This is a genomic window from Flavobacterium sp. GNP011 (genome assembly GCF_056428925.1).
In genome coordinates, this window is sequence record NZ_JBWJVJ010000002.1 from 230,686 (window position 1) to 288,356 (window position 57,671).

The 57,671-nt window shown below is 32.2% G+C and carries 53 protein-coding genes and 1 tRNA gene (1 of these 54 running past the window's edge); 24 read left to right on the forward strand and 30 right to left on the reverse strand.

The features are described from left to right. Nucleotides 1–21 precede the first annotated feature (21 nt). From AC061E_RS03580 to AC061E_RS03610, 7 genes are all read left to right on the forward strand, one after another. Nucleotides 22–2,421 (forward strand): outer membrane beta-barrel protein, encoded by a 2,400-nt coding sequence (locus tag AC061E_RS03580; RefSeq protein WP_478285033.1) that lies wholly within the window; start codon nt 22–24, stop codon nt 2,419–2,421. A gap of 100 nt (nt 2,422–2,521) precedes the next feature. Next, nucleotides 2,522–3,604: a diphosphomevalonate decarboxylase gene (locus AC061E_RS03585; protein ID WP_478285034.1), complete on the forward strand. Its 1,083-nt coding sequence runs from the start codon at nt 2,522–2,524 to the stop codon at nt 3,602–3,604. Nucleotides 3,605–3,647: 43 nt separating this feature from the next. Continuing rightward, on the forward strand, nt 3,648–3,842 hold the full coding sequence (locus tag AC061E_RS03590; protein WP_478285035.1) for a hypothetical protein: 195 nt from the start codon (nt 3,648–3,650) through the stop codon (nt 3,840–3,842). A gap of 52 nt (nt 3,843–3,894) precedes the next feature. Next, a complete protein-coding gene (locus AC061E_RS03595; RefSeq protein ID WP_478285036.1) occupies nt 3,895–4,833 on the forward strand; it encodes a mevalonate kinase family protein in 939 nt (312 codons plus the stop codon). A gap of 95 nt (nt 4,834–4,928) precedes the next feature. Beyond that, a complete protein-coding gene (locus tag AC061E_RS03600) occupies nt 4,929–5,885 on the forward strand; it encodes a geranylgeranylglycerol-phosphate geranylgeranyltransferase (RefSeq protein WP_478285037.1) in 957 nt (318 codons plus the stop codon). A 320-nt stretch (nt 5,886–6,205) separates the two neighbouring features. After that, on the forward strand, nt 6,206–7,114 hold the full coding sequence (locus AC061E_RS03605; RefSeq protein ID WP_144891393.1) for a pseudouridine synthase: 909 nt from the start codon (nt 6,206–6,208) through the stop codon (nt 7,112–7,114). 75 nt (nt 7,115–7,189) lie between these two features. After that, nucleotides 7,190–7,552 carry a nuclear transport factor 2 family protein gene (locus AC061E_RS03610; protein ID WP_478285038.1) on the forward strand — a complete coding sequence of 121 codons (363 nt, stop codon included), beginning with the start codon at nt 7,190–7,192 and terminating at the stop codon, nt 7,550–7,552. 77 nt (nt 7,553–7,629) lie between these two features. Here the strand turns inward: AC061E_RS03610 and AC061E_RS03615 are convergent, their stop codons facing one another. Then, entirely contained in the window at nt 7,630–9,777 is a 2,148-nt protein-coding gene (locus tag AC061E_RS03615) for a M3 family metallopeptidase (RefSeq protein ID WP_478285039.1), read from the reverse strand. A 180-nt stretch (nt 9,778–9,957) separates the two neighbouring features. On the opposite strand from AC061E_RS03615, the gene AC061E_RS03620 reads away from it, so the two are divergent. From AC061E_RS03620 to AC061E_RS03645, 6 genes are all read left to right on the forward strand, one after another. Next, complete coding sequence (locus AC061E_RS03620; RefSeq protein WP_478285040.1) at nt 9,958–11,721, forward strand: DUF885 domain-containing protein; 1,764 nt, start codon at nt 9,958–9,960, stop codon at nt 11,719–11,721. Nucleotides 11,722–12,471: 750 nt separating this feature from the next. After that, on the forward strand, nt 12,472–13,485 hold the full coding sequence (locus AC061E_RS03625) for a phage integrase SAM-like domain-containing protein (protein WP_478285115.1): 1,014 nt from the start codon (nt 12,472–12,474) through the stop codon (nt 13,483–13,485). Nucleotides 13,486–13,564: 79 nt separating this feature from the next. Continuing rightward, on the forward strand, nt 13,565–14,377 hold the full coding sequence (locus AC061E_RS03630) for a hypothetical protein (protein WP_478285041.1): 813 nt from the start codon (nt 13,565–13,567) through the stop codon (nt 14,375–14,377). 399 nt (nt 14,378–14,776) lie between these two features. Continuing rightward, nucleotides 14,777–15,298, forward strand: coding sequence for a hypothetical protein (locus AC061E_RS03635; RefSeq protein ID WP_478285042.1), 522 nt, complete (start codon nt 14,777–14,779; stop codon nt 15,296–15,298). Nucleotides 15,299–15,776: 478 nt separating this feature from the next. Next, on the forward strand, nt 15,777–16,541 hold the full coding sequence (locus AC061E_RS03640; protein ID WP_478285043.1) for a hypothetical protein: 765 nt from the start codon (nt 15,777–15,779) through the stop codon (nt 16,539–16,541). A 140-nt stretch (nt 16,542–16,681) separates the two neighbouring features. Then, nucleotides 16,682–17,785, forward strand: coding sequence for an acyltransferase family protein (locus AC061E_RS03645; protein ID WP_478285044.1), 1,104 nt, complete (start codon nt 16,682–16,684; stop codon nt 17,783–17,785). Nucleotides 17,786–18,738: 953 nt separating this feature from the next. On the opposite strand, the gene AC061E_RS03650 is transcribed toward AC061E_RS03645, so the two are convergent. Continuing rightward, a tRNA-Leu gene (locus AC061E_RS03650) sits at nt 18,739–18,820 on the reverse strand. A 111-nt stretch (nt 18,821–18,931) separates the two neighbouring features. Here AC061E_RS03650 and AC061E_RS03655 point away from each other — a divergent pair. After that, nucleotides 18,932–20,320 carry a dipeptidase gene (locus AC061E_RS03655; RefSeq protein WP_478285045.1) on the forward strand — a complete coding sequence of 463 codons (1,389 nt, stop codon included), beginning with the start codon at nt 18,932–18,934 and terminating at the stop codon, nt 20,318–20,320. A 325-nt stretch (nt 20,321–20,645) separates the two neighbouring features. Here the strand turns inward: AC061E_RS03655 and AC061E_RS03660 are convergent, their stop codons facing one another. From AC061E_RS03660 to AC061E_RS03685, 6 genes are all read right to left on the reverse strand, one after another. After that, entirely contained in the window at nt 20,646–21,056 is a 411-nt protein-coding gene (locus AC061E_RS03660; protein ID WP_478285046.1) for a hypothetical protein, read from the reverse strand. 327 nt (nt 21,057–21,383) lie between these two features. After that, on the reverse strand, nt 21,384–21,782 hold the full coding sequence (locus tag AC061E_RS03665; protein ID WP_478285047.1) for a DUF4345 domain-containing protein: 399 nt from the start codon (nt 21,780–21,782) through the stop codon (nt 21,384–21,386). 294 nt (nt 21,783–22,076) lie between these two features. Then, a complete protein-coding gene (locus tag AC061E_RS03670) occupies nt 22,077–22,517 on the reverse strand; it encodes a hypothetical protein (RefSeq protein ID WP_478285048.1) in 441 nt (146 codons plus the stop codon). A 184-nt stretch (nt 22,518–22,701) separates the two neighbouring features. Further along, the gene (gene lgt / locus AC061E_RS03675; RefSeq protein WP_478285049.1) at nt 22,702–23,529 is read right to left on the reverse strand and encodes a prolipoprotein diacylglyceryl transferase; all 828 of its coding nucleotides are present in this window, start codon (nt 23,527–23,529) and stop codon (nt 22,702–22,704) included. 17 nt (nt 23,530–23,546) lie between these two features. Continuing rightward, a complete protein-coding gene (locus tag AC061E_RS03680) occupies nt 23,547–23,906 on the reverse strand; it encodes a hypothetical protein (protein ID WP_230153868.1) in 360 nt (119 codons plus the stop codon). Nucleotides 23,907–24,254: 348 nt separating this feature from the next. Then, nucleotides 24,255–24,689, reverse strand: coding sequence for a hypothetical protein (locus AC061E_RS03685; RefSeq protein ID WP_478285050.1), 435 nt, complete (start codon nt 24,687–24,689; stop codon nt 24,255–24,257). 340 nt (nt 24,690–25,029) lie between these two features. Here AC061E_RS03685 and AC061E_RS03690 point away from each other — a divergent pair, with 340 nt between their 5' ends. The 4 genes from AC061E_RS03690 to AC061E_RS03705 all read left to right on the forward strand — a co-directional run bounded on the left by AC061E_RS03690 (nt 25,030) and on the right by AC061E_RS03705 (nt 28,931). Then, nucleotides 25,030–25,455, forward strand: coding sequence for a hypothetical protein (locus AC061E_RS03690; RefSeq protein WP_478285051.1), 426 nt, complete (start codon nt 25,030–25,032; stop codon nt 25,453–25,455). Between the two features lie 8 nt (nt 25,456–25,463). Further along, nucleotides 25,464–25,838 carry a BlaI/MecI/CopY family transcriptional regulator gene (locus tag AC061E_RS03695; RefSeq protein WP_478285052.1) on the forward strand — a complete coding sequence of 125 codons (375 nt, stop codon included), beginning with the start codon at nt 25,464–25,466 and terminating at the stop codon, nt 25,836–25,838. Beyond that, nucleotides 25,835–27,196 (forward strand): M56 family metallopeptidase, encoded by a 1,362-nt coding sequence (locus tag AC061E_RS03700; protein ID WP_478285053.1) that lies wholly within the window; start codon nt 25,835–25,837, stop codon nt 27,194–27,196. Before AC061E_RS03695 ends, AC061E_RS03700 begins: the two co-directional genes overlap by 4 nt. Nucleotides 27,197–27,347: 151 nt before the next feature. Beyond that, entirely contained in the window at nt 27,348–28,931 is a 1,584-nt protein-coding gene (locus AC061E_RS03705; protein WP_478285054.1) for a M56 family metallopeptidase, read from the forward strand. Nucleotides 28,932–29,028: 97 nt separating this feature from the next. Here AC061E_RS03705 and AC061E_RS03710 read toward each other — a convergent pair whose 3' ends face one another. From AC061E_RS03710 to AC061E_RS03805, 20 genes are all read right to left on the reverse strand, one after another. Then, nucleotides 29,029–29,172 (reverse strand): hypothetical protein, encoded by a 144-nt coding sequence (locus AC061E_RS03710; protein WP_478285055.1) that lies wholly within the window; start codon nt 29,170–29,172, stop codon nt 29,029–29,031. A gap of 359 nt (nt 29,173–29,531) precedes the next feature. After that, entirely contained in the window at nt 29,532–30,170 is a 639-nt protein-coding gene (locus tag AC061E_RS03715) for a hypothetical protein (RefSeq protein WP_478285056.1), read from the reverse strand. Between the two features lie 193 nt (nt 30,171–30,363). Then, nucleotides 30,364–30,657 carry a hypothetical protein gene (locus tag AC061E_RS03720; RefSeq protein WP_478285057.1) on the reverse strand — a complete coding sequence of 98 codons (294 nt, stop codon included), beginning with the start codon at nt 30,655–30,657 and terminating at the stop codon, nt 30,364–30,366. Nucleotides 30,658–30,661: 4 nt separating this feature from the next. After that, on the reverse strand, nt 30,662–30,997 hold the full coding sequence (locus tag AC061E_RS03725; RefSeq protein ID WP_478285058.1) for a hypothetical protein: 336 nt from the start codon (nt 30,995–30,997) through the stop codon (nt 30,662–30,664). Between the two features lie 204 nt (nt 30,998–31,201). Next, nucleotides 31,202–31,756 (reverse strand): hypothetical protein, encoded by a 555-nt coding sequence (locus AC061E_RS03730; protein ID WP_478285059.1) that lies wholly within the window; start codon nt 31,754–31,756, stop codon nt 31,202–31,204. A gap of 883 nt (nt 31,757–32,639) precedes the next feature. Continuing rightward, entirely contained in the window at nt 32,640–33,089 is a 450-nt protein-coding gene (locus tag AC061E_RS03735) for a hypothetical protein (RefSeq protein WP_478285060.1), read from the reverse strand. Between the two features lie 109 nt (nt 33,090–33,198). Next, a complete protein-coding gene (locus AC061E_RS03740; RefSeq protein WP_478285061.1) occupies nt 33,199–34,716 on the reverse strand; it encodes a WG repeat-containing protein in 1,518 nt (505 codons plus the stop codon). A gap of 382 nt (nt 34,717–35,098) precedes the next feature. After that, nucleotides 35,099–35,983: a pepsin/retropepsin-like aspartic protease family protein gene (locus AC061E_RS03745; protein ID WP_478285062.1), complete on the reverse strand. Its 885-nt coding sequence runs from the start codon at nt 35,981–35,983 to the stop codon at nt 35,099–35,101. 8 nt (nt 35,984–35,991) lie between these two features. Beyond that, nucleotides 35,992–37,569, reverse strand: coding sequence for a S41 family peptidase (locus AC061E_RS03750; protein WP_478285063.1), 1,578 nt, complete (start codon nt 37,567–37,569; stop codon nt 35,992–35,994). 80 nt (nt 37,570–37,649) lie between these two features. Then, nucleotides 37,650–38,447 (reverse strand): helix-turn-helix domain-containing protein, encoded by a 798-nt coding sequence (locus tag AC061E_RS03755; RefSeq protein WP_478285064.1) that lies wholly within the window; start codon nt 38,445–38,447, stop codon nt 37,650–37,652. Between the two features lie 118 nt (nt 38,448–38,565). Then, nucleotides 38,566–39,108: a GNAT family N-acetyltransferase gene (locus AC061E_RS03760; RefSeq protein WP_478285065.1), complete on the reverse strand. Its 543-nt coding sequence runs from the start codon at nt 39,106–39,108 to the stop codon at nt 38,566–38,568. Nucleotides 39,109–39,164: 56 nt separating this feature from the next. Continuing rightward, nucleotides 39,165–39,938, reverse strand: a complete 774-nt coding sequence (locus AC061E_RS03765) for a M23 family metallopeptidase (RefSeq protein WP_478285066.1) — start codon at nt 39,936–39,938, stop codon at nt 39,165–39,167. Between the two features lie 232 nt (nt 39,939–40,170). Beyond that, nucleotides 40,171–40,767, reverse strand: coding sequence for a hypothetical protein (locus AC061E_RS03770; RefSeq protein WP_478285067.1), 597 nt, complete (start codon nt 40,765–40,767; stop codon nt 40,171–40,173). 161 nt (nt 40,768–40,928) lie between these two features. Then, nucleotides 40,929–41,606, reverse strand: coding sequence for an SDR family NAD(P)-dependent oxidoreductase (locus AC061E_RS03775; protein WP_478285068.1), 678 nt, complete (start codon nt 41,604–41,606; stop codon nt 40,929–40,931). A 169-nt stretch (nt 41,607–41,775) separates the two neighbouring features. Further along, nucleotides 41,776–42,753, reverse strand: coding sequence for a hypothetical protein (locus AC061E_RS03780; protein WP_478285069.1), 978 nt, complete (start codon nt 42,751–42,753; stop codon nt 41,776–41,778). Nucleotides 42,754–43,842: 1,089 nt separating this feature from the next. After that, complete coding sequence (locus AC061E_RS03785; RefSeq protein WP_478285070.1) at nt 43,843–44,094, reverse strand: nicotinamide mononucleotide transporter; 252 nt, start codon at nt 44,092–44,094, stop codon at nt 43,843–43,845. Between the two features lie 214 nt (nt 44,095–44,308). Continuing rightward, complete coding sequence (locus AC061E_RS03790; RefSeq protein WP_478285071.1) at nt 44,309–44,845, reverse strand: hypothetical protein; 537 nt, start codon at nt 44,843–44,845, stop codon at nt 44,309–44,311. Nucleotides 44,846–45,054: 209 nt separating this feature from the next. After that, nucleotides 45,055–45,402, reverse strand: a complete 348-nt coding sequence (locus AC061E_RS03795) for a hypothetical protein (protein ID WP_478285072.1) — start codon at nt 45,400–45,402, stop codon at nt 45,055–45,057. Then, nucleotides 45,395–45,652, reverse strand: a complete 258-nt coding sequence (locus AC061E_RS03800; RefSeq protein ID WP_438060585.1) for a DUF7660 family protein — start codon at nt 45,650–45,652, stop codon at nt 45,395–45,397. Before AC061E_RS03800 ends, AC061E_RS03795 begins: the two co-directional genes overlap by 8 nt. A 346-nt stretch (nt 45,653–45,998) precedes the next feature. Then, the gene (locus AC061E_RS03805; protein ID WP_478285073.1) at nt 45,999–47,369 is read right to left on the reverse strand and encodes a saccharopine dehydrogenase family protein; all 1,371 of its coding nucleotides are present in this window, start codon (nt 47,367–47,369) and stop codon (nt 45,999–46,001) included. A gap of 180 nt (nt 47,370–47,549) precedes the next feature. Between AC061E_RS03805 and AC061E_RS03810 the strand changes: the two genes are divergently transcribed. From AC061E_RS03810 to AC061E_RS03820, 3 genes are all read left to right on the forward strand, one after another. After that, nucleotides 47,550–47,951: a DUF423 domain-containing protein gene (locus AC061E_RS03810; RefSeq protein ID WP_478285074.1), complete on the forward strand. Its 402-nt coding sequence runs from the start codon at nt 47,550–47,552 to the stop codon at nt 47,949–47,951. A gap of 64 nt (nt 47,952–48,015) precedes the next feature. Then, nucleotides 48,016–49,617, forward strand: coding sequence for a phosphoenolpyruvate carboxykinase (ATP) (pckA, locus tag AC061E_RS03815; RefSeq protein ID WP_478285075.1), 1,602 nt, complete (start codon nt 48,016–48,018; stop codon nt 49,615–49,617). A gap of 177 nt (nt 49,618–49,794) precedes the next feature. Continuing rightward, nucleotides 49,795–50,895 (forward strand): DUF4407 domain-containing protein, encoded by a 1,101-nt coding sequence (locus AC061E_RS03820; RefSeq protein WP_478285076.1) that lies wholly within the window; start codon nt 49,795–49,797, stop codon nt 50,893–50,895. An 89-nt stretch (nt 50,896–50,984) separates the two neighbouring features. Here the strand turns inward: AC061E_RS03820 and AC061E_RS03825 are convergent, their stop codons facing one another. Next, nucleotides 50,985–51,698 carry a PH domain-containing protein gene (locus AC061E_RS03825; protein WP_478285077.1) on the reverse strand — a complete coding sequence of 238 codons (714 nt, stop codon included), beginning with the start codon at nt 51,696–51,698 and terminating at the stop codon, nt 50,985–50,987. A 117-nt stretch (nt 51,699–51,815) separates the two neighbouring features. Next, complete coding sequence (locus tag AC061E_RS03830; protein WP_478285078.1) at nt 51,816–52,988, reverse strand: glycosyltransferase; 1,173 nt, start codon at nt 52,986–52,988, stop codon at nt 51,816–51,818. Nucleotides 52,989–53,132: 144 nt separating this feature from the next. Between AC061E_RS03830 and AC061E_RS03835 the strand changes: the two genes are divergently transcribed. The 3 genes in view from AC061E_RS03835 to AC061E_RS03845 are tightly spaced (each overlapping or abutting the next) and all read left to right on the forward strand, a layout consistent with a single transcriptional unit that may run on beyond the window. Next, nucleotides 53,133–56,225 carry a putative glycosyltransferase family protein gene (locus tag AC061E_RS03835; RefSeq protein ID WP_478285079.1) on the forward strand — a complete coding sequence of 1,031 codons (3,093 nt, stop codon included), beginning with the start codon at nt 53,133–53,135 and terminating at the stop codon, nt 56,223–56,225. Continuing rightward, the gene (locus AC061E_RS03840) at nt 56,225–57,454 is read left to right on the forward strand and encodes a hypothetical protein (RefSeq protein ID WP_478285080.1); all 1,230 of its coding nucleotides are present in this window, start codon (nt 56,225–56,227) and stop codon (nt 57,452–57,454) included. Before AC061E_RS03835 ends, AC061E_RS03840 begins: the two co-directional genes overlap by 1 nt. Beyond that, nucleotides 57,438–57,671, forward strand: the beginning of a protein-coding gene (locus AC061E_RS03845) for a glycoside hydrolase family 2 TIM barrel-domain containing protein (RefSeq protein WP_478285081.1). The gene runs 1,320 nt beyond the window's last position; only the first 234 of its 1,554 coding nucleotides appear in the window; its start codon is at nt 57,438–57,440; its stop codon lies off the right edge, out of view. Before AC061E_RS03840 ends, AC061E_RS03845 begins: the two co-directional genes overlap by 17 nt.

Sequence of the window (57,671 nt, forward strand, 5' to 3'; positions counted from 1 at the left end):
CTGACAACAAAACCAAACAACATGAAAACCACAATCGCCTTTTTATTATTTTTCAACATTAGCCTACTGTTTGCACAAAGCCCAAAAATTGCAGGAGTAGTTACCACAAAAAAAAGCACCGAGAAAATAGCTTTTGCAACTGTTTCCCTTTTTGATGCCAATAAAAATTCTTTTATTTCATTCACCACAACTGATGAAAATGGAAAGTTTCAAATTCCTCTTACTGCTGCAGCATTCTACATCAAAATCGAATTGTTAGGTTATAAAACCTTACAGTCAAAAACCTTCGCATCTACTACTAAAAATGTAACTCAAAATTTTGATTTAGAGGAAGATTCGGTAGCGCTAAACGAAGTAGTAGTGCTACAAAAAAAGAGCGTTATAAAACTCAGCAGAGACAAGATGATCGTAGATATCGACAAAGCAGGTTTTGGTAATGGCAATGACGGACTAGAAACCTTAAGTAAATTGCCTGGTGTACAATTGGATAAAGATGACAATGTAGTGTTTAGAGGTAACGCCAACCTTCAAATAATGATTGACGGAAAACCATCGCTTTTATCAGGCGAGGAGTTGAAACAATATCTTAAATCAGTAGATGGCGCCAACATTAAATCCGTTGAAATAATAGCAAATCCTTCGGCAAAATATGATGCATCAGGAAGTGCAGGAATTTTTAATATCGTTCTAAAAAAATCAGCCGCTACCGGTTTAACTGGAAATGCAAGAACCTCAGTAGGCTATGCGGAGTTTATCAAAAATAATAACGGATTAAACCTGTACAATAATACCGAAAAATGGAATCTTAAATTTGGCATGAATTACGGTTACGTAGAAAGTGTAAATCGCAGAACGATAGATCAAACCGTAGTAACGCCTACAATTACAACTACTTTGCAACAAAAAAATGATTGGCTACCCGTTTCAAACAATTATTCAGGAAATTTTGGAGCAGGATATAAAATCAATAAAAATGCGAGCATGGGTGCGTCAGCCAATTATTCCTTGTACAAAAGTGATGAATTTACAAAAGGACGTACCAACGAATTTGATGATATGGTTTACAAAAGATACACCATCTTAAACACTCAAAACGACTTGGTAAACAATACATTAACGGGAACTGTATTTTACAATTTTGCATCTGATAGTTTGGACACCAAGATAGATGCTCAAATTAATTATGCCAATTATAAAAATGATAGCGACCGCATAACGACCAACTCCTACTTCACATCGGATACGAATGAAATGTACCGCAACACCGAAGATGTAAAATATCAAAACCCTACAAATTTCAATATCATCAGCGCACGAGTAGACTTCGAGAAAAAGATCAATGACAAATTCAACTTTGAAACCGGTAGCAAACTGAGTTACGTAAACAATGACTACACTATTATTTTGCAAGATAAAAATGATCAAGGAGAATACATTACAAACACCAACAGAAGCAATCAATTAATTTACAAAGAATCCATTCTATCGGGCTATGGCATTACCAATTTCACCAAAGGAAATTTTGACATTCAAGCAGGACTAAGAGCAGAATATATCAATTACAATGCAACCTCATTAACCTCAAATAACACCAACAAAGACAACTATTTATCGCTTTTCCCTTCCTTTAGTATTAACGGGAATTTCAAAAACGATCAATTCAAGTTTTCATACAGCCGCCGTATTCAAAGACCGCGCTACTTATACTTAAATCCTTATTTTGAATATATTGACACCTATAATGTTTCTGTAGGAAATCCAAATTTAACACCTCAATTTACAGATGCATTTGAAGTGGTGTGGATTAAAAAACAAAAAACATCACTTTCTCTTTTTGCTAATTTCTCGAAAGATGAAATGTACCAAATTATTTATTATGATACTGATACCAAAATAACTACTTTGTTCTTTGACAATATCGGTAAATCAAAAACTATTGGATTGTCACTCAATACAAGTATTACCGTTAAAAAATGGTGGGAAGCACAGTTCAGTAGCGAGCTTACGTATGGTCAAGCAACTTCTGATTTGGAAGGCTACAAATTTAACGATAGTGGTGTCTCATTTTCGGGAGCGTTAAATCAATCATTTACTCTGGCTAAAGATTGGAGTGCCACTTGGAACAGTTTCTACAGCCAAAACGGCGCTTACGGAAACACCACTTTCAAACCATCCTACGACATGTCATTTACCATGAGAAAAGACTTTTTTGACAAAAAAATTCGTTTGAACTTGAGTGCTCAAAATGTATTAAGAAAGAGCCAGTGGATACAAAGCACCAAACAAGATAACGTAACTACTAATTGGGTCAATCGTTGGGAAACTCGCAAAATAACGTTGTCCCTTACGTACAATTTTGGAACAGCAAAAAAGAAAGAAGTAAAAGAGGCCGACCTGAATGAGGAGCAAAACAGATTGTAATGAGATGTCGGTTGGTTTTCTTCGAAATGGCTTCGATTTAAAAAAATCAGAGAATCAGTGGATGCGAAAAAAAAGTATCTTTGCGTAAATTTTTTATTTTATGATTGCAGCAAACGATTTTATTCCATCATCATATACCAACACTGTTGAAAGCGGGAATTTTCAATGGAGCGCACCTAGTAATATTGCACTTGTAAAATACTGGGGGAAAAAAGAAAATCAAATTCCAGCTAATCCATCGGTGAGTTTTACATTGAATAATTGCAAAACGATTACCAAATTGGCTTTCGCCAAAAAAGAAAACGACGGTTCTTTCTCTTTTGATTTGCTTTTTGAAGGGCAGCCTAAAGAAGATTTCAAACCAAAAATTCAAAAGTTTTTGGAGCGAATAGAAATCTATTTGCCGTTTTTAAAAGATTATCATTTTACAATTGATACCGAAAATACATTTCCGCACAGTTCCGGAATTGCGTCATCAGCATCAGGAATGGCTGCTTTGGCCATGAACTTGATGAGTTTAGAAAAAGCGTTAAACCCAACAATGTCTGAAGATTATTTCTATCAAAAAGCGTCTTTACTTGCCCGTTTGGGTTCTGGAAGTGCTTGCCGAAGTGTAAAAGGACAAGTCGTGGTTTGGGGCAATCAGGCAAACATTCCTGGAAGTTCAGACTTATTTGGCGTGGAATTTCCGCATGCGATCCATCCTAATTTTAAAAATTTTCAAGATACGATTCTATTAGTTGACAAAGGTGAAAAACAAGTTTCAAGTACAGTAGGTCATGACTTGATGCACAACCATCCTTTTGCCGAAAGGCGATTTGCACAAGCGCATGAAAATCTAGACGCACTGATTACTATTTTTGAAAGTGGCGATTTAGACTCCTTTATTAAAATTGTAGAAAGCGAAGCCTTAACCTTGCACGCCATGATGATGACTTCTATGCCGTATTTTATCTTGATGAAACCAAACACATTACAAATCATTAATGCCATTTGGAAATTCAGGAATGAGACCAAAATTCCGGTTTGTTTCACGCTAGATGCAGGTGCCAATGTACACGTTTTGTATCCCGAAAACGTTAGCGAAAAAGTTTTGCAATTTATTAAAGAGGAATTAGTTGGCTATTGTCAAAATGGGCAGTACATTTGTGACCAAATAGGAAACGGAGCAACGCTTGTTTAATCTTTTTTTGTGTATCTTTAAACATTCTTAAAAAAAGAAGTTGATGGATATTCAATCAGAAAAAATAGAATTGATCAAAATGTTACTCGAAACTACTGATACTTCTTTATTAGTAGCAGTTAGAAACATATTTGAAACACAACAACAAAGCGTTTGGACGGAACTATCAGCCGAAGAACAAGAACAGATTGAAATTAAAATCCAAGAAGACAATCGAGGCGATCAATTGGATTTATAAAAAATAAATACAGTATAATTACCAACCCCAAATTGTTAATTTAAAAATACATATGAAAGGACCATTATTTTATTCAAAAATATTACTCTTTGGAGAATACGGAATCATTCGTGATTCAAAAGGGCTTTCTATTCCTTATAATTTTTACAACGGCGCTTTAAAGAGAGACGAAAATCCATCTGATGAAGCGATCAAATCAAACGGTCATTTAAAACGATTTGTTGTTTATTTAGAAACCTTGCAAACGGAGCAACCGGAATTAGTTACGTTTGACCTTGACTTATTAAAAGAAGATGTTAATACGGGAATGTATTTTGACTCTAGTATTCCCCAAGGTTACGGTGTAGGAAGTAGCGGTGCATTAGTTGCAGCTATTTATGATAAATACGCTCACCATAAAATCACGGTTTTAGAAAATCTAACTCGTGAAAAATTATTGCAGTTAAAAAATATATTTTCTCAAATGGAGAGTTTTTTCCACGGAAAAAGTTCTGGTTTAGATCCTTTGAATAGTTACTTGAGTATTCCGATTTTGATTAATTCGAAAGATAATATCGAAGCAACAGGAATTCCAACTCAAAGTTTTGATGGTAAAGGTGCTGTGTTTTTATTAGATTCAGGTATTGTTGGCGAAACCGCACCGATGGTCAACATTTTTATGGAAAACCTGAAAGACAAAGGTTTTAGAACCATGTTGAAAAATCAATTTGTAAAATACACTGATGCTTGCGTTGAAAATTTCTTAGGCGGAGATATGAAATCACTTTTCATGAACACTAAGAAACTTTCAAAAGTAGTTTTGAATAATTTTAAACCAATGATTCCGGAGCAATTTCACGGCATTTGGCAACAAGGTATTGACAGTAATGACTATTACCTGAAACTTTGCGGATCTGGTGGAGGTGGTTACATTCTTGGTTTTACCGAAGACTTAGAAAGAGCCAAAGCTTCTCTTAAAGATTACAAACTAGAAGTAGTTTATCAGTTTTAATCATCCTCTCCCTAACCCTCTCCAAAGGAGAGGGAAAATAAAACCTAAAGCAGTATCTTTAGTATTGGGAACCATATCTTATTAAAAAAATCTAAATGTTAAGCAGACAACACAAACTTCTAATAATGAAAATTGCAAGTTTGTTCTCTGTTGTGCGAGGATATAACATTCCTGTCATTATTATCGCACAATACCTTTCGGCGATTTTTATATTGGCACCAGAAAAAAGAGCACTTGACATTATTCTCAATTTCAATCTTTTTATATTGGTATTTGCATCGTCACTTACGATTGCTTCGGGCTACATCATCAATAATTTTTACGACAGTCAAAAGGATTTAATCAACAGGCCTACTAAATCGATGTTAGATCGTTTGGTGAGTCAAAAAACCAAATTACAAGTCTATTTTACACTAAACTTTATCGTAGCTTTGATGGCGTTGTTTGTATCTTGGCGTGTATTTTTATTCTTTTCAGGATACATCTTTTTCATTTGGTTTTATTCTCATAAAATAAAAAAACATCCTATAATAGGAAATCTTACCGCTTCGTTACTGGCTGTAATGCCTTTTTTTGCGATACTTTTGTATTTTTATACTCGGATTCCATTTGAAGAAATTGAAAATTACAAACAACAACTTGGTGTTATTTTTGCCCATGCATCTTTTTTATTTTTATTACTGCTCATACGAGAAATGATCAAAGATTTAGAGAACTTAAAAGGCGATTTAATCAATAGTTACCAGACTATTCCTGTGGTGTATGGTGAATCACAATCTAAAAAAGTCATTACTTTATTAACACTACTCACTATAGTGCCTGTATATCTTTTGATTGCTATTTATGATGTGGGGTACATGGATATTTACTTTTACTCCAGCCTTATTGTTTTGATTTTTTTCTTGCTGTACTTGTGGAAATCCAATGCTAAGTCTCAATTTTTATTGCTTCACAATGTCTTGAAATTTCTTATTGTTGCAGGTGTTTTTTGTATTGTACTCATTAATCCGAGTGTACTGTGGCACGGAAAAAAATTATTGATGACGGTTTAGATTTATTCTAGTTCTAGAATATAAAAGGGTTGCATAAATACGCTGAAAGACTACCAAATGTTTCATTGAAGATAGCCCCGATTACTTCACTATATTTCTACTTTCAGCGGAATTCAGTGAACTTCGTTTGCAGTGAAAATCCTTTTCTTTTTTCCTTTAAAAAAGAAAAGATTGCAACGGATAGCGGGAATTAGCTCCAAAAAAAACGATACTTAAATATATTAATTAGCTTACTAACTAGCCAGTTAGCGTTTTTATAATTGGTGGTTATTGATTGCCAAGTATATAAATAGTATCTTTGCATAAATTATTGGAATATTATGAATAACAAGGAAGGCAATAATAAGAAAAGTGGTCCAAGAGCAAACAGCTCAAGACCAAGTTCGAATAAGCCAAAACCTGCCATGCAGAAGCGCGCTCAAGGGCCGAAAAAAGTTAAAGTTACTACTAAAGTTGCCGATATTGCTACTGATAAAGTAGAGAAAAAACCAAATCAAGCACCAAAGAGACCGAAAGTAAAAGACGAAATTCGTTTGAATAAATATATTGCCAATTCTGGTGCGTGCTCACGTCGTGATGCCGATATTTACATACAATCTGGGACGGTAAAAGTAAATGGAATTCCTGTAACCGAAATGGGATACATGGTAAAACCAGGTGATGTTGTGAATTTTGATGGATCTACATTGACTCCGGAGAAAAAAGTATACATCTTGTTGAACAAACCGAAAAACTTTACGACAGCCATGGACGAAGGTCAGGAATACCGTAACGTTTTGGAACTGGTTAAAGGTTCCACTACTGCAAAAATTGGTGCGGTTGGGAGAATGGACAAAAACACAACTGGTTTGTTGTTGTTCACGAATGATACTGATATGATTCGTAAATTTACGTTGCCAAGTCAAAAATCATCTAAGATTTACCAAGTTTCATTAGACAAAAATCTAAAATTTGAAGATTTAGAAAAAATCCAAAAAGGATTAACGCTAGACGGTCACCGTGTTTTTGTAGAAGACGTAAGTTATATTGATGGCGAAGCAAAAAGTGAAATTGGATTGCAATTGCGTTCTTCAAATGTGAAAGTAGTTCGTTCTATTTTTGAGCATTTTGACTATGATGTATTGCGAATTGACAGAGTTGCTTTTGCTGGTTTGACCAAAAAGAATTTACCAAGAGGAAACTGGAGGTTGCTTACGGAACAAGAAATTATCAATTTGAAAAACGTATAATCGCTTTTCAAAATTTCATTTTAATCCCTTTCGGTTTTTTCGAAAAGGGATTTTTTTATACACTAACAAACACGTATGACTCCAGAAAAATTACAATCTATTGCTTTTAAATGGTTTGAAACTTTCAACGCTAAAGAATTAGAAAAATTACTGTCTTTGTATGATGATGACGCCATACATTATAGTCCAAAATTAAAAATGTACAAACCCGAAAGTGACGGTTTTGTAACGGGTAAAGAAGCTTTGAGAGCTTGGTGGCAAGATGCCTTTGAACGTTTGCCCAGTTTGAATTACAAAGTAAAATCACTTACTGCAAATGGCGACCGTGTTTTCATGGAATATACCCGTACCGTTGTAGGCGAAGAAGATTTGCTTGTTGCAGAGGTCCTTGAAATTAAAGACGATAAAATAATAGCTTCTCGCGTATACCACGGATAAGCTCTTTTTAATATTAAAAAAAAGCCCTACAACAGCAAAGTGCTGTTCTAGGGCTTTCTTGTATGCAATAACTAGGACTAGCCTTTTAATTTCTTTACTGGCTCTTGTTTTTTGTCCAGACCACGTTTTCTTAAAAGTGGTTCAATGCTAGGCTCAGCTCCACGGAAACGTTTGTATAAAACCATTGGATCCTCAGTTCCTCCTTTTTCTAACACATTTTCTCGGAATAATTTAGCTTTCTCTGGATTGAAAAGAGTTGTTGTTTTAAAAGCTTCAAAAGCATCAGTATCTAAAACACCTGACCAAATATAACTGTAATACCCAGAAGAATAGCCGCCAGAAAAAATATGACTAAAATACGTACTGCGGTATCTTGGAATAATTGATGGGATTAAACCAATTTTTGTCATAGCTGCTTTTTCGAAAGCGTTGGCATCAACAGTAATGTCTTTGGTTTGTGAGTGGTATTCTAAATCCAATAGCGAAGCTGCTAGGTATTCAGTCGTTGTAAAACCTTGGTCAAAAGTTCCTGCTTTTTTTAGTTTATTTACTAGCGTTTCTGGTATTACTGCTCCAGTTTGATAATGTTTGGCATACATTTTTAAAACCTCAGGCTCTGCTGCCCAGTTCTCCATGATTTGCGATGGAAGTTCAACAAAATCTCTTGGAACACTCGTTCCTGCAAGACTTCTGTACGTTACATTAGACAATAAACCGTGCAATGAATGTCCGAATTCATGAAAGAAGGTGGTCACCTCATCAAAAGTTAACAATGCTGGCGCAGTTGCAGAGGGTTTTGTAAAATTACAAACGATAGAAACTACGGGAGCCACTCGTTTTCCATCCACCGTTTTTTGACTGCGGTAAGATGTCATCCAAGCGCCGCCACGTTTAGACTCACGCGGGTGAAAATCCATGTACAAAACTCCTAAATGCGTTCCGTCTTTTTCTAAAACTTCCCAAACCGTTACATCTTCATGGTATTTTGGTACATCTGTTAAGGCTTTAAACTGAATCCCATATAACTTTTCGGTTACTTGAAAAACACCTTTGCGCACTTGGTCTAAACTGAAATAAGGTTTCAATTCTTCTTCGTCAAGATCAAAACGCTCTTTTCTGATTTTTTCAGTGTAATAACGCCAATCGTAAGGTTGAACAGCACCTTTAATACCATCTTTAGCCATCATTTTTTGAATATCGGCCGCTTCATTTTTAGCCATTTCAAGAGCTGGTTTCCACAAATCATTCAATAATTTGTTTACGTTTTCAGGCTTTTTTGCCATCGACTCTTCTAAGACATAAGTTGCGTGTGAAGTATACCCCAATAAGCGCGCTTTTTGACCTCTTAAATTAGCCAATTCTACCGCATTTTTTTTATTATCGGCTGCATCATCATGATTCGCTCTTGTTTGATAGGCATTCCAAATCTGTTTGCGCAATTCTCTGTTGCTGCTGTATTGCAAAAACGGCATTACACTCGAATTAGAAAGTGTAAAAACCCATTTACCATCTTTCCCCTTTGCTTTAGCATCTGCGGCAGCGGCATCAACAATTCCTTTTGGCAAACCTGCTAAATCTTTTTTATCAGCAACAACCAATTCATAACCGTTGGTTTCAGAAAGTATATTTTGTCCGTACTTTAAGCTCGTAAGCGATAAAGTTCCGTTTATTTTTCGCAAAGTTTCTTTATCAGCTGGAGACAAATTAGCGCCACTTCTAACAAAATCTTTATAGGCATTGTCTAAAATCTTAGCTTGCTCTAAATTCAAACCCAAACTTTCTTTTTGGTTCCAAAGCGACTTTACTCTTGCAAATAATTTTTCGTTCAAGTAAATGTTATCGCGGTGCGCCGATAGATTGGGTGCTGTTTCTTTGGCAATATTTTGAATTTCCTTATTGGTGTTGGCCGAATTTAAATTGGAAAAAACGGTATTCACATTCGATAATAATTCGCCTGCATTTTCCATGGCTAGAATTGTATTGTCAAAAGTAGCAGGTTGCGTATTGTTTGCAATAGCATCAATTTCCGCTTGATGTTTACTGATTCCTTCTAAAATGGCGGGTTTAAAATGTTCGTTCTTGATTTTGTCAAACGGCGGAACATTGAAAGGCGTGTTATAAGCCTGAAAAAATGGATTCATAGTGGTGTTTTCTTTTTTTTCTTGTGCTTGGATGGTGAGCATATTTCCAATGACTAGCATCAGAAAAAGGGATTTCTTTCTCATTTCAATTTGTTAATTAGTAACGTAAATTTAACCTAAATCCTTTTCATACACCAATCACAGCTTTGCCTTAACTTAATTTTATGATAAAAAAGAGCTAGTTCTCTAAAAGGATTTCAAGATCATAATTTAAGTATTGAAATAAAATCAATACATTAGCTATTTAAATCACAAACCTAAATTATGAAAAAAATAACCGTTCTACTTTTTACACTAACTACTGCAATGCTGTTAGTGAACTGTAAATCTGAAGATAAAAAGCAAGATTTTACTAGCTTAACAAAAAGCTATTTTGACGATAAGAATGCACTAGATCCATTGGGTGCAACCCAAAGTGGCCAAAACGAGTACAACGATCAGTTGCAATTTGAAATGACCGATAGTTACAGAAAAACGCAAGCGGCTTTTTTTGACAAATACCAAACAGAGTTGCAAAATGTTGCTGTAGCCGATTTATCTGAAGAAGAAAAAAACAGTTACGAAATCATCAAATGGGAAATAGAAGTTGGAAAAGAAGTGTTAGAGCAGCCAACTAATTTAATACCAGTACATCAATTTTGGGGAACACACTTGACTATGGGCCAGTTTGCAGGTGGAACTGGTGCACAGCCTTTTAAAACAGAACAAGATTATACCAACTTTTTAAAACGAATGGACAAATATGCCGTTTGGATTGATTCGGCGATGGTGTACATGAAAAAAGGATTAGACAAAGGAGTGGTTTTACCAAAAGCGTTGACTGTAAAATTAATTCCTCAATTTGCCTCGATGGAAACTCCAAATATCGAAGACAATTTATTTTATTCTTCAATAAAATTAATGCCAGCATCTTTTCCTGAAAGCATCAAGAAAGATTTAACAGCAAAATACACGGCAACAATCACCACTAAATTGATTCCGCAGTACAAGAAAATGGCTGAATTTCTGAATAAAGAATATCTGCCAGCATCAAGAGCAACGAGCGGAATAGGAAGTTTACCTTTTGGAAAAAAACTATATGCAGCTTATGTAAAACAATGGACTACCACCAATAAAACTCCCGAGGAAATTCATGAATTGGGATTGAAAGAAGTAGCGAGACTGACTGCCGAAATGGAAAAAGTAAAAGCCCAAGTAGGTTTCAAAGGTACTTTGATTGAGTTTTTTGAAGAAGTGAGAAACAAGAAAGAATTAAAACCTTTTACCAAACCAGAGGAAGTAATTGCCAACTTTAACAGTATTTACACCCGTATTAAACCTAATGTTGACAAGCTATTTGCTTTGCAACCAAAAACAAAATTCGAGGTAAGACGCACCGAAGCTTTTAGAGAACAAACTGCCAGTGCCGAGTACAATCAAGGAACGGCAGATGGAACGCGTCCGGGGATTTTTTATGTTCCGATTCCGAATGTAAAAGAATATAACATGTATGGTGACGAAGATTTGTTTTTACATGAAGCCATTCCAGGACATCACTTTCAAATTTCATTACAGCAAGAAAACCAAAGTCTTCCAGATTTTAGAAAATTCAATTGGTTTGGCGCGTACGGAGAAGGTTGGGCTTTGTACACCGAAAGTTTAGGTAAAGAGCTAGGCTTGTACCAAGATCCGTATCAATATTTTGGGATGTTGGGTAACGAAATGCACCGTGCAGTACGCTTAGTAGTTGATACTGGATTACATGCAAAAGGATGGACGAGAGAACAAGCTATTAAATATTCCTTAGCAAACGAAGCCGAAAGTGAAGCGAGTATTATTCCTGAAATAGAGCGCTACATGGCAATTCCAGGACAAGCTTTATCATATAAAATTGGACAATTAAAAATAATGGAGCTTCGCAAAAAAGCTGAAACTAAAATGGGTACAAAATTTGATGTTAAAAAGTTTCATGAAAAAGTATTGGAATCAGGTGTGATGCCTTTGGCTTTATTGGAACAAAAAATTAATGAGTGGGTTGAAGGAAAATAAAAACAATCATATTACAAAAAGCTTCTCATCACGAGAAGCTTTTTTTATGGTTTGAATAAAATAGAATCAAAAGCACAAAAAAAGCACAAACTTTCGTTTGGGCTTTTCGAGCGGATAATAGGACTCGAACTTACACGCATCAACACTCATTTAGTCACTTTTCACAACCTCGCAAAAACACTACAAAAATAACTTAAAAACTCAATAAATTAGAGACTTAAAGACTTTTTTAATTACTCTCTAACAATCGAATGAAAACGAATGAAATTGAATGAAATGTTAAAAGGGTTTGGCAACGGTTTGGCAAGTTTGAGAATTGTATTATAAAAAATACTGTATTTGATTTGTTCAAAAGTTCAACCGTTCAAAAGTTCAAATATTGCAACCGTAAATTTTAGATTAAGAAGTAAGGCAAATAAAAACGTTTCAATTAAGGTTTATTTATAATTAGAACGTGGAAACGTTATTGAGATAAATACAGGGTTTACAATCAACCCAAAAGACTAGAGTAAAGACACCGTACGACCTTTAAAAAACACCACCGAAAACAAACTAATTTTTAACAACCTCAAAAAAATAGAATCATTCCTTTACAACAATCTCAACACCGATTTAGGCAACAGTATTTTAATTGATACTTTTTAGTTAGAATCTAAAATAGTAGATTGTTTTGATAGAGTTGTAACAACCGATACAGGTTTATTAATCAATCATACACAATCCATTATTGACAATGCAAACACACGTAAAATAAGAACTAATGGAGGGTTTAAAATTGGTTTGAGTAAGAGTACTATTAAAAACTATACACTATTCAGAAATATCATAAAAGAATATCAAATCTTTACTAAAAAACAAATCAGGTTTATAGAAATAAACAAACCTTTTGCAGACAAATTTACTAACTGGCTAATAAACACTAAAGAATGTAGTAATAATTATGCGGGCAAACAATTAGAGATATTAAAAACGGTTTGTATTGATGCTGAAAAACACGAAATAAAAATAAATCCATATTCAAAAGTAATTCAACATTTTAGAGAGAGCGACAAAGACCGCTATATTCAAACTTTATCTTTTGATGAACTGGAGCAAATCAAAAACGCTGATTTTACAGACTTTGAACAACTCAAAGAATTTAAGATAGCGAACCCACAATTAACAAAGAACCTTTCTTTAACACCCGAAACACTAAACAACGCGCGAAACTGGATTTTGATAGGTTGTGAAATTGGGCAACGCGGAGGGGACACTCTAAAGATAACTGCTGAAAACATTCGATATAAGGGTGGGAAAATGTATTTAGATATAGTTCAACAGAAAACAAATAAAAGTGTAACTATTGGCATAATTGCGCCTCACGTTATCGACATAATAGAAAATGATTTACCGTTAGAAATTCCACACCAAAAACTAAACAATTATTCAAAAGTAGTTTGCAAACTGGCGGGAATTGTTGAAGTTGTAAAGGGAACTAAACTAAACACCGAAACCAACCGAAAAGAGTTAGGAAACTATCCAAAGTATGAACTAATAGCCTCGCATTGTTTTAGAAGTTCCTTTGCCTCTAATTACTACAAAATAATACCTCTTGCAATACTTATTGGAATAACAGGGCATTCAAAAGAAAGTTTATTTTTGACTTACATAAACAAACGCGAAGACAAAGATGCGAACGCGGATTTATTTATGAAGTTTTATGAAGACCTTAACAAAGACAAAAAACCCGAAATGAAATTAATTAAAAACGGAACTAAAAGTTAATTTATGTATAATAATTATCACTATAGTTTACTGTCAGAATTTGAGAGAAGACACAACCAATTAAACCAAAATCAAAATATTGAAATTATTGAATTTTGTAAAAAAATCTGATATTGTTAATGAATTAGAAGAGAATAGAATGTTGGAAAAAAGTGTTTATAATAGATTTAATCAAATTGAGTTTATAAACTATATCCCGTTAGAAATATTCAAACAAGTAGTTAAAGATTTATATTTTATTTACAAAAAAGAAATTCCTTTTGGCGATGTAAAAAGTTTTTTAAAGAATAATTTTGATACATTTCTTTATGAATGTGAAATCCTTGCTCAAAACTTGGAGCGAGGAAAAGTGATTTGGTGGGATACTTTAGAAAACATTCAGTTTTATAATTACTTTCAATCAACTTACTATTACAGAATGATAAGTTGGATTTCTAAAAATAATGATGACTCACATTATTACGCTCTCTATCTGAAAAAAATAATTGAATTTTTAGAAATAGAAATAATAAATGAAATAGAAAATTTCGAAAGAAATTCAAAAGTCATAATTAAAACCGACAACACCGAACTTAAAAAACCGACTAAAACGATTTTAGATTTTATCCACAATGTAAATGATAAAAATTCTTTTCTTAATGATTTAAAAACTAATTTTCCAACAGAACAAGGCAAAAGCATAAAGGCAATAATCGACATTTTAAACAAAGAGGGAATTATAATTTACGGTACTAAAGAATTTAAACCACTACTGATACAAATTCAAATGTTTTTTAATCGAGATTTAGGAACTTATCAAAGTGTTCAAAATGTTAAAAAAGTGGATAATAAAACAACTGGAATTGTTTATAAAAAACCTAATCCTTTAATAAAAAGACACAAAACTACTTAATTCAACTTATACAACTTGTTCATACTTACAAACAAATTTAAACAATTGAATTTCAGTTAATTAGACTATAAAATTTTCAACATTTGTAAAATATTAATCAAAACAATATTTTACAGATGCATACAATTCAGTTTATTAGTACAACACCTCAGGAACTACAAAACCAAATTAACGAGGGCGTAAAAATCCAATTATAGGAATTTTTAAAACTCTATCAACCAACACAACCAAAAGAATATTTGACACGCTCAGACGTGGCGAAAATGTTTAGTGTGGATATCTCAACTATTCACAATTGGCGCAAGTAAAAACGTTTGAACCCCCTCGGAATTGGTTCACGCGTTTACTTTTTACGTTCTGAAGTTGAGGCAAGTTTACAATCTTTAAACGTGTAAACTTATGAACTCAACAGGCAATTTTAAACCCGACTACATTCGACACACTTACAAAGTAACAAACGAATTAAAAAGTTATACGGTTTACGAACTTTCAACCTCAGAGGGTAACGTAAATCTATTAACCGACATTCTCAGGATTGAACAATTTCAGGGCAAATCCCAAACAACCCGAGTTGATGACTATTTGAGATTAAGAACCGACCCAAAGAGCTGGACACGTTCCCAATTAATTATAGGTTTGCGCCCTACTTCAAACAAAAGTTTGTTCAGTGGTGACAGTAAACCAATTGGCAAAGATACCACCGTAAAGACTTTGTTAATGTTTCTATTCTCAACAGATAGGCAAACGTTATTTATAGAGGTTTACAGGGGGTTTTATCCTATTCATACAGAGTACTTCAAAACATTATTAGCACCTACACAACGAACTAAAAGGCACAAAAAAACGAGAGTTGTTCAGGCTCTCGTTTATACTTTGTTCAAAAGTTCGGTTTTCAATAGGCATTGTAAAAAACTTATTTAAAGATAGTCAATTGATTGATTTTATAAAAATTATTAATAAGGAATTAAAACCCCGCTATATTAGAGGCAAATCCCCTATTAGAATTTTTTGACAATATAAATTTATCTACTGGCGAAATTAAGACCACAAACCGCACAGGGCAACAAATAATAACTTATAAAAACGCATTTTATAACGGTTTAGATGTTAGAATTTATGATACTGGATTGATAACACTCTCGGGCAGTTTGCACAAGTATTGGAATTCAAACGCGCACAATTACAACGACTTTAATTTTGAGGCGTTTTTAACCGTTTAGAGGGACTTAAAACACAAATTCAACATTACACACCCGAACAATGTATTTTGAAGTGTTTATAAATAGGCATTAATATAATCCCACCGATACCGACAAACCAATTTTTAGACTATTGTTTTCTACACAAAACAAAACCTTTTGAATATCAAAAAAATTCAGACGAGGACAAATATAAATAGGTGAAACACTCTCAATACATTATAAAAATAAACAATAAGGCATTACATTATAAATCAAAAGGGTTTGAAATTGACACCGAAATAATGCGTTTTGAGATTAAATATACTAAGATGCAAAAACTAAACGAACGCGGGATTTTTACATTACAGGATTTATCAAATTACGGTTTGCATAATTTCAAAGATGCATTATTGATTGAGTTCAATAATATACTTTTTTATGACAATACAATACAGTCAAAATTCCGAAGTATTTCGAACTATAAAAACCCTCTTTACTGGATTGAATTACTCAGTAAACCAACCAAAACAAATTACTATAAACACAAAGGAATATTAAAAAATTTAACCTCTTACAACTCAGAAAAAATCCAATTAAAAACGACTGAAATAATGAGTAAAAAAATAGACTTTTTAAATAGTAGGGGTGCAAGTTTTGACCCTTTAATTATATTGTCAAATCCTGCACCCCTACCAAATACAATTCAGTCAAAAAACATACTTTGTCAGGTAACGAAAATTAATATTTCAATGCAGAAAAACGATAGTATTTTATTAAGTCATACGGGTTTAAAATACTACTACAAAACCGACCGTAAAATATTCGAGCAAATCAAAAGAAAGTATTTATCTAAACAATGGATTAAGTCAGATTTTGAAACACAAATAAAAGAGATTGCACACAATATCAGGAACGCAAAAGGAAACCAAAAAAACAAAACAGGATTTACCTACACCAACAGGTTAATATGTTATCTGTTTTAAATATTTGAAATATCTCTAAAAGTAGGTATTGTGAATGTCATTTATTTGCTACATATTTGCCTAATAATTAAGTCTTGAAATTACATTGACTTTCAAAGAAACACCCAAACACCCATACAACAATTCATAAAGCATATTAAATGAAATTAAAACATATCGACTCAATAAGAGGAGTAGCAATATTATTAGTAATATTAGTTCATACATCTCAAAGTATTAATGATTTAACTTTTCTTACTAGGTGGGTTGCAGAATATGGACAAATGGGAGTACAGCTATTCTTTGTAGCTTCAGCATACACATTATGCTTATCTGCCAACTTTCGACAAAATGAAGACCAGATGTTAAAAAAATATGCAATACGAAGGTTGTTTAGAATAGCTCCAATATATTATCTTGGTATAATAGGCTATTTTATAATTTCTATAATTATGTCAATTTACCACAATGGACATATTGTCATAGATAGTAAATACACATTCAAAAACATAATAAGTAACATAGTATTTGTACATGGGTTTTACTATCCTGCAAACAATAATATTGTTCCAGGCGGCTGGTCTATTGGCACTGAAATGGCATTTTATTTAATTTTTCCTGCTTTATTCTTTGTAGCAAAAAAACAAATAAACGCATCTTTTAAAAAAATTGCTATTTGGATAGTAGCAGGCTTAATGTTATCTCAGGTTAGTTTGTTATTTCTTAAATGGAATGGAATTAATATATCAAATAATAATTTCGTTTATTTTAATCTTATTAATCAGATACCTGTATTCTTTATTGGTATGGGTTACTATTTTATAAATCCTCTAAAAAACTTAAGCCACAAATGGACAATTGACTTAGGTGCTTTTATAATCTTAACTTTTGCTTCAATATACTTATGGCAAATAGTTAAAATAAATTATCTGTTTTCAATAATACCTTTTATTTCTGGCACTAGCTTCTTGTTCCTTATTGAAATTTTTAGAAAAAAAGACTTTCTAAACCATCCGTTTTTAATTAGAATCGGTCAAGTTTCTTTTTCAATGTATATTATACATTTTATTTTTGCAGGGACTATAACGAGAATTATTTCACCTAAATTTGCTGATATCTTAAATAGCGAATTATCATTGACTCTATTCTTTTTAATATCAATATTAGGTTCGTTTACGATTGCTTTACTTTTAGAAAAATTTATTGAAAAACCTTTTATTAAATTAGGAAATAAAATTATCTTAAAAACAGAAAGTACTGCTTAAAAGTTTTACAAAACACTCAACTAACCTTGTAGTAATCGCTAGATATAGCTTTTATAGAACCAAAAAACCTCATGAGTGAGATGAAATCGAGCGTATCATAAAGTATTTAAACACGATTTCAGACAAAGAAACCTTTTAAAATATTCAGTTGAATGACGTTTTAAAATCAGTTCGCATTTGACCGAGATTGTGACATTTTTATACGAGTTTACAAAGAACACGATTACCGAGTAGGTTACAATATAGCTTTTACTTGAAATTCAGTACCTTTCTTTAGTTTTTTTTATATTAGGTAAAAGAAAAATACACACCATTTATGGTATAAAACCAATTAAAATCCGACCACTACGCGCGCGAAGGCATAACCTATAATCATATTCACATTATCTATAATATAATATATTACAATATCGTACTGCCTGAGACGTGTGTAAATAATCATTAATGATGTTTTTTGATTAATCAATACTTTTTTCAAATTTCAAACTATCTGACACGCGTATATAAAATGAATTAATTGAATTATATTGAATTTCGTAATATCTATAACGCGTGAATATATCCCTATCTGTTACACGTGTTTAAACAAAACTTTTAACGGTTGGTTTTTAAGTTGATTAATCAGTTTTTTTCAGTTTAATTAATTCAAATTAATTTCAAGTTTGATTAATAAACTTTTTTCAATTCTGCTCTAAAGTAGACCAAAGTAGATATAATTATTTTATTCAGTTAACTGATATAAACTGATTTTTAAAGATTGAACTCAATTTTTCTTAAAGATTGAAAACTAATATAATAACGCAGTTTTTATTTAATACCCTCAACAAAGATATTTTTGCACCGTAAATAATATAAAAAAAAGGAGTGTTTTTTATACTTATTTGAAATGGTTTGGCAAGTTTTAAAAACAAAAAACGCAAACACCTATAATTAAAGGGCTTGCGTTCTTAAAGTGCGGATAATAGGACTCGAACCTACACGCCTTGCGGCACCAGATCCTAAGTCTGGCATGTCTACCAATTTCACCATATCCGCGGCTTATTGTGGGTGCAAAGATACACTTAACTTCGAATATTCAAAACAATTTTGATAAAAAATATTCATACTCTTTTTTGTACTTTTGAAAATATAAACAACATTCAACTAATGGAAAACATAAAAGCATACGTTCAAGAACACAAAGAACGCTTTATCAATGAGTTAATCGAATTATTAAAAATTCCGTCCGTAAGTGCTGACACTGCCTATTCGCACGATGTTTTTGAAACTGCCGATGCCGTAAAAGCCAGTTTAGAGAAAGCCGGCTGTGATTTTGTCGAAATTTGCGACACACCAGGCTACCCAATCGTGTATGCCGAGAAAATAATCGACCCTAATTTACCTACCGTTTTAGTCTACGGACATTATGATGTGCAACCACCAGACCCAATGGAGTTGTGGACGTCTCCTCCATTTGAACCCGTAATTAAAAAAACCGATATCCATCCCGAAGGCGCCATTTTTGCCCGTGGAGCCTGTGATGACAAAGGCCAAATGTACATGCACGTAAAAGCGCTGGAATACATGGTACAATCAAACACTTTGCCTTGCAACGTCAAGTTCATGATTGAAGGCGAAGAAGAAATTGGTTCTAAAAGCCTAAGCTGGTTTGTAGAACGCAACCAAGAAAAACTTAAAAACGACGTCATCTTAATTTCAGATACTGGTATGATCTCTAATCAGCAACCGTCTATCACAACTGGTTTGCGCGGTTTGAGTTATGTAGAAGTGGAAGTTACGGGACCAAACCGCGACTTGCATTCTGGCTTGTACGGTGGTGCTGTGGCAAACCCAATCAACGTGTTGGCTAAAATGATTGCTTCGCTTCACGACGAGAACAACCACATCACCATTCCAGGTTTTTATGACAATGTTGAGGAATTATCACTTGAAGAAAGAGCCGAAATGGCCAAAGCGCCCTTTAGCTTAGAAAAATACAAAAACGCCTTGCAACTCAACGATGTGTACGGCGAAAAAGGCTATGTAACAAACGAAAGAAACTCCATCCGACCTACGCTAGATATAAACGGAATTTGGGGAGGCTACACCGGCGAAGGAGCCAAAACGGTAATTGCCAGTAAAGCATACGCCAAAATCTCCATGCGTTTAGTCCCAAATCAAGACTGGGAAGAAATCACGGAATTATTCACTAAACATTTCAACAGCATTGCCCCTACAGGCGTAACCGTTTTGGTAAAACCGCATCACGGCGGGCAAGGCTACGTAACCCCAATAGACAGCATTGGCTACAAAGCCGCAAACATGGCCTATACCGAAACCTTTGGCGTACCAGCCATTCCCGTGCGTTCCGGAGGCAGCATCCCTATTGTAGCATTATTCGAAAAAGAATTGAAATCAAAAACCATCCTCATGGGATTTGGTCTCGACAGCGATGCCATTCACTCGCCAAACGAACACTTCGGAATCTTCAATTACCTCAAAGGAATCGAAACCATACCGTTGTTTTACAAGTATTTTGTAGAATTGTCAAAATAAATGCTGTCAAAACCCACATCATCCGCTCTCCACAGGGCGGATTTTTTTTTGGGCGTTCCCTTGTTGCATAAAATCCTTCTTGAACAACACGATTCGTCAAGCAACAAGGTCAGGCTGTACGTTCTCAATCTTTTTAGCCACCAAAAAAAGGCACCTAAAAAGGATTTCCACTTCCATCCTTAACGCAAAATAGTGCTTCGTTGATGTTTTTTTTGAGGAGATAAAATGGTTTTAGTTGTAGAAAACTTGGAGAAATACAAAACACCACTCTATCATAAAGCTAAATTTCAAAAGTATTGACAGCAAATCATTGATGAATACTTTACTAAACTTTTTCTACTTCTAAATCAAGTTCAGTTTCACTTAAATGGAAAATTATTTTACCATTAGCTTCTGCTACAACTATTTTTAGAATATTGTATCCGTCGGATTGGTGACCAACATGAATTACATAATTATTACTATTTAATTTCCATTTAGAACTGTTAGTCATATTTGTAATCATTGAAAACAACTTTGAGTTGTCAGTTGTTGTCAATTTGAAATCTGAATTCTCTTTAAATTCAAAGACTGCAGTATTAAAACTTTTAACGATATCCTTTAAATTCGGATTCTCAATTTTTTTCAAAACTTTGACAACTTTCCATTTTCCAATTATATTTTTTTGAGTGATTTCTTGTGAGATTACTTTATTAGAAAATAACAAAATTAATAGGATAAAAAAATATTTTTTCATTATAATATGGATAGTTATTGTTAATTAATTTTTAGTTTTCTGGTTTAGTGCTGCACAATATTGGTCTAAAATCAACCTCCTTATAAGCTCCTATTTTAGATTTTTATTTGATAGCCTTTGAAATATTTATGAATTTGAGGAGATTTTATCATTGTCTTACATTCTCTGACTACAAAAGATTTGGTACTAAACAAAATTAAGTATATTCTTCAGATTTCCACCCGAGCTAATTCGACTAATATCATCCCAGATTCTAAACCATTTGTCGATGAAACCAATTGCTAAAAACTTTTGCAGTATTTGTTTACTATTAACTTTCATAAAATTTTATTCTCTCCTATTATATTTTTTTAATTGAAAAATCGAATAAAATCCGAGCACAAATTCCGCAATAATTCCAAAAATATAACCGCCTGTAGGAAATCCGTCCATTATCATACTTATTGCTCGTCCAGTTGCAAGAGAGAGCATAAATAAAACATTTAATTGCGTAGCAGTTTTCCAATATTCAGTTCTCCAAATTCCCAAAATCCAAATGAATGAAATTCCGAGATACAAACACATTATTGCTTTTAACATATTGGAAAAGTCAACTGTATTTACTTTTATGTTTAAATACTCCGGCAGAATTGACGGCGAACCATAAATTATTGCTGTTGGAACTACAATCGATAACGATATTATTAGATGTAGATTTTGTAGAATCCAATTTATTTTACTTTTCATTTATACTTTGATTTCTAAATTCTGTTTTGCATCTTTTTTCTCTTATTATTTTAACAATGCATATAACATCAGCCTGTACAAAAAACAAAATCAATCTCTTATAAGTTTGATATTTGATTTTTTTTTCGCTGCATTCCCAATATCAATAAATTTTAAGAGATTTATTCACGGTCTTACATTCCAATATTTTAAGAATTTTGTATTTTATAATCATTACATCTACGTTTAACAAAAACTTGAAACAAAAAGGTGCTAATAAATAACTCAAGTTACTTAAAAATGACTGTTACTTGTTTACTTTTTCAATTCGATTTTTAATCTTTCTACAACCATCTTTTCAAACTCTCTTTTTATCAATATATTTTCAAATAAGCTTAAGTCCTGATTGACCAATTGCCATTTTTCATTTTTATTTTTAACAGCAACAAAAGCTATATTTGTTTCGTTTTCACCAAAGGATCTTGTCCATGAATGAATTTTTTTGTCTTCTAAATCAAAATAAATATTATGCCAATAGTCTGAAGAATCACTATCCTTTAAATCCGTATTTTTAAGATTTAGTTTATCAATTGCTTTGATGATTTTTTCTTCGGAGTAATTGAGATAATATGTTTCCGCATAAGGATAACTTCCTGCCGCATAAAAATGAAAAGTAGAAAAAAAAGAAATTACATAATATGAAAATGCAAGAACTAATACAATAATAATTGAAAGCTTAAATTTAGATTTATTCATTTAATTTCTATTAGGATAAAATATTATACATCGTTCCAGCATTACAAGCATTTCGAGTTTAAATCATGTTTATTATTCGGTTGTAAACTGAATGATTGCGAATAATTTCATCCTAGATTCAAAAACATTAGTTCATTAATAGAATTCACAACACCGTTGCTGCAACCTTCGCTGCATAGTATTTTTACAAAGAACGCTGTCTTTTTGCATTCTTTCCCATAAAATAGATCCCAATTGCTATAAAAGGCAGGCTCAACAATTGACCCATATTCAATAGCATTCCTTCTTCAAATTCTACTTGTTTGATTTTGACAAACTCAATTAAAATGCGCATCGTAAAAATTAAAGTTATTGCCAGACCAAACAAAAATCCATTTCCTAGGGTAATGTTTTTCGTTTTGTAAATAGCAAAAACAATCCCGAAAATGAGCAGATAAGCAATGGCTTCATAAAGTTGGGCTGGATGTCTAGGAACACTATCAATCCTACTAAAAATAAAAGCCCAAGGCAAGGTTGTGGGATTGCCTATCATTTCTGAGTTCATTAAGTTGGCAAGTCTTATAAATGCTGCTCCTAATGGCGCAACAATAGCTATCAAATCTAGTATTTTCAGGTATTTTATTTCATATTTTTTTGAATATAAAAAAAGTGAAACAATCAACCCAACCGTTCCGCCGTGACTGGCTAAACCTGCATAGCCACTAAATTTATACCCTCCGTTTATCGTTTTTTGAATGGGTAAAAAAATCTCTAATATGTTTTTTGAATAATAGTCAAAATCATAAAACAAACAATGTCCCAATCTTGCTCCAGCAAAAATCCATATAATTCCATATAGAAACAATGCTTCATGAGCGCTATCTTTTAAGTTTTCTCTTCTATAAATTATTTTAAGAATATACATGCTTAAAAGCAAGCCACTGGCAAATAAAAGCCCATAATATTTTAAGGGGAAACCAAAAATGTTTATTATTTCGGAATCAAAATCCCAATTGATGTATAGTCTTGTCATCTCGTTCTGTGTTTATTTTAATCTAGTAAAATTGTTGGATCAAAAACTTCTTTTCTATTTTTTAAAATTGTGTCAAACTCTAAATTATTCGAATTTTCATAATATTCTTCTTCAGTATTATATATTTCCAAAATCTTAGCTTTAATTTCTGTATCAGGTTTTTCCAAATAACTCTCACACAAACATAATGCTAATTCGCGTTTTGCTGATTCAAATTCCCATTGATTTGAAATTGAATTATTTTCATCGATTTCTTTTTGTCCATTACCAAAACTCATGTATTCAACTTTACAATTTCTGAAAGTTATAGTTTTAGTTTCGTCTTTTTTACAAGAAATAATCGTGAAAAAGATTATCAAAAAAATAATTCTATTCATAACTATTTGTATTTTTATGATTGTCCTTGTAAGGTCAACAGAGGCAATATAACAATCATTGCTAATAGTATTTTTTTCATTACTTCAGATTATTTACTTTTTTACTTTAATTACTTTAATGTTACTTTTTAACGCTGTTTTCTAGGAATAGTTCCTGCATGTATACACAAGTACAAATCTATTTTTAAATTAATTCAAAGGCTAAAATCTGTTGTATTAGCTATTGGCTGTTAGGCACTTTCAAGTTAAATTAAGATTTCAATCTTATTTTTAAGCTCCCGTTTTTCAAGCATATGTTGACAAATATGGATTTCATTTTCCAATAACAATTTTTCTGAAATAAATTTTCTAAAGATAAACAGTTGCGATTCCCAATAAACCAAAAATTACAAATGAATAAATAGCTAATCTCATAAATTGTTTACATAATTTATACATTTCATAAAGATTAGCATCTTGTAAATTTTCAAAATCTTCATTTTTAGTAATAAATCCTATATCAACTATTTTGCCTCGGTCATATATATTTCCATAATCAATAACATATTTTCGAAACAAATCAAGATGTATTTCTTTAAGTGCTGAACTAAATTTGTATACTCCATTGTATGAATTCAAAGCAAAGACAGGAAAAGTTGGTATTACAAATACAATTGGAGCAAAGTTTTTAATTGGTTTTGGAAAAATGAATAACCAAATAATACTTAGCGAAAGTATTGAATAAAAATATAACTTAATTTTAGTTGATTTATGCATTCTGTAATTTAAGATTCTAAATTCCATTTTTACTTTTTAGGATTTTGTCCACAAATAAAATCAATTCTATAAGTGTATTTTTTATTTTTAACTTTAACTGATCGCAAACTGCTATTTCTACAAAACAAACCTTAATAACAAACCTAAATCAAGGTACATTTTCGATGGTCTGTTTCGATTTTCCTTGTTCAAATATAAACAAATTTCTTACGGCTAGATAGAGTATACTGTTAAATCGATATATGGCTTTAGCAAAACTCTATTTCAATTACTCCTGTAAATCCTTGACGGACAATTTTTTTACAAAACATTTGTTTATTTCAAATTTTACTCTACATTTGTAGAGCAATGTTTCAAACTGTAGAATATGAAAAACCGCAATTACTATCTTATTATTCTTATAAGCCTCTGCATCAGCCTAGCAAGTTGCAGTATCAATCAAACTAAAAACGGATATAAAACCGGTAAATGGGTAGAAAGTAAGGAGTTTATGAATGTTAAATCTAGTGCTATCGGGCGTTATCATAAAGGAAACAAAACCGGAACGTGGAAGCAGTTCGTGGGTGAAAGATTAGTATCGCAAGAAAAATTTAAAAAGAACAGTTGCCATGTGATTAAATACCACAACACTGGAAGAATACAGCAAATAGGATTCTCAAAAAAATACTTAATCTACTCAAAAGTAGAATGGCTGCCCACCGGATATTGGGAATTTTATGATTCCGAAGGAGTTTTATTAGGCACCAAAATCTACGAAAAAGGAATACCCGTTCAAGAAACATACACCAATTAAAAAAACTTATGCAACAGCTCACCAACGCCGAAGAACAACTCATGGAACACGTTTGGCAACTCGAAAAAGCCTTCATGAAAGATTTACTCGAAGCCTACCCAGAGCCAAAACCTGCTACCACAACGGTTGCCACTTTACTAAAACGCATGATTGACAAGCAATTTGTAGCGTACCGCGAATTTGGAAACTCAAGAGAATATTATCCTTTGGTCAAGAAAACCGACTATTTCTCGAAACACGTTAACGGATTGATTAGTAACTTTTTCAATAATTCGGCATCACAATTTGCTTCTTTCTTTACCAAAGAAACCAATTTGTCGCAAACGGAACTGGAAGAACTAAAGAAAATAATTGACAGTGAAATTCTAAAAAAGAAAAAATGACCGACTTTCTAATCAAATCGACCCTCAGCCTTGTGGTGCTTTTAGGAGTGTATCACTTGCTGTTAGAAAAGGAAAAAATGCACCACTTCAATAGGTTTTACTTGTTGTTTGCTTTGGTTTTTTCGATGGTGATTCCGTTTATAACTATTGAAGTTGTTCAGGAAATTGCACAACCTGCAGTTACGGCTGGAAATATCCAAATCCTACCAACAACTGCAGTTGTAGTGGAAGAGACAAACTATTTTGCCATAGCGCTTTGGGGATTGTATGGTTTGGTCACCCTTGTTTTGGCGTTGCGATTCATGCGTAATGTGATGCAGATTTCAAAAAAAATGAAATCAAATACAGCCATTACCTACCAGAATGCTCAATTGGTTTTGGTTCCCGAAAAAACGCTACCGCACACGTTCTTAAACACCATTTTCATCAACGAAACGGAATACAACAACCGTGAAGTTGAAGCCGAATTGTACACACACGAGCTTGCGCATGTGACTCAAAAACACACTTTGGATATTTTATTCATCGAAGTATTGAAAACCGTTTTTTGGTTCAACCCCGTTTTCATTTTTTATAAAAAAGCCATTCAACTCAACCACGAATTTCTCGCCGATGAGAAAGTTGTGCACTCTTATAACAATGTTCCGTTTTACCAATCTTTGTTGCTTTCAAAGGCAAACGCGAACCCAACTTCTTACTTGGCCAGTAATTTGAACTATTTAATAACTAAAAAACGATTACTTATGATGACTAAAACCACATCAAACTCAAAATCAATTGCGAAGAAAATCATTTTGATACCTGTTCTATCTGGACTATTTTTCTTGTTTTGTTTCAAAACTATTGCTCAAGTAAAAAACATTGCACAAGTTACCACCAAAACTAAACTTATAGCAACAAACGATTCCAAAAAAGATGAATACTACGCAGGAGTAAGAGTGGTCATTCATGATCTTGTAAAAAACAAGGAAATTGACACCAAATATGAAGATCTAAGTGAAGAGTACAAGAAAAGAGCTTTATTCTATGTGCCAACTGCTCGCGAAAAAAAATCACCAACAACTCAAGAACTAGAAAACTTTAAAGATCCTAAAAAATACGCCATTTGGATAGATGATGTTCACCAAACGAATAAATCACTAAACAATTTTAAACCTAGTGAAATTGCTTTTTTTCAAGGTAGCAGCGTTTATAAAAATGCAAGAAGCAAGAAATTCCCTCAGCCTTACCAATATAATTTTTACACACATAATTATTTCGATAAAAATTTAAAAAACTCGCACAAAAAATTCAGTGGAGAAAAATTAGAAGTTACAATTTGTAAAGATAAAAATACAAGACCTATCAGAACTAAATAGTAGACAAGAACATAGACCAAAGAACTAAACTTCTATTTCCTTTCTGGATAAACCTTTATACTTCTTTCTTTACCAAAGAAACCAATTTGTCGCAAACAGAACTGGAAGAATTCAAGAAAATAATTGACAGTGAAATTCTAAAAAAGAAAAAATGACCGACTTTCTAATCAAATCGACCCTCAGCCTTGTGGTGCTTTTAGGAGTGTATCACTTGCTGTTAGAAAAGGAAAAAATGCACCACTTCAATAGGTTTTACTTGTTGTTTGCTTTGGTTTTTTCGATGGTGATTCCGTTTATAACTATTGAAGTTGTTCAGGAAATTGCACAACCTGCAGTTACGGCTGGAAATATCCAAATCCTACCAACAACTGCAGTTGTAGTGGAAGAGACAAACTATTTTGCCATAGCGCTTTGGGGATTGTATGGTTTGGTCACCCTTGTTTTGGCGTTGCGATTCATGCGTAATGTGATGCAGATTTCAAAAAAAATGAAATCAAATACAGCCATTGCCTACCAGAATGCTCAATTGGTTTTGGTTCCCGAAAAAACGTTACCGCACACGTTCTTGAATACCATTTTCATCAACGAAACAGAATACAACAACCGTCAAGTTGAAGCCGAATTGTACACACACGAGCTTACGCATGTGACTCAAAAACACACTTTGGATATTTTATTTATCGAGATATTGAAAACCATTTTTTGGTTCAATCCTATATTTATTTTTTTCAAAAAAGCCATACAACTCAACCACGAATTTCTCGCCGATGAGAAAGTTGTGCACTCTTATAACGATGTTCCGTTTTACCAATCTTTGTTGCTTTCAAAGGCAAACGCGAACCCAACTTTTTACTTGGCCAGTAATTTGAACTATTTAATAACTAAAAAACGATTACTTATGATGACTAAAACCACCTCTCAAAAGATTTCCCTTGTCAAAAAAATGACAATTATCCCTATACTATCGATACTTTTAATTGCCTTTTGCATTAAAACAGTTGCGAGAGAAAAGAACAATACAATTGTGGAAAAGCAACCAAAATTGAATGAGAAAATTGCAATTGCCAAAAGTGCATTGCAACAAATTGAAAAGGCAGAAAAACCAAGCGACACCGTAAAAAGAAAAAAACTAGAGGTCGTGAAAATTAAGAACGAAGAATATACCAAAATTGGTAGCCTTTATTTTAATGACAAAGGATCTGTAGACATTAACGGTAACCCTGCAGCTAACGGCTATATTAACATCAACAATGATGTTCATTTTTATGTAACAAAAGGTACAGAAAGAGAATACTACAATAGATATGGATTTAGAGTAGACAGCAAAGGAGTGAAATTAAATAATGACACCATTACTGTTTTAGAAAAAGACTATCAGGTCGAAGCTTCGAAATTGACCTCTAGCGATCAAGTTGGAGATATTTACACTACCTCTGGAATAACAGAAAAACCAGATTTTCCGGGAGGCATTATGGAATTTTACAAATTCGTAGGGCAGAATTTTAAAACTCCAGAACAACCCCATTTAAAAGGGAAGGTTTACATCACTTTTATCATTGAAAAAGACGGAAGTATCACTGACGTAAAGAACATTCGTGATATTGGTTTTGGCACTGGTGACGAGGCAGTACGCGTAATGAACATTTGCCCAAAATGGATTCCTGGAAAAGTAAAAGGCGAGCCCGTACGAGTGCTATACAGTTTACCAATAACTATACAATCAGCCAAATCCTAATTTAAAAACAAATCCGCTTCAAGACTAGACCTGAAGCGGATTTGCTTTTAAAATATTGTAGGTTTTAGATGTTGAAATACTTTATTACACAAAATCGTTAAAGACCTTTTTTTAAGATGTATTTTGTTCCATACAAAGAGGAATATGTAATGAGATCATTTTGTATTTCTTCTCCAATCATTACCGAAATAAAACGTATCTGCTTAGGAATTTGAGAAGTCGTGGCGGAAAGAGACTTCATTGACACTATCATTTGATACTATCAAAAGTAACTTTTTTAAATTCCCTTCAAAATTGTTATTAGCAACTCTCTGAACGGTAATTGTGTTTTGAGTTAAAGTTATATTTTTTTTAATCTTACACTTATCGTCCCAGCATAACAGATGGTTTGAACCTGAATTGAACTCTGTTTTCCGTTTTGTACTCGAGCGATAGCGAAGATGAAGTAAATTATCTCAAATACAAAAACAACTTTCAATTAAGCCAAATGCCCAAATTGTTTTAGCGTGTGTTGGCAGATATTATTTTATATCTAAAAAGACTCCTCTCAAATTAAGAATGTCAATTTTAATAGTTTTTTTTGGGTAAAAATATAAATTCTTATACTCTATACTTGCTTTTTTTTTCTTTCGAATATTTGCCGGGTTCCATTTCTTTTTCAAAATCAAATTTAGTTTTTACGATACTAATCATAATGTTTTCAATTTCCCCATCCTTTACATTAAATTCTATTCCTCCTAGTGGAAAACTTATACTATTTATAGTGTCTTCTAAATTTTCACCAAAGACCTTGTCAATACCATTTACTACAATTTTGTTTCTCAGTAATTTATAATTGTTGAATTTGTATTCTTCGTATCCATATGAATCAAGAGAATGATAGGTTTTAACTTTAACAACTAAATCATAATATTTTTCAAAACTTATTCGACAAATTGTATCGTTATATTGATTAAGTGTTTTGTCAAATCTATATACTTGTAAAGTGTCATTTGATATCCATGAGCCAATTAATGATCTTAAATCAAATCCTTTGTCTTTATTTCTATCTTCATTTTCTTTTAACAATCTAGTACCTTCGAATTTTTCGTTATTCATTAAAACATAACCTATGTCATGTCTATAAATACAATACTTACCATCCAATGATAGTTGTTTTTCATTTTCATATTTACCTGCATATTGAGAATAAACACTTTGAATAATCAACAAAAAACTTATTAAACTTAAAATTTTCATTTTCATTAGTTTTGCGTGATAATATATGCAAACATTCGCACACACAGCAGGTTTGGAACTAAACTAGCCCTATTTTTAGATTTGCCACTCGAGCGATAGCGAATAGACGAAGTAAATCATCACAAATACATAAATAACTTTCTATTAAGCCAAATACCCAAATTGCTTTAGCGTGTGTCGGCAGAAGTTTTTTTTAGTTATTTGCTTTTTTATCTTTTATAAACAAACTCAACACATAGAAAGTTATAAAAAACATTATGAATTGAATTATGAAAACTGGATAGAATAGATTTGATTCTGCATACCTAAAACCAAAACTAAAAACTGATACTGGAAATGTTACTAGTAATCCATAAAGTGACCAATCTCCATAAAATAAATCTTTTGGATAAACTGAACAAACAGATAAAGTTCCAAGTGTTACATAAAATAGAGAGATTTTAAGTGCTAATTTTCTGTTTTTAATTATTTTTAGAAACTTATTCATCTTTCTAATTTATGTTCATTTTGGTTTTTACTTGAAATACAATTTCCCACAATACAATCGAAAACAACACATTAGATATAATTGCTGTCAATACATTATAAGCGTCATATTTTGAAAATATATGTAAATCTCCAAATTTTAGAGCTAAAAATAAACTTAATAAAGCAATAACAATTGAGAAAAGTACATTTAGTAAAATCGTCCACTTCAATATGAAAAATGAGTGAATACTATTTATTAAAGTAAATCCAAAACCTAAAGTTATAAATACATTGTTTATATGTAGTGTACTGTCTAATGATATTAATAATGAAGTTGCAAACCAATATATTATTAACATTACTAAATAATAAATTATTCTATTTTGTACTTTCATTTTTTTACGTTTGGTTTCTAACAAATATACACTAACGTCTTGCTAGTAGGCGATGGTCGGGCTAAATAGAGCAATTATTTTCGGATTATCACTAATTTGCCAAATACAAAACCATATTCAAATTAAGTCTAATCCGGCCATATTGCCAAACGACGGTGAGGTGAGGTGCTATTTTTCTTCTAGTTTAGTTGAAACAATTGTAGTTATTCCAAGTAATCCTTTATTTAATTCTGTTTGGATAAATTGCGCTTTCTCCACTTCGTCTCTCGTATTTTTTGGTAAGTTAATTTCTTGACTAATTCCATTGTAATATATTTCTACACTGTTAACACCTCTTTTAGTGCGATAGTGTTTTGATATTATATTAAAAGATTTTTTATAGTTTTTAGACAAACTTCCATATTCATTTGTTATGAATATACAAGTAAATATTATGTTACCCAAAAATATGTATTCCCAAGCTTTTGAATACTTTATAATATATTTTTTATTATCAATAAATGAAATAACTAAATCCGCAACAAAACCAAAAAGCAACATTAGGATTACATAATATTTAAATTCAAAAATACTACAGTTGAATGCTCTGCCAGAATAGGTTACGCAAATAATACCTACTATATAGAAAAGACAACCTAATTTGCTATTCAATTTTTCATTTTGTAGAATCTTGGTTTTCTGTTTATGTTTTTCTGTTCTTTTAAAATGTTTAGAATTATTCATTACATTCTCGTTTTCTTGTCATTTTGGACGCATCTCACCTAACGTTCCCGCGTTACATGCGGTTTGGGACTAAAATAGCGTTATTTTTCGGATTAGCCAAAATTCCCAAATACAAAACCAACTTTCTATTAAGCCAAATACCCAAATTGTTTTAGCGTGTGTTGGCAGTAGTTGTTATACTTAAATTTAATTTCTTTTAGTTGTTAAGAACAAAATTAAGTAAGATAATAAAATGTATATTATTACAATGAATGAAAAAATTATCGTCCACGCTAAGCCTTCGTTCATATCAAATTTATTATTCTTGTATTCAGGGTGCAATATCCAGTACCATTGATGAAAAAGAATTGTTTTTGCGGATAAAAAACCCAAGATCGAGACAATTGAGAATTTTAAATAGACTTCGTGAAAATATTTATTTATGGTTACTTTTCTGCTTAAGAAAGACGTTATTAGAGTAGCAGTCATTATTGGCAAAAATTCAAACAAAAAACCAATTCTATGATATTTAAATTGCTCTACAAAAGTTCTTAATAAATACTCAACAGCTAAAAAAAATATGTACGCAAAAATTAGTTTATTTCTCATGTTTATACGTGTTTGCTTTACAATTCTAACTAACTTTTTATTAATGTCATGTAAATCAAATATTTACAAAAATATTTTTTTTCTTATTTATTCCTTACATTTTTCCACTTTTCCGTCGTTAGCTTACGGGTCAGGGCGGGAGTCTAGGGGGAATTACTGCTAAAGTTTTGGCACTACAGCGGGTTTGGGACTAAATTAAGCTCTATCTTTGGATTTGCCAAATCATCCCAAAGACAGAACCATCTTTCCATTAAGCCCAATGCCCAAATCCGTTGTAGCGTGTGTTGGCGGTGGTTTATTTTGTTTGTTCAAAGAATCCGTCTGATTGGACATTGTATGATAATATTTTTATTGTGCCGTTCTCTTTTTCCAAATGTATAGTTTCTTTAGAATCGAACTTAGTTCTTTTGACTTTATAAACTAATAAATATTCAGAAATTGGATTTGCCCCCTCAACAACGTTTGTTTCACAAGTCTCAAGAATTTGGTCTTTGATTTCGCCAAGTTCTTCATCACTGCCTTGAAAAATTTTATCGATTTTAGATGTATCTGTTACTTCAAAAAATCTAGTACTAAATAATGAATGTGTTTCTTTATATTTTTTATCTCTTAGCGAATAATAAAATTTTGTTGTGACTCTTTTGACCTCTTCTTTATCTAAGGGCCTGTTTGTATGGCGGTTATTAAAGTTACAACTTGATAAAGATATTGATAGAAGGAAAATAGAGAGGTAAATTTTTTTCATTATTTTTTTTAGTTGATAGTTATGTTAAATCACCGATAACTTGTACATAAGAGAAACAAACCTTCGTATAAACAACCAAATCCTTTTTAAAAGTTGTTCCTTCAAACAATTATTTAAAAGATATTGAGTGATACTTTTTAGTTTTATTATTCTTTTTTGAAAACGATATAGTTTCTTTTATAATCTGGAACGCATCATATTCGATATTTTCCACTATTTTATTTTCTGAATTTACCACTCCATATTTATTGTTTTTCCTTACTATAAATTCATTTGTATCATAAATACTTTCTATTAATTCATATATGCTTGGAATAACCATCAGGTTTTTATAATTGACTATACCAAATTTTCCATTTGTTTTCACTATCTGGTTTGCACTTTTTGGAAATTCTTTATCATCATTAAATTTCACAAACTCATCAACAAATACCTCAGTTTGGCTGAATTTATCATCTTCTATACTTATCAAAAAATGTTTATTATTTTCTGTAGCAAAAATTGTTTTATCATAATTATTATAAAACTGATACTCATCCTTTAAAACGTTTGTACCATTTTCTAAAAACAGACCATTTTTATTTTCAGAATTTTGAACAATATAATACTTATCAAATAGTGTACTTATATTTTTATACCGTATGGGAATTATCTCGTTTTTAATGTAGGGATTAACTACGCCATATAAATTATCTTTTTTTACAATAAAATTATCGCCCTTTTTATAGCCTCTTAAATCAAATTCATATGGTCTACCAAAATAACTGAAGTGGATTTCCTCGTAATTAAAAGGCTTGATAATTGAGTCCGTTATTGAAATAAAGCCTTGTTTATTATTGCTTTTAGCTATGAAAAATGACTTCATGTATTTTAATTCATCATATTTACATTTGATGACAAATTCTCCTTTTGAATTTACTACTCCTTTTTTAGAGTTTAAATTGTCTTTTACTAAATAAATCTCGCCGTTTAAAACGCTTTCGAAACTACAATTCTTAATGCTATTCAAAATTATATCTCCTTCATTATCTATAATTGAAGCTGATTTATTTTGAAAAGTAACAATTGCTCTATTATCAGTAAAATTTGAAATCTCGGTAAATTGCAATGTACTTATCTGTTTACCCTGAAAATCATAAAGACTCTTTGCCCCCTTACTTTGCGCTATAATTAAATCATTGTCAAATGAAATATAGTCAAATTTAGTGGGTAAAATAACATTATTTAAAGTATCTAAAACACCATATTTATTATCTTTAATAACACTTATTATTTGTTTTTCAACATAAAACACATTGTCGTAAATGATTGGAATTTTAATATTTCCTTTTAAATCGACAAAACCTCTTTTAAATTTTTTATTTATTTCATTTCCTACTTCGAATAAATTAGTAAGTCCTTTTTTGATATATATTGATCTAAAAACAGGTTTAATAACTACCTTTCCTAAGGTGTCAACAACCCCCATTTTATTATCAAAAGTTCTAAAAGCTGCATAGTTATTTACAAAAGCATAAACATATTCATATTTATTGTTTTGCTGTAGTTGCTCTATTTTGGCATCAAACTTATTTTGACCCACAGAGAGTAACGGAAAAATTAAAAAAAAGAGTTGAATTGCTTTCATAAATTCTTTTTTATGTGATCAAGAGGGACAATTACGATTAACTGACTTAAATAAAAACAATTAGTTGTTAATAAAAGGCATGCAAGCAATTAAATAAACTCTATTTGTTTTCCAAATATAAATAAATTTTCTTACTATTTAATAAAAAAATCAACAACTGAAAACTGGGCTCGCGTGAAGGATGGCAGCGGAAATCCTTTGTGTTTTTTCTTTAAAAACACAAAGATTGCAGCGCACAGCCTGACCCGAAGTTTTTCACGGAGGGGCACGCCCAAGAATTCAAACCTCAGGGATTTTAATTCAGTACTATTTTGGGAATTACCACATTTACTTGGCACAGAATAATTATTAAGCCTAAAAACTAAATCTTGCCAAGTGGCAATTATAGGCTATTTTCCTTTTGATCTGTGTAATTATCTCTAAATAAATGATTTGGTTTTAGGTATGCAAAATTATTTTGAAAGTCCAAAAACACAGTAAACCTTTTCAAAACTTCATTACCCAAAATGTGAATGCTTTTATTTTTCAACGGCTTATTGGTCGTTATTTGTTGGATAGGAATGTTTTTTAGGGTATGCTTTCCAATTTTCAAAACTTTTAGTATTGAGGTAATAACCGGAATTTCATTTCCTTGTGCTCCTTTCATGATGACTTTTTTTACAACCTTCATTTTTTCAATTGGAAATTTACTTTGTTTTAACAAATCGTTATCTAACATTACTGTTCTTTGGTAACCTGTGTCAAACAAAAAGAAGTCCTTATTAGAAATGCCGTTTTGTTTAATCATGCTTTGAATTAAAAAAAGGTCTTTATAAAATTCTATAGCAAGTTTCGTGAATTTTCTATTTTTTTCAATGCTATTTGGTAATGTTGTATGGATGATCAATAGTTTTTTATCATAATTAATTTCAACAACTTTATCTTTAAATAAATCCCAACCAAATCTCCCGTCTGTTCCGTGTCCTGATAATGCTGCATCATAAACTTTGGTTTTATACGTTGCGTTTCCAAGTTTTAAATCGTAAAACGTATTATACAGTTTTGGAATGGATTTGAGCTTATTTTTTAGAGCATCATTTGTCAAAACCAATTCGGTAGTTCCTGTATCAAAGTTAAGATGTAGTGTGTCTTTTTCATTGAAAATGGCTTCTATAATAATTGTATTTTGCTCGTTGATTATAAAAGGAATAAGCTCGCTAGTTATTTTTTGTTGAGCCGAAACACTACTGCATAGTATTAAAAAACAGATCAATAATTTTTCTTTCATTTTTAGTATTATTGAAGTTCAAGTTTTATTACTTTTTTAAACATTGGGTCTTTCTGCATTAAGAAGTTTTCCCCTAAAATATCTTCATTTGTTGTTGCACGATCATGCAAAAAATCAATAGGATAGGTTACAAAGTGTTCTACTTGGTTCTGAAAAATATCAGCAACCGTTTTACAATCTGTAAAATCAATTTGCGGTTCTACTCTAAAAATCAATTTGCTATACGGTAGACTAAATACGGAGGTTCTTGCTTGAACACCTCCTAATAAATTTGGTGTTTCACCTATACTAATGATACGTTTAGTTTTATAGGCTAAGCTAGATAAATTACTTGCCGAAGAAAATATAAATCTATCTTGTAATACATAGATAGGACCCTCAAAAGGAATTAATTCTTTCGATGGATAGAAAAAATTAAAATTGGGTATCTTACTATAAAACATTTCAATATCTTTTAGTTTTGGGCCTTCTTTGTCAAAAGTTAAACCATATTTAATAATAGAGTCTTTTTTTAATCCGTTTAATGGGCTGAATATATATCCTATAGTCAAATTCATCTTCAAGGTATCCTTTAGTATCTTTCCTAAAAACTTACCATAGGTATTATCACTACCTCCTCCATTTCCTCGAACATCTAATACAATAGATTTTACAGCAAACTTATTTATTATTTTTTGAAAACGATTGATCAAAGTATCTCCCAGTTTTTCATCCATCGTGGGTATTTTTCCATAAAAGAGTTGCTCTTTTTCAAAGTAATGTGTAATAACAGGATCTGTATTAGCATTGTAACCAAAATTATTTTTTTTCTGTTCTAGAAAAGTAACTGTATCATCTTTAATAATAGTTACTGTTTTGCTTTTTTGCTTAGTATCAACGAAGGTTAATTTTAAATGGTTGGTTTTATATATTTCTCCAACTGTATAAAAGTTCTCATGATAGACTTTATTATTAATCCTGTCCCACCTTAGCGGAGAGATTAATTCTTCCATACTCTTAACAAATTGATGAATTTCTTTACCATTACAACTTACTAACTTCATTGAGGCAGGATAACTTATTCCTTGATAAGAAAAGGGCAATAAATTATAGTATTCACCATTGATGTAAGCAAGTTCTAATTTTGTCTTAGTATAAAAGTTTTTATTTAAAAAATCGTCATATTTATAATTATGAGGAAAGTCTAGTGTATCTAATTCTGCAATACCCTTTGGAATCCAATCCTTTTTTATGATATCCAACAGCCATTTACCTGGTCTACTAGTGTGCCCGTCTTGTGCTACATTTAATGCTTTTTGTACTAAAAAAAGATAATCCTCCATACTTGTTTTAGAGGTGATTTTCCTTTTGAGTTTATTAGTATGCTTATCAAAGTCAATTTTCCTTACTTCTTTATTAAATTGAATAATTGGGCTTACTTGCTTTATATAGGACACTAACGAATCATAATCCGTTAACATCTGTGAGTGGGTAAGTTGCGGAGTATTTTCAAGGTATTTATGAGGTTTCGGGCTATTTTGCGCTTTGATGTTGGAAAAACTCAATATTAAAATAACAGTGAAGAACTGGCGAAGATAGATTTTCATTTTTATATTTTTTAGTGAAATGCAAAAGTAGATTTCCTTAAAAAATGAAAATTGTAAAAATCTGCCAAATATTTTAAATGCTATTCCAAATTCCAAATCAGCGTATTATCAACCTGAGAACTTGATTGTTTAAATTGAGAGGGCGTTATGTTTGTGTATTTTTTAAATGTTTTTATAAAATGTGATTGATCTGTGAAATTTAATAAAAAAGCAATTTCTATTAACGGAACATTTTTTAAAATCAGAGACATCGCTTCTCTAACTTTTTTTATTTGTAAATACTCTTTGGGAGTAGTTTGCAATTGATTTACAAAATACCTGTGTGTTGAACGATAGCTTTTGCATAACAAATCATTTAAATCCTCTATTTCATTTGCCCGTACGGTTTCGTTAAACAACAAACTATTGGATAGCATTTCATCTCGTAAAATAGAAATAAAAAAACTTTCAATTTCGTTTTGAATCAGTTCTAATGAATCATTGCTAAAAACAATTTCAAACAACGGATTCCAATTTTTGTTTTCACTCAATATATTATTCTTAAAAATATTTTGTGAAAGTTGCTCGCCAAAAATAGCCTCCAAACCCAATGGATTAAAGTTTATACATAGCTCTTGATAAGGATGTTTTGCGATAATCTTAATAGGTTGTTTGTAAATACCTGTTAAGTAACTACTGTTTTTTGTGGAAGGTAAAATACGATATTCGTTTGCATTTAATGCGATCATTTCTCCACCTTTAATTAAACTAAGACAATGGTTCGTATTTGGATAACACAACTGACTTATCATCTCATTATCACCTTTAGTCAAGAATAAAAAATATTGAATAAATTTTTTCAATAATGGGTTTTTAGGGTAAACTATCTTTGTTTTCATTTTATTCAATTAACGTAAATCTCCCCAATACAAAATCATTTTTCGATTAAGCTGATTGTCTAAATCAATTTTAACAAGTCTTAAAATTAGGGCTTTTTTTGTTGATTTTTTAGTTCACTTATGATTTAATTGTCTTCAGTTTTGCATAAATGTCAAGACTTATAAACTTACCATTTTTAATTTCGCATTCTTTCATCGTTCCTTCGTGTTGGAAATCTAGTTTAGCCATTGCATTTTTACAATTCTTATTTTCAGACTCTACAAATCCTTCAATTCTATGAAGTCCTAAATTGTCAAATCCATAATTACAAAGTAGTGGCATCGCTTCTTTCATAATTCCGTTACCCCAGAAGTCTGAAATTAACCAAAATCCTATTTCTCCTTTTTTATGTTCTTTACTTAAACTGCTGAGTCCGCCTGCTCCGTAAAATATCTTGTTGTCAACTGAGCAAACAGCCCACCAAATTCCCGTTTCATTTTTTTCAAGGTCAGCAAAAAAAGTCATTTGTTCTCTCGTTGCTTCCAATGTTTGAAAACTCACTCCATAATATTTGATAATGTCTGGGTGCGAAAGTCCTTTGAAAACATTCTCAAGGTCGTCATCAACAAATTGTCGCAGTAGAAGTCTTTCGGTTCTTAATATTGGAAATTTTGTTGTCATTGTACTTTTTTGCTGTTAATGGATAGTTGTGTTAGAGGCTTTTGAAGGCTTTTTTTCTATTTCACGCGGTCTTTTTTCTTTAAATCCTCTCCTTTAACGCCACTTTCAAACTCAATTTTTGTTGATATTAATCCATGTTCTACTGTTGGTATTTTTGCATTAAAATGTAAATGTGGTGTAGTTGTATAGCCTGTCATACCGCTAATTGCAATTGCTTGTCCTTTATCTACAAAATCTCCCAACTTGACTAGAGAGCCTTTGTGGTCTAAATGTACATATTGAGTGTAGATACCGCTTTGTGGGTGGTACATGGTTATATTATTACTTTTGTCATTTTTTAACCATTTTTTGCTTGTTCCATATTCTTTGTAATCTTCAATTACTCCAACTACATAACCACTATCAACACTTGTAATTGTATCTCCAATTTTTAAATCAAAGTCTATTGCGTATTGACTATATAATGTGTTGTGCGAGAATTTTGCGTTATAGGCTTGAATGATTTTATACTCTTTGCCTTTTGGGAAAGGGTAAGAAACTTTATTTTTTAATATTTTTCTATTTAAATCTCCATATCCAACAAAATATTTTGTTTCATTGGCTTGATTGAAATCGCGGTATTTAAAACTAATTACAGTGTCTTGTAATTCCCTTAATGTAATATGACCAAACAAATTTTCGATATTTGGGTTTAGAGAATCTTTTACTAATTTAACATTTACGGGACATTTAAGAGGATTTTTTAAGTGGAAAGATATTGTGTCGTTTTTGAATTCTCTATTGAAGTAGTACAAAAACGCATAGTAATGTTCTTTTGGAAGTTTTCTCAAACTTGAACATGAAGCAAATACTAGTATTACTATTAAAACGGTATTTTTCCTCACGATTATTATTCTAAAATTTCACAAACTTTTCGTCGCTTTGCAAAGGCGGGTTGGAGACTAAATTAAGCTCTATTTTCTGATTTGCCACCAGAGCAATAGAGAATAGACCAAGTAAATTATCCCAGATACAAAACCAACTTTCCATTAAGCCAAATGCCCAAATCCGTTGTAGTAGCTGTTATGTCACTCCTTTTTTGCTTATACTTGTTTTCCAGGTTTGATTTTTATTATCCAAAATATAGATTTCGGAATCGTCAACTCTCAAAACTTTTTTAATAGTGATATTGTTTGGATATAATATTTCTGCTATAAGTTTCATTTCTCCATTTTTCATTTCTAATATTTGGATAGAGTAAGGAATATCTGTTGCTGGATTATTGTAAACTAAGTACTTTTTTGTATTTTCAATTCTAAGAGGAAAACCATATAGAGTAAGTGTTTTGCTTTTTCTAGGATTAATCAAAATGTAAAATTCTTCATTGTAAGTAAACTTATTTACTACTATGATGTCCGTATTTTTAATTTTCCCAAGTTCATCAAATTCAACATAATTATCTTCAGATTTATTGTCACAATATTTAATTGCAAGGTTGTCATTTCTTTTGTAAATTAGACAGCCATTCTTTTTTTTAGTGAATAGTTTTTCAATTGGAAGTTCATACAGCTTTTGCTCGATTACAGAGTTTTGAACTTTTGTAAATTGTATTTTCGATTGCGCATCTATTGTCGAAATCGTTAACAATATTAAAAAACAGATAATGTATTTTCTTCTCATTTTTTTTCAAAGGTGTCACATAACATCTTGGCACTACAGCGGGTTTGGGACTAAATTAAGCCCATTCTTCGGATTTGCCAAATATTCCAAATACAAAAACCAACTTCCCACTAAGCCAATTGCCTAAATCCGTTGTCGTAGCTGTTGTGTGATGTGTTTTTTTACCACAACATTTCTTCTTGTAATTCAGCATTCCAAAAAGTTCCCGTTTTGATTCCGGTTTCTATTAGTTTAAATATTCCGTTTGCAGAAAATTCAGTTGATAATGGTGCACCTTCAGTTGATAATTTTGTATTTACCCAACCTGGATGAATGGAGTTCACATCTATATTTCTATCTTTCAATCTTGCAGATAAAGTTTTCGTGTACATATTTAATGCAGCTTTAGACATTCTGTAAGCAGTTGAATCAATTTTTGACGTTGTATTCAGCGTTGCCATAATAGAAGAAATATTTAAAATTTTTCCGTTTTGATTTACTAAATCTAAAACAGTTTCGGTAAAATTCACAAGTCCAAAAACGTTCGTTTCAAAAGTTGATCTTAAACTTTCTAAATCTGGTTCTGTTTTATCTAAATCTGGCGCAATTCCGGCATTATTAACTAAAATATCAATTCCGTTAAATTTATTTCTAATTATTTTGTTCGCATTTTCAATTGACTTTTGATTTGTCAAATCTAATGCTACAACAAATAAGTTTTCAGACTTAATATTTTCAATTTTCCCATTTCTGGAAGTTCCAATTACATAATATTTTTCAGCAATTAGTTTCTCCGCTAATGCATTTCCAATTCCTGAATTTGCTCCTGTAATTAGGACAATCTTATTTTTAAAATTCATTTTTATTTTTTAGTTTTTTGGCAATATAGCACACAAAATACCCTCATTTGGCGAGTTTGTGGATTAAATATGTAAGATTTTTCGGTTTAACACAAATTTTCCAAATACAAAACCATCTTTAAATTCAGCCTAAACCCGTAATATTGCGAAGCGGTTAGCGGTGTTTTATTTATTTTTTTCTTACAATCAAGTGATAAACTAAACCCTCTCCGATAACATAATCTACGTATAAATTTTTTAATTCAAATGTTCTATTTTTCATACTCAATGATCCACTAGTATTTTTTTTAGTTACTCCATCTTTGTATAATATTTTTTCACGACCAATAAATCCTGCAGGAATGTAAAATTTTTTGGTTGCATAATCAATATATCCGTTATCACCTTTACTTATACCAATCAATTCATTCTTTAAAAGATTTTCATAAATATAGGCATCTTCATCTCTTTTCACAGTCCAACCATTGCTGATAGACTGTAAATAGGGTAATATTTTCGATTGATCTAAAAACATAATCTTTTCAATATCTGTAAATTCGATATCTCGATTTGAAATTTTAAAGAATTTTTGAACATTTAAATCTCCAGCAATTATTTTGAATATTTCAGGGCTTTCTAGTAAATATTTTATATCCACCTCTTGATTTTCACGAATACTTTCAAAGATTTGGTTATCAACTTTTGTTTTGAAGATTTTTACATCTCCATTTTTAGTTGAGAATTTTACAGTTAAACTATAAGATGTATTCGTTGAAGATCTTCTTTTTATAGTTGAAGAATATCCATTAATAATTTTAGCTTTTGTATCAACACCAATTGTCAAAATTTGATTGTTTATTTTTTCCTCTAGAGAATGTGACAAGAAGAATGCTCCGATAACTAACGTCAAAAAAGGAATAGTAATCAAAAAGGTTTTATTTTCTAATTTTGATTCTAGTATCTCCAAATTGAACAATTCTCCAAATGATTTAACACCAAAAATTGTCATAAAAACAAATACTGAACAAATAAATGATTCAAACAAAGCTAAATAAAATCCGTAAGAATTATAAAATGTAATTGGTGTGAGTAAAAGAAAAAAAATGAAGATAATTAATCCGATCATTATCCATTTTAAAGATTCTATTTTTAAATTAAAATTTTTCATATTTATTTGTTTTATAAAAACATCCGCTAACGTTCTCGCGCTACAGCGGGTTTGGAACTAAATTAAGATTTATTTTTCGGTTATCACTAATCTTCCAGATACAAAACCAATTTTAAATTAAGTCTAATACCCAAATTGCTTGAAGTGAGTGTTAACAGTAGTGCTTTTTTAGTTTAGTCCGTTTTCTTTTCTGAATTTAACAAAGTTATACAATAATGACAATATGTAAGAAATTGAAGGAGTGGAAAGCAAAATAAATGACAAAAATGTATCATTCAGATTTCTATTTACTAAAAATTGAATTAATAAAAGGAATAAAATTATTATTGGAATCCCAAAAAAAGATATCGCGCTTAGAATTAAGTTGTCGCTTATTTTTCTATTTACATTAAGTAAAGCTGTTAAAGACGATATAAAATTGACTACACAAAGAAAAAAAGTTAAAAGTACAAATATAAAATCTGCTTGTTTTGCTTCAAAGCCTTCAGTTGCTTGATAATTTGTCCACGCAATAACTAATGAAATAGTTAAAGAAAAAATAAAGGAATATAATAATTTTGTAAGAATCTCTTTGGTCATTTTAATATTTTTAACGTTTCATAATAGTATTACTGCCAACGTTCCCAAGCTACAGCGGGTTTTGCACAAAATTAAGCCCTATTTTCAGATTAGCCACTCGAGCGATAGCGAATAGACGAAGTAAATTATCTCAAATAAAAAACAATTTTTCCATTAAGCCAAGCACCCAAACTGCTTATAGCGTGTTTTACAGTACGTAACAATAAGTGTCAAACTACTTCCTGTTAATTTTAGTTTATTTTTTAATTTATACAAAGATTTATTTGAGTGTTTTCTACTTTTAAAAGCTTGTTTTTTTTGACTTTTATCAAAGTTAAATTTAATTTTTGAAAAAACTTTTTGCATCTATATTTCAGCTAAAGTTTCTTTTTTCAGCAATGTAAATTCAACTCACTGTTTATTTTTAGATTTCTACTTCTCAAAATAGTAGAGAAGCTTTTAGATGAAATTCTAAAATTCATTAAAGAATATCTTCTACTAAAATCCGAATTAATCAGCTATGTCTAATAATCAAGAATTTTTTTCTTCGGGTAAATTTTTCCAGTTTATGTATCCACGAATATTGATTACCAGAAACACGGCATTTCCAACTGCTGTACCTAAACTGTTCATTAAAACAAATCCTAGAAACATCCAAACTACATTTGAAATAGCAAAAATTATAAATCCCCATTTATTTTTATTACCTAGCATATAAACTGATAAAAGACTAAGTGATATTCCGAGCCAGTCGACTAAATAATATTCAAATATGTTTGCCATAAAATTATAAAATAATGTAAATTAAAAATTGCGTTAGGTTCTTGAATTCTCCTGAATCTGTAGAGCTATGCCCTGTAACGTCAACGCGCTACAAGCAGTTTGGGACTAAATTAGCAATATTTTTGGGATAAGCCAAAACTGCCAAATACAAAACTAATTTTAAATTAAGTCTAATTCCCAAATCTCACCAAGAGGTTAGCAGAGATTTTCTTTTTCATTTCCAAAAATTTTTTATTGACAAAGATTGTTTTTGCGTATCCTCTATATTATCATATTTATACAGATTATCCCAATATATTTTTCCGCCAATTTTAATAAACACCTTGTAATATCCTTTTTCAAGCGTTTCTATATTCAAACTAAATTCTTTAGAAGACTGTCCGTTGACCGAATTTTTTGAATTTAAAACAATTGATTTTTCATCGTAAAAATCGGAATTCAAAATGTTGCCAAATGTGAAATCTTGATAAATTTTTTCTGGATTTCCTTTTACAAACCATATATCAGTAACATTTTCTTGAGCCGAAATATAAACTTTATCTGTCGCTGGATTTGGATAAATTAAAAATTTATTATTTGTTAAAATATTTGCATTTCCAAGATGTAATAACATTTCTTTATTATCTCCAGTTTCTCTAAAATTAATTCCTGTAATTAGATTTAAAGACGTTTTTTCAGTTTCTTTAATAGTTTCTTCTTCGCTACAACTTATTGCTAAAATCGAAATAAGAATCAATATTTTATTTTTCATTTTTATTTTAAATTTAACTTAATATTATATAATCACTAACTTGTTAATCCGTATGTTCAAAACCTCTGTCAAGGTTCTAGCACTAAAGCAGGTTTTGAGACTAAATTAAGCCCGTTTTTTGGATTTGCCAAACCTCTCTAAAACAAGACCATTTTTCCATTAAGCCTGATTCCCGACTATTGCTTACTAGCTGTTATAGCCAGTTTTTTTTAATCGTTATTTCTGCCGTCATAAATGCTGGGATTCAAAACCTTTTCTAAATCGCCAATTTTGAGTAGATGTTCGATAGTCTGCTGAATACACTCCCTTGTTAGCTCCTTTACAAACAAGTCTGGAGGAATTTGATAAAGTCCGCTTAAATTCTGTCCTGATTTCTTGTCTTCTTCAATTGCTGTTTTTAAAAACTTATAAGTCCAAACATTAATTCCATAATGTCGTCCGTCTTCCAAGTCAACGTGAATATTGCAAAATTGATTTTCAATGTCCCAATTATTCGGGTCAACTTCTTCAAACTCTAGCCACAGCTTAAAATTAATTTTTGTCGCTTGCTTATTCATAGATTTTTGCACCTTTTAAAATGTCCGCAAATATGGACCAGTCTGCTTTGTCAGCATTTGCATTTAGCTTCATATTGTCGTAATAGCCTTGAATATCTTCGGTATATGCACTCAGTGCTTCCAAAAAGTCAGGCAAAGTTTTGTTTTCCCAACTTTCAGGATTGTTCAAAAAGTCCTTGCGTAATAAATCAAGAAACTTAATGAAAGTTTGTCTGTCCGTTACTTTAAAGTCGTTAAGTGTGTCGTTCATAAAATTGGCTATAACTTTAATATAAACGAAACAAACCTTCTTATACACAACCAAACATGTGGAAATAATCTAAGGTTTGTTTCGCTTTGCGTTTTTCAAATATAAACAAATTTTCCTACTATTTAATAAAAAAATCATCAACTGAAAACTGGGCTTGCGTGAAGGATGGCAGCGAAAATCCTTTGTGTTTTTTCTTTAAAAACACAAAGATTGTAGTGTACAGCCTGACCCGAAGTTTTTCACGGAGGGGCACGCTCAAGGACTAAAAATAAAAGATCTAAAAAAACAAATCCGCTACTTACTGAAAAGGAGCGGAATCATCCAACTATAAATCTAAAAAAAACTACTAACTAAACTCTTTATCAGGATTGTATCCTAAATACGGCATGGCGGTTTCATTGAAGATTACGCCGTATTCTTCTAACTCTTTTAAAATAGGCTCGTATACTTCCTTGCGAATGGGTAATTGTACGCCTGGCGTGGTAATTTTGCCATTCAGGATTAATAATGTGGCCATGGCAACGGGTAAACCTACGGTTTTGGCCATGGCGGTATAGGTTTGATCGTCACCAAGACAAACCATTTTTGCATCTATTTGTTCTTTTTTACCGTTTATCTCGTAGCCAAATTTATGGTACATGACAATCATGTCTTTGTCCTCTTCTTGTAAGGTCCAGCTATCGGTTAATATTTTCTCTAATATTTGGGCTGGTGTGGCATTTGTTAAACCCACTTTTTTGTTGGGATTGAACAAATCAAGTTCTAATAATTTGTCCCACATGATGTCGTCTTGGTCAATCTTGAGAATCAAACGGGTTTTTATTTCAACCGAATCGGTAGGATGATACGGCAAAAACGAGTTGACAAATTCACGGTAGCTCATGTTCTCGGAATTTTCCATGATGTAACTGTCATCGGTCATGCCAAGTTGTACGAACATGTTCCAAGCTTTAGAAAAACCAACTCTACGGATGGTGCCACGGTACAAGGTAAGTACATCATCTAGCCCGTATACAGAGCGGTATTTTAGGGAATCTCTGTTAGAATACGCCTCAAAACGACCGTAACCTTCTACTTGCAAAAACTCGGTTCTACGAAACAAATTGCAATACGGTATGTACTTGTAGGTGCCTTCTTGAATAAACTTTGCAGCGCCTCCCTGACCTGCCAGCACCACATTGCGCGGCGCCCAAGTAAATTTATAATTCCACAAGTTTGTGTCTGATTCAGGTGCTACTAATCCGCCGCAAAAGGACTCAAACAAAATCATTTCACCACCTTTCTCCTTAATTTCATCAATCACTTTCATGGCACTCATGTGATCAATTCCAGGATCAAGTCCGATTTCGTTCATGAAAATAAGATTGTTTGCTTTAGCCTGAGCATCTAATTCTTGCATGGCATCACTCACGTATGAGGCCGTAACTAAGTGTTTTTTGTACGTGATACAATCTTTAGCCACTTGAATGTGCAAATGTGCGGGCAGCATTGAGATTACAATGCTGGCATTTTGAATGGCTTGTTGCCGTTGCTTTTCATCAAAGATATCAAGGGCGATTGCGGTAGCATTAGGATGGTTGTTGGTTTTTTTCTGGGCCAAAGCCAATGACAAGTCACCAATAACGAGATGCAACTGCTCTTGTTCCGATTTTTGAAGCAAATACCGAATTAAAGAAGAGGCCGATCTTCCTGCGCCAATGATTAAAATTGTTCTCATTTTTATATATTTATAACACAAACATACATAATTGTTGTATTTATAACAAATGAAGTATGATTATTTTATTTAAAACCTACAAATACAGCTTCTTTTTTAACATGCGTTCGCCAAAACAAAGGCCTCAAAAACTTTTAATTTCATTTGATATCAAATACTTTTGTACTAAATACAAGACCCATGAAAAAAAGAATCATAGCCAGCGGTGCAATTTTAGGAATGATTGCTATAATTTTAGGAGCTTTTGGCGCGCATGCCTTGAAAAAAGTTTTATCGATAGATCAATTGGTAACATTTGAAACTGGAGTTCGGTACCAAATGTATCATGCTTTGTTTTTACTTTTCATAGGGAACTATGATGCTCTTTCACAAAAAAAGCAAAAAGCAATTTATTATTTAGTGCTTTCGGGCGTAGCATTATTCTCAGGATCTATCTATCTTTTGGCTACCAACAACCTCACTACTTTCGATTTTAAAATTATAGGATTCGTAACGCCAATAGGCGGTCTCCTACTAATTATTGCTTGGTTTATATTATTAGCATCAATATTTGATAAAAAATCACAAAATCATCAGAATTAAAGACTAACTGAAATTTAATTTCTACTTTTGTAGTCTATTAAATGTAACTATACACACTAAATTTATGGACAATACTATGCATTTCTCGCAATCGATTTCGTTAACAGATTTAGGAATTGAAAACGTAAACATTCATTACCAGTTATCTCCAGAAGAATTACACAATATTACAATACAATCAGGTCAAGGAGTTGAGAGTTCTACAGGAGCTTTAGCCGTAAACACAGGAGAATATACAGGCCGTTCTCCACAAGATCGTTTTATTGTGCGTGATAGCATCAGTGAAGATAAAGTATGGTGGGGTAAAGTAAACATTCCGTTTGAGCCTGCTGCTTTTGAAAAACTATACAATAAAGTAACTGCTTACTTATCAAATAAAGAAGTTTATGTACGTGATTCTTACGTATGTTCTGATCCAAATTACAGATTGAATGTACGTGTGGTAACCGAAACTCCTTGGGCAAACTTGTTTTGCTACAATATGTTTTTAAGACCTGAAGCATCAGAAATAGCTACTTTTACACCAGAATGGACGGTACTTTGTGTACCAAGTTTTATGGCTGATCCAGCTGTAGATGGTACACGTCAAAGTAATTTTGCCATATTAGACTTTACTAAAAAAGTAGTTTTAATAGGCGGTACAGGATATACAGGAGAAATGAAAAAAGGAATTTTCTCTGCATTGAATTTCATTTTACCAGTTTTCAAAAACACATTGCCTATGCATTGCAGTGCCAATGTGGGTGAAAAAGGAGATACGGCTATCTTCTTTGGTTTGTCTGGAACAGGAAAAACAACTTTATCAGCTGATCCAGATCGTAAATTGATTGGTGATGATGAGCACGGATGGACTAATGAAAATACTGTTTTCAACTTTGAAGGAGGTTGCTACGCCAAAGTAATTAATCTTAGCGAGGAAAACGAACCAGATATTTTTAGAGCTATTAAAAAAGGAGCTATTCTTGAAAATGTAGTATTTAGAGAAGGTACCAATGAAGTAGATTTTGAAGATGTAAGCATCACTCAAAACACACGCGTAAGCTACCCAATTACACATATAGACAATATCCAGCCAGGATCTATAGGTAACAATCCTAAAAACATATTTTTCTTGACGGCTGATTCATTTGGTATTTTGCCTCCTATTGCAAAATTGACTCCAGGTCAAGCAGCGTACCACTTTATATCTGGTTATACCGCTAAAGTTGCCGGAACAGAAGCAGGAGTAACAGAACCACAGCCTAATTTTTCGGCTTGTTTTGGAGCACCATTTATGCCTTTGCACCCAACAAAATACGCTGAAATGTTAAGCAAAAAAATGAAAGATGCTAATGTAACGGTTTGGTTGATCAACACAGGTTGGACAGGTGGAGCTTACGGAGTAGGAAGCCGTATGAAATTAAAATACACAAGAGCCATGATCACAGCAGCACTTAACGGTGAGCTTGATAATGTTGCTTATGAAAACCACAAAGTTTTTGGAATTGCAAAACCACAATCATGTCCTAATGTTCCTAGTGAAATATTAAATCCTAGAAATACTTGGGAAAACCCAGAGCTTTACGATGAAAAAGCATTAGAACTTGCTCAAAAATTCAAAGAAAATTTTGCGAAATTTGAAGAATTTGCCAATCCAGAGATTATGGCAGGTGCTCCACTAGCATAAGTTAATTATAATTCAACACTTGTAAAGCCGTTCGTAAAGAGCGGCTTTCCTTTTTTTATGTGGTAAGATAAAAGAAATCAACATTTTAGCATGTGATTCGTTTTTTGGCGTTAAATTTGTAAGTAATCAAAACGTCCTTGTGACAAAAACACAAATCAATCAAAACAATCTACAATCATGTTAAAACAATTTTTTATTCTATGCTCAGGCGCAGACAAAGACCTTCTAGAAACGTGTTCAGAAGGTGAGCAAACAAAATATGTAGGGATAGGCGCCACCGTATTTTTTACAGCTGTTATGGCTTTTTTAGCCAGTGCTTATGCCCTATTCACCGTATTTGACAGCATTTATCCAGCAATTGCTTTTGGAGTTGTCTGGGCTTTTCTTATTTTTAATTTGGATCGTTTTATTGTTTCTACTATTCGAAAACGAGATCAGTTTGGTGCCGAATTTTTACAAGCTACACCCCGAATCATTTTAGCGATAATTATTGCCATTGTAATCTCGAAACCCTTAGAAATTAAAATTTTCGAGAAGGAAATCAATACTGTTTTGTTGAAAGAGAAAAATGCGATGGCTCTAGCCAATAAAAAAGAAGTAGCTAACTATTTCAAAAGCGATTTAGACAAAAACAAAGCCGAAGTAGACAAGTTAAAATTAGAAATAACAACCAAAGAGAAAGAGGTTAATACTTTATACGAAACCTATATCAAAGAGGCCGAAGGAACAGCAGGAACCAAAAAGTTAGGCAAAGGTCCTGTTTTTAAAGAAAAAATTGCCAAGCATGATTTGGCCAAAAAAGAACTAGACACTTTACAAAAAACCAATTTGGCCAAAATTGCCGATATGGAAAAGAGTACAAAAACTTTACAAGCTGATTTAGACAAAAAAGTTACCGAAACTCAACCTATTATTGATGGATTTGATGGTTTAATGGCCCGAATCAATGCTTTGAACAAACTGCCTTGGCTGCCATCGTTTTTTATAATGTTGCTATTTTTAGCGATTGAAACTTCTCCTATTATCGCCAAATTATTAGCACCAAAAGGCGAATACGATTTTAAATTAGAAGATCTTGAAACCGCCTTAAAAGCAACCATTGAACAAGACAAATACCAACGTTCTTTGCTGGTAAAAACAAGTGAAAGCATGCATAACAAAGTATATGCTGACATCGCAGAAGATAAAAAACTGTATGATTTACAGCGCAAAAACGCCACTGATTTACTAGAATTGCAATCTAATAATTTTGTAGAAAAACAGAAAAGAACACTTTAAAAAAAACCATTAGACATAAAAAAGGTCCTAAAGTCAAAAGTAAATTATCTTTTGACTTTAGGACTTTTGACTTTAAGACTCCAACACTATTACATGTGACTCAAGATTTCTTTCTTGAAGGCGTCGTATTCGCCTTGTAAAATCAAGCCGTTATCGAGTAGTTTTTTATAATTCTGTAGTTTTTCAAACAATTCGTCTTGAGATAAACTGGCAAGTCCTGCTTCCTTACTTGATTCTGGGACTGCTTGCGCTTGTTCATTTTCATAATTATACACTGGTGGCTGTGCTACAGGCATGATTTCGGCAAAACTGGTTACTTCTTCGGTTTCCATCTCCTCTATGATTTCAGCATCAGGAATAACCGCAGCTGGTTGTGCTTCCTCAACAGTTATTGCACTTACCGCGCCTGTTTTTAAAATATCAAGTTGCTCCTTGGCATACGTAAAAATTTTACGGGCTTGTATTTTTGGAATATAATCAATAGATACTTCCATGTTGGTTCTAGTTGTAAATGAAAACTCTGACCCTAGAATGTTTTCCTTAACGAAAGTTCCCTCTATTTCATCCCAAGTATAATCAATAAAATTCATAGACAACCCAAGGTTTTTAGGCTGACAAATAATGATTCGTTTGTTTGTTAGAACAATACTATCTGGTAAGACTGTAATAGCTGGTTTTTTTTGAACCGCTATATAACCTACCTCTTCGTTTTTCATTAATAAATCACTCAGCTTAGCAGCAATTTTTTCGATTGCTTTTGGGTCTTGGTCTTCGTTTAAAAATTTTTTAATTTGATCTATCATTTTGTTTACAGTAGTTTTAGACTTTGTATTAATACGCTGTCAAAAGTAATACCAATTTTATTTTTTTGCACTCATGGTGTGTAATTTTGTCTCCTTATATCTCAATTTAATTATTAATTATCTATAGTGAATAGCAATTTGGCCTATTTGAAACACAATTTTCAAGGAATCTTTAAAAGAAAGTTTAGATCCATCAGCATGAATCCATCTTTTTAAGGGCTGTTCGCACACTAGCTTTTTAGTTTCTTCGTCCCCGTACACTTGCTTCATTCGCATTAAAATTTCTACATCAAACAACCACTTGGTCAAAAACTTGGTTTGAAAGGTTTTTTCAATCACATCTTTACTCATGATTTTAGCACCACATTGCGTGTCATTGAATTCCATTCCAATTGTTTTTCGAATGATAAAATTAATGATTTTACTAATAATGGCGCGAGCAGATTCCTTAGTAATATCAGCACCCATACGAGCCATTCTGGAACCACTAACGAATTTGAAATTTGATACTGATATTGTTTTTACAAGATCATGAAAATCTTCAAAATCTGTAGATAAATCAGCATCTAAAAAACCAATATAGTCAAATTGATCTTGCTTGGCTAGGTGAAGCATCCCTAATCGGACTGCTTCGGCTTTTCCTCCATTTTTTTCACAATCATAAATACTAATGTGATCTTCATTTCCTTCTCTTAATTTTTCAAGAACTTCCAGCGTTTTATCTTTACTTCCATCATTTACAAAACACAAATGGTATCCTAAATTTGAATTAATGAAAGTTTTGAAGTCGTCCCCTAACAAGCGAAGCTCCTCATTATAACAAGGAATTACAACACCAATACAGTTGTTCTGAATGATCTGGTTTTTCTGAGTTATTTTAGCCGGTTTACCACCCACACCTATCAACCTTTTTACACGCGCTCCTATCTCACTTAGACTGAGAGGTTTTTTCATGTAATCATCAACCCCTAAATCAAATCCTTTCACAATAATATCCTCCTCTGTATTACCAGATAAAATCATAACGGGAGTGTTGTGCCCTCTAATTACTTTTATGTGTTTTGCAATTTCAAGACCATTATGAGAGTCTAGCTCTTCCTTGGTTATTTCTTTTTCGCTTGAATATGGCATATTAATGTCGGCAATGACAAGATTGGGCAAGTGTAAATCATAGCTTTTTATTCCGTCAGAAATGGTATTGGCTGAAAATACTTCGTAACCTAAATCAACAAGGCTTTTTTCTAAAGAGAGTATCACTAACTCTTGATCGTCAATAATTAATATTTTCATACGTATGAATTTAAAGATAGATTGGTTGAAGTAAATATATCAAATTTGAATCAATAACACAATAAAATCTAAGAGTTAATGCCGCTGTAGTTACTTAATTATCAGTTTAATTAATACATTTACATAATCATCAATTTTCAGCCATTGTCAAAGGAAAAATCAAATAAATATTTAATTGCTGCCCTACTTATAGGAGTGGTTTTTCATGGTAGTGCCATATTTTTCACGCTAGAAAGTACGTATGATGCATTGATTCACATGTTTTTTGCTAATCATTATGCTACTAGTTGGTTTGAACCCTGGAATTACAGCTGGTACACAGGATTTACAGTAATGGGTTATCCTCCACTAGTACATCAGGCAATAGGATTGTTATCTTTATTAGGTGGTTTAAAGTTTGGTTTGTTTACACTGGCCATTATTGGTATTCTTTTGTTCATAACAGGGGTTTACCGCTATACCCTATTGATTACTGCCGATAGAACAGTAGCTGGTTATGCTGCCCTCGTGGCCGTATTCTCGTCATCATTTGTAGAAACCTTGCATATTTTTGGACAATTGCCCAGCATTGTTGGTGTATCAATATTAATGCACTGTATGCCCGAAATCTATCTTTGGATAAAAACTGGCAAAATCAAGAACCTTCTTAGTGCCTTTTCATTACTTGCAGTAACCATTTGCTCTCATCATGTTACTCCTATATTTGGAATGGTTTTTTTTATTTTCCCTTTGATAGGTACTGTTGTTATGGATGTATCTCGGGAAAAGGTAAACTCCTATAAAGAAATAAGATTCAAATTATTTGTACAAACCTTGTTCAAACTCTTAAAAAGGATTATCATTTTTGGAGCTGGTTCACTAGTGCTTATTGTCTTTTGTATTTTTCCGTATTGGGTAAATTCTAAGGCAAATCCTATAAATCAAGTGCCAATACCCCATGGCAGCCGCGATAATTTTCTAGAAGTAACTTCATCTGGGTTAATGTTTTTTGTCATACCATGGGGAATCTTATTTTTTATTTTACCTTATGTATTTTACCGCTATTTCAGCAAAAGATACATTTGTTTTGGATTGTCAATCACTTTGCTCACCATACTAGGGACGGGAGGCACAACGCCAATACCACTTAAGGTTTTAGGAGAAAATGCTTTTAACATTCTTACGCTTGACCGTTTTACCCTTTGGGCTTCAATTATGAGTTTACCCATGTCTGGAGAGTTTGTGTACCGGTTGATTGAAGGGGATTTAAAAACTGCTATTCAGAATAAATTTGGGAACATTTACCACCGGATTTTGGGTGCAGCCTTTGCAGGATCTTTTTTATTTTTTGCCAGTTTTACAATTACTCTTGGTTATTTTAGACCTTTTCAACCTCAAAAGATAAACACGCTTCCGCTAGTCAACTTTTTAAATCAAGATCAACACGATCAATGGCGGTATTTACCCTTAGGTTTTGGGGATCAAATGGCAACGTTATCCTCACAAACCAATGCCAAAACGGTTGATGGAAATTACCACTCAGCCCGGAGATTACCCGAGCTTACCTCACGGGCTATAGAACGACTTGAGAATTCTAAGTTTAGAGGTATGGAAGGAATTGGTTCTTTACAACAATTCTTAACCGTACCCGAAAAATACAATTTAAAATATGTGTTTTCGAATGATAAATTTTATGACCCCATACTTTATTTTTGTGGATGGCACCGCCTTTCTCAGTTAGAAAACGGCATTATGGTTTGGGAACGACTTAATATTGCTCCGTTACCAAAAGTACTCCCTAAAGATGAAGTTCCAGTATACCTTAAACTAATGTGGGGCATTATACCAATACTTACCATTATCATAGCGTTTATAGTAAATGTACAAAGTATTTTTTTTAAAGCGTTGAAATTAAAAAACGAACCAAAACCCGATTTTTTTAAGTTTAACATTTCTTACACCCAATTCCCCTTAAAACTAATATCAATTTTACATGTTTGGGTTTTTCTACTATTTGCAATTATAGCCTTTAGCGGATACAAAACGTACATTGCCAATTCTAATCAATTAAATCCTGAAAATGTAGTAAAGAGCTACTATGATGCGCTGGATTTTAAGTTTTATGAAAAAGCCCATTCGTTTATTGACCCAAAAAGCAAACTTTCTATATCACAATTCATGCTGGAAACATCTGTAGCAGATGGGATTTTAAATTCGTATGCTAAACTTGATGCCATAGAAATTCAAATTGTTAAAAAAACAGATCAGAGAACTACGCTAGTTGCCAAAACAAAATGGATTACACCTTTAGAAATCATCAATAAAGATTACTATCACGAAACTATCAAACGCAACGGAAAATGGTTTATACTTCCTCAAAAAACGCCATTAGACATACCGCCAGATCAATTTTTATCTAGCAATTTAACGGAGTATTACAAACAGGGTCGACGAAAAATAACCACACAACAAACCTATCATGAAGATGTATTAAAGCAACCTGAGCTTGAAATACTTTCGGCAAAATTAATCAAGTACAACAATGAATACGTAATTATAGGAGAATTACAAAACATAGACAATAGTCCAGCTGATGTTATTGTCAAATCTACTTTATACAATAAGTACGATAAAGAATTAGCCACATTCAATGCTAAAGACGTTATCAAACATAAAATTTTACCCAAAGAAACGACTAGTTTTAAGGTAAATTTTGAAGAGGTGTCTTGGTTGAAAAAAGAGGCTAACAAGCCTACAACTTTTAACCCTAATGAATATACCCCTAAAAATATTGCCGAAACACCATCTAACTTTGATATTCAATCAGCAGGAAATGTTGCCATAACAGATTTTTATATACAAGTAGCCCTGTCAGACCTTGTAGTAGAAAATAACCATCTAAAGGGAACGCTTTTTAATTATGGGATTCAAGAAGTAACTGTTCCAGAATTGATTGTATCTTATTACACTAAAGAAAAAGAACTTTTATATGTTGATCATTATTTTGTTAGGGAAGGTGTTCGGGTGCAACGCAAGCAATATTTTGATTATAAACTCCTTGACTTGACGAACTGTAAAATTATTTTATCATCATTAGAAAATTGCTTTGTAAATGGTTTACCTAATAAAGATCTGGCACAAACTATTGTTCCCAATAGAAACAAGGTCATGGAGAAAGAACTTTTACAAAAAGTAAATGGAAAAGGTTTTGGTTATGTAAAAATTGAATTGAATAACTATATTGGTAATCCTAAATAATGAAAAAAATAGCAGTCATACTCCTTTGTATCTGTTGCCTAGTTGTTTTTGCAGTTGTAAAAACAACTAGCACTGCAGCTACAATTACATTGGATACATCCCAAAAAAAATTTACTGCGGGAACCCCAATACTACTACAGTTTTCTTCACTAAAAGCGGTTAAAAACGCTGATTTATTTTTGATTCATTCTTACGGAAAAACAATCGTTAAGGGAAAAGTTGACAAGAATAAATTGCGGTTTAGTATTCCCGAATTATATGCCAAAAAAACAGGAACCGTTTCTTGGTATCTTATCCAAGATAGAAAGAATATTGCGGCTGGACAATTTGAAATTGTTCCTAATGATGTCACGCCTACTTTGATTGAAAATTATTTGGGTCCAACTACCATTCTCACAGGACAAGACCATTACACGATGATGGTTGCAATCCCCACGGACAGTTATGACAACCCAAAAACAGACAACACCACTGTGTTTATAAAAGATCAATTCCTAGATAACATTACTGTTACCACTAAGAAAACGGCTGATTTTATAGCATGGAAAAACATTTACTCCAGAACAATATCAGGAAAGATGCTCATTTCAACACAATGCAATACGGCATTATCAAAGGAATTTGAAACCGAAATTACGCCATCAATAGCCACAAACTTTACTATTGATTATGCTAGGAACCATCAATTTGCAGATGGAAACCAAATTACCAAACTAAAAACTTCGATTATTAAAGATCAATTTGGCAATTTAGTAGGAGATGGTACCCTAGTTACATTTCAAGTAACTACAAAAAATAATAATTTCCTAAAAACATTTGCAGCCACTATAAATGGTGTGGCTATTGCACAGTTATTGCATCCTGATCATCAAGAAATTTATACGGTAAAAGCCTATGTTACGGGCATGGCCGAGAGCAGACCCATTCAAATTGCGTATCAAGCACTGATAAGAGATTTTCCTTATCAGTTTCTTGAAAAAAATCGGAAAATTGTGGTAGGGCCATTAACCAGTTTCATGAACCAAATAGTTCCAGATGGAATAAAAGTAGAACTAAAAATATTTCATAAAAACAAATTAATAGAAACAAAAATTGTTGAAAGTGCCAAAGGATTAGCTACATTTATACTATTGCCTCCTTTTTACAAACAATCCGCTTATCAATTTGAAATTACCACTCTAGGCATCACCAAGAAAACCGAAACCATACCGTATGAAAATTATCAATAACCGAAATATTTACAAAGCGGCCTTTATACTATCCTTTATCGTGATTAGTATTTTTACGCTATTTGGTATGGCAAAAATTCTGGATTACTTGAATACTGGTGCTGACAGAAGTGCCATGTTACACCTTGAAACAAAAAGTGAGGATGTCTACTTACCCAAAGTAACCTGGACCAAACTTGAAAATCCAGCGCGTGAAATGGAGAAAAATACATTAGGA

Excerpts from the sequence above, each read along its gene's own strand:
- AC061E_RS03670 (WP_478285048.1), bottom strand. The coding sequence starts at position 22,517 with ATGAATAAATCTAAATTTAAGCTTTCAATTATTATTGTATTAGTTCTT.
- AC061E_RS03680 (WP_230153868.1), bottom strand. The coding sequence starts at position 23,906 with ATGAATAGAATTATTTTTTTGATAATCTTTTTCACGATTATTTCTTGT.
- AC061E_RS03840 (WP_478285080.1), top strand. The coding sequence starts at position 56,225 with ATGAAAAAAATAGCAGTCATACTCCTTTGTATCTGTTGCCTAGTTGTT.
- AC061E_RS03655 (WP_478285045.1), top strand. The coding sequence starts at position 18,932 with ATGGAAAACATAAAAGCATACGTTCAAGAACACAAAGAACGCTTTATC.
- AC061E_RS03700 (WP_478285053.1), top strand. The coding sequence starts at position 25,835 with ATGACCGACTTTCTAATCAAATCGACCCTCAGCCTTGTGGTGCTTTTA.
- AC061E_RS03740 (WP_478285061.1), bottom strand. The coding sequence starts at position 34,716 with ATGAAAGCAATTCAACTCTTTTTTTTAATTTTTCCGTTACTCTCTGTG.
- AC061E_RS03620 (WP_478285040.1), top strand. The coding sequence starts at position 9,958 with ATGAAAAAAATAACCGTTCTACTTTTTACACTAACTACTGCAATGCTG.
- AC061E_RS03795 (WP_478285072.1), bottom strand. The coding sequence starts at position 45,402 with ATGAATAAGCAAGCGACAAAAATTAATTTTAAGCTGTGGCTAGAGTTT.
- AC061E_RS03730 (WP_478285059.1), bottom strand. The coding sequence starts at position 31,756 with ATGAATAATTCTAAACATTTTAAAAGAACAGAAAAACATAAACAGAAA.
- AC061E_RS03735 (WP_478285060.1), bottom strand. The coding sequence starts at position 33,089 with ATGAAAAAAATTTACCTCTCTATTTTCCTTCTATCAATATCTTTATCA.
- AC061E_RS03820 (WP_478285076.1), top strand. The coding sequence starts at position 49,795 with ATGTTAAAACAATTTTTTATTCTATGCTCAGGCGCAGACAAAGACCTT.
- AC061E_RS03615 (WP_478285039.1), bottom strand. The coding sequence starts at position 9,777 with ATGAGAAAGAAATCCCTTTTTCTGATGCTAGTCATTGGAAATATGCTC.
- AC061E_RS03600 (WP_478285037.1), top strand. The coding sequence starts at position 4,929 with ATGTTAAGCAGACAACACAAACTTCTAATAATGAAAATTGCAAGTTTG.
- AC061E_RS03660 (WP_478285046.1), bottom strand. The coding sequence starts at position 21,056 with ATGAAAAAATATTTTTTTATCCTATTAATTTTGTTATTTTCTAATAAA.
- AC061E_RS03585 (WP_478285034.1), top strand. The coding sequence starts at position 2,522 with ATGATTGCAGCAAACGATTTTATTCCATCATCATATACCAACACTGTT.
- AC061E_RS03695 (WP_478285052.1), top strand. The coding sequence starts at position 25,464 with ATGCAACAGCTCACCAACGCCGAAGAACAACTCATGGAACACGTTTGG.
- AC061E_RS03690 (WP_478285051.1), top strand. The coding sequence starts at position 25,030 with ATGAAAAACCGCAATTACTATCTTATTATTCTTATAAGCCTCTGCATC.
- pckA (WP_478285075.1), top strand. The coding sequence starts at position 48,016 with ATGGACAATACTATGCATTTCTCGCAATCGATTTCGTTAACAGATTTA.
- AC061E_RS03805 (WP_478285073.1), bottom strand. The coding sequence starts at position 47,369 with ATGAGAACAATTTTAATCATTGGCGCAGGAAGATCGGCCTCTTCTTTA.
- AC061E_RS03825 (WP_478285077.1), bottom strand. The coding sequence starts at position 51,698 with ATGATAGATCAAATTAAAAAATTTTTAAACGAAGACCAAGACCCAAAA.
- AC061E_RS03750 (WP_478285063.1), bottom strand. The coding sequence starts at position 37,569 with ATGAAAATCTATCTTCGCCAGTTCTTCACTGTTATTTTAATATTGAGT.
- AC061E_RS03775 (WP_478285068.1), bottom strand. The coding sequence starts at position 41,606 with ATGAATTTTAAAAATAAGATTGTCCTAATTACAGGAGCAAATTCAGGA.
- AC061E_RS03800 (WP_438060585.1), bottom strand. The coding sequence starts at position 45,652 with ATGAACGACACACTTAACGACTTTAAAGTAACGGACAGACAAACTTTC.
- AC061E_RS03590 (WP_478285035.1), top strand. The coding sequence starts at position 3,648 with ATGGATATTCAATCAGAAAAAATAGAATTGATCAAAATGTTACTCGAA.
- AC061E_RS03830 (WP_478285078.1), bottom strand. The coding sequence starts at position 52,988 with ATGAAAATATTAATTATTGACGATCAAGAGTTAGTGATACTCTCTTTA.
- AC061E_RS03635 (WP_478285042.1), top strand. The coding sequence starts at position 14,777 with ATGAACTCAACAGGCAATTTTAAACCCGACTACATTCGACACACTTAC.
- AC061E_RS03605 (WP_144891393.1), top strand. The coding sequence starts at position 6,206 with ATGAATAACAAGGAAGGCAATAATAAGAAAAGTGGTCCAAGAGCAAAC.
- AC061E_RS03785 (WP_478285070.1), bottom strand. The coding sequence starts at position 44,094 with ATGGCAAACATATTTGAATATTATTTAGTCGACTGGCTCGGAATATCA.
- AC061E_RS03595 (WP_478285036.1), top strand. The coding sequence starts at position 3,895 with ATGAAAGGACCATTATTTTATTCAAAAATATTACTCTTTGGAGAATAC.
- AC061E_RS03725 (WP_478285058.1), bottom strand. The coding sequence starts at position 30,997 with ATGTTAATAATATATTGGTTTGCAACTTCATTATTAATATCATTAGAC.
- lgt (WP_478285049.1), bottom strand. The coding sequence starts at position 23,529 with ATGACAAGACTATACATCAATTGGGATTTTGATTCCGAAATAATAAAC.
- AC061E_RS03715 (WP_478285056.1), bottom strand. The coding sequence starts at position 30,170 with ATGAAAATTTTAAGTTTAATAAGTTTTTTGTTGATTATTCAAAGTGTT.
- AC061E_RS03780 (WP_478285069.1), bottom strand. The coding sequence starts at position 42,753 with ATGAAAAATTTTAATTTAAAAATAGAATCTTTAAAATGGATAATGATC.
- AC061E_RS03665 (WP_478285047.1), bottom strand. The coding sequence starts at position 21,782 with ATGAAAAGTAAAATAAATTGGATTCTACAAAATCTACATCTAATAATA.
- AC061E_RS03790 (WP_478285071.1), bottom strand. The coding sequence starts at position 44,845 with ATGAAAAATAAAATATTGATTCTTATTTCGATTTTAGCAATAAGTTGT.
- AC061E_RS03745 (WP_478285062.1), bottom strand. The coding sequence starts at position 35,983 with ATGAAAGAAAAATTATTGATCTGTTTTTTAATACTATGCAGTAGTGTT.
- AC061E_RS03645 (WP_478285044.1), top strand. The coding sequence starts at position 16,682 with ATGAAATTAAAACATATCGACTCAATAAGAGGAGTAGCAATATTATTA.
- AC061E_RS03705 (WP_478285054.1), top strand. The coding sequence starts at position 27,348 with ATGACCGACTTTCTAATCAAATCGACCCTCAGCCTTGTGGTGCTTTTA.
- AC061E_RS03760 (WP_478285065.1), bottom strand. The coding sequence starts at position 39,108 with ATGACAACAAAATTTCCAATATTAAGAACCGAAAGACTTCTACTGCGA.
- AC061E_RS03580 (WP_478285033.1), top strand. The coding sequence starts at position 22 with ATGAAAACCACAATCGCCTTTTTATTATTTTTCAACATTAGCCTACTG.
- AC061E_RS03810 (WP_478285074.1), top strand. The coding sequence starts at position 47,550 with ATGAAAAAAAGAATCATAGCCAGCGGTGCAATTTTAGGAATGATTGCT.
- AC061E_RS03685 (WP_478285050.1), bottom strand. The coding sequence starts at position 24,689 with ATGGAATTTAGAATCTTAAATTACAGAATGCATAAATCAACTAAAATT.
- AC061E_RS03770 (WP_478285067.1), bottom strand. The coding sequence starts at position 40,767 with ATGAGAAGAAAATACATTATCTGTTTTTTAATATTGTTAACGATTTCG.
- AC061E_RS03755 (WP_478285064.1), bottom strand. The coding sequence starts at position 38,447 with ATGAAAACAAAGATAGTTTACCCTAAAAACCCATTATTGAAAAAATTT.
- AC061E_RS03710 (WP_478285055.1), bottom strand. The coding sequence starts at position 29,172 with ATGAAGTCTCTTTCCGCCACGACTTCTCAAATTCCTAAGCAGATACGT.
- AC061E_RS03720 (WP_478285057.1), bottom strand. The coding sequence starts at position 30,657 with ATGAATAAGTTTCTAAAAATAATTAAAAACAGAAAATTAGCACTTAAA.
- AC061E_RS03610 (WP_478285038.1), top strand. The coding sequence starts at position 7,190 with ATGACTCCAGAAAAATTACAATCTATTGCTTTTAAATGGTTTGAAACT.